Here is a 57,671-nt window from a genome sequence, read left to right on the forward strand (position 1 = left end):
TGTTGTTGATCATGAAGATAATGAAGTTTCGAAGTCTTCTTCTGAAAATATTGAAAATGATGATTTCATTGTTGTTGATCATGATAATGATGAAGTTTCGAAGTCTTCTTCTGAAAATATTGAAAATGATGATTTCATTGTTGTTGATTATGAAGATAATGAAATTGATGAAAATCAAAAATATTCTTCTGTTGGATCTGATTTAGATGATGAAGTTATAATGGATTATAATGAAGTTCCTAAAAATAAATCTTATAGTGATAAAACTGAAGATATTTCCAATGAAACTACTGATGATAAAGTTGATTTAGATCCTGAAGAGGATTATATTTATGTTGACCATAGTCATGACGATGAACGTGTATTGGATGAAGATGATGTGGAAAAATTCAGTTTCAAATCTGATGAAATTTCCGAAGAACCGGAATTTGAAGTTGATAAAAAACCACAAGGTCAAAAACAATATCATAGAAAAGGGAGTACTTTTGTAAAATCAATTATTTCTGATGTTGTCATGGGAGAATCACATCTTGAACAAGAAGAAGTTGAAACAGTTAAAGGGGAAATAATTGAAGAAGATGAGGATTATGACTATAAAGATGCTCCAAGTGATGATTCTGTTGTTGAAGCGGAAATTGTCTATGATGATGAAGAGTTGAATATTCTCAATGACAATCTTCCTGATGATGCCCTTGAAAAACCAACTCCTAAACATGTTTATGACGATGAAGAGTTGAATATTTTCAATGACAATCTTCCTGATGATACTCTTGAAAAACCAGCTCCTAAAAGAAATCATGATATTGAAAATGATGATCTTGATAAGCCAACTCCAAAAATGGATTATACTGAAGGCGATGAATTAAATATATTTACCGATGATTTACCAGATTTAAATAAAGAAGAAATTAACAGAAATGCAACTGATATTGTAACTAAGGCAATGGAAGAATTCCTTGAGGACGTATTTGAAAATGATGATGACATTGAGAAAATTGAATTAGAAAATGAAATTAAAGAAGACATTCCTCAAGATAATGAAATGGTTATTGAAGATAAGGGAATAACAGAACACAATATAGAGGAAACTTCAAACGATATTGGTGATGGCGTTACTTATTATCAAGGTTCTAATGATGTAAGAAGTAAACTTAGAAAAAACAATTTCTACTATGAAGAAGAAAAACCAAAATCTGTTAGAGAATCCATTAAAGGAATTAAAAAAGACATGGAATATATAAATAAATCGTTAAAGGAAATTGAAAATCCTACTAAAATTGATTATGTTTCTGTTGTTGATAGAACTGAAGAATATGATCCAATGGATTATTTAAATATTCCAAGTGATGATGATTCTGATAAAATCATTGAAAAAGAAGAAGAATTAACATTTGCTGAAAAAGAAGAGTTAAGAATTGAAAAAGAAATGATGATGGATGATCTTAAAAAAGAAATAAAAGAAGAAAAAGATGTCATTGTTCCAGTTCATGAACAGGATAGGCGAGAAGAGCTTAAAGATCAAGCATTGGAAAATATTATCTTAAGCGCCAATGAAGATTATAAGGAAATAGAACGTGAAAGACGTAGAAAAGATAATCAGTTTAAATCATTTGATGATAATAAACTTCCGGGAAAAAGAAAAATGGAAGATGAAATTGTTGATTATGTCCATATTGAGGATATTGGATTACATTCCTCAGATGAGTTATACAGACAATCAATAGATAAAATTGCTAAATCTATCAATGATATCGTAGACATTGAAGGTCCAATTCATGTTAGTGAAGTTACAAAAAGAGTTAAAGAGTCATGTAATATTAAAAGAGCGGGAGCTAACTTGAAAAAACGTGTTAATGAAGGAATCAGTGAAGCTGAAAAATTAGGATATATTATTAGAATTGGAAATTTTTTATATGATTCTTCAAACAATAATATTGTCATTAGGAAAAGAAATAAACCAAATATTGAGCTGATTTCAGATGAAGAAATAGCTAAAAGTATTGAGACAGTATTGCTTCACAAGCAAAATGTTACAACAAAACAAATTGCAAAGGAAGCATCACGTAATTTTGGTTTCAAATCAACTTCTAAAAAGACAGCTACAAGAATTAATAGCATTTTGGATTTAATGATTGCTAATAATAAAGTTAAACTGGATAAAGATATTGTTGAACTTAAATAGGATATATCATGTCAACCAAAGTTAAATCTCCTGATAATTTGCCAAATAAACCTGGTGTCTATATTATGAGAGACAATACAGACACTATAATTTATATAGGCAAAGCAAAAAATCTTATAAAAAGAGTCAAATCTTATTTTAGAGAAAAACTTGATAGGCCAAAAACTCAAGTTTTAATGAGTCATTTTGATAGTTTAGAGTATATTGTAACTAATTCTGAAAAAGAAGCTTTGATATTGGAAGCTAATTTAATTAAAAAGCATCGCCCAAGATATAATGTCCAACTAAAAGACGATAAAAGATATCCTTATGTTAAAATTACTGATGAGGAATTCCCACGTTTGGTCATTACAAGAAATGTAACAAAAAATGGGGTGTATTTTGGTCCGTTTACTGATGTGGGTTCAGTTAAACAGACTGTTAAATTTTTAAAATCATTATTCAAAATAAGAACCTGCCGTAATATGAATGGGCCTTGCTTAAACTCACAGATTGATTTATGTTATGCCCCCTGTGATGGAAGAATTTCTAAAAAAGAATATTCTGAAATTATAAATAAAATTGATTTGTTTTTCCAAGGAAAATACTCAACTATTGTTAAAAATCTTAAAAAAGAGATGGCGGATGCCGCTGGTAAGGAAGAGTTTGAAAAGGCAGCTGTGATAAGGGATCAAATTTCATCTATTGAGGAGATAATGGAAAAGCAATTTGTTGATTTGGTTGATGATGATTTGGATCAGGATGTAATAGCTATGGCTATGGGTAAAAATGAGGTTGTAGTTATTATAATGCCGATTAGAAATGGAAAAATTGTTGGCCGTGATGACTTTTTAATGAGTGGCTCTAAGTATGATTCACCTTCAGAAGTTATGTTTTCATTTATACAGCAGTATTATGGTTATAACAGACATATTCCAAAGCAAATTCTTTTAGATGAGGATATTAATGATAAAAAATTGCTTGAAGATTGGTTAAGTGATTTGAGGGGTAATAAAGTTAGAATTAAAATTCCTCAAAAGGGTGTTAAATTAAGGCTTGTAAAAATGGCTAAGAAAAATGCTGAGATTATTAAACATCAAAAGAAAAAAATGGAAAATTCATTAATAGAACTTAAAAAATACCTTAAGCTTGAAAGAATACCTCATGTAATTGAAGGATATGATATTAGTAATATTTCAGGTAAGTTTGCAGTTGGTTCAAAAGTATCATTTAAAGATGCAAAACCTAATAAAAAAATGTATAAACATTTTAAGATGGAAACTCCTGGTCCGAACGATTTTGCAATGATGGAAGAATTATTGACCCGTAGATTAAAACTGATTGATTCAGACCCTGAACCTGACTTAATTGTGATTGATGGGGGTAAAGGACAGCTTGGTATGGCTTGTGGTGTATTGGAGAAATTAAATCTTACTCATATACCTATCATTGGGCTTGCAAAGGAATTTGAAGAGATATATATTCCAAATTCAAAACGTCCTATTATTATTCCTAAAAATAACAGGGCACTACATTTGCTTCAGCAAGTTCGTGATGAATCTCACCGTTTTGCGATAACATATCATAGAAAACTCCGCAGCAATGATATTCAAGCCTCTTCTCTTGATGATATCGTTGGAATTGGCAAAAAGAGAAAAATTAATCTTTTAAGAGAATTCGGTAGTGTTGATAACATTAAAGAGGCGTCAATTGAGGAATTAGCTAAAATAGACGGCATGAATTTAAAAACGGCTAAAAATGTTTATAATTATTATCACTAATGTAATATTAATTTTTATTAAAATCGGCTAATTTTCCATTAAGTTTAAATATGAGTTTCATAATAAACTCTTCATAAGAAATGTAAAAAAGGTTTTTTAATTATGGTGAAATGTCCACGTTGTGGTTATGAGAATTCATCCACAGCAGTATATTGTGATAATTGTGCATATCTTCTGACTGATTCTGAAGGAAACAGAATTGATAATTCTCCTAGAGTTAGTAGTTGGAATATAAGTTTTGCAAAAAAAATTGTTATCGTATTGGGAATAATTGTTATTGCAATGTTACTATTCTCATTTATTTATAATAATACTCAACCTTCTCATGAAGATTCTTTAAATTTAATAACGGATAATGGTACTGTTCATAAAACTGCTTCTTACCCATATAAAGCTGTAATTGAATATGAAGGTAGTTGGGGTGCTAAAATGGGTGATCCAAATTATCTAGTAAGTGAAGATGGTTATGGCACTAAATCATTTGTACTCGATTGCGCTGCTTGGGATAGAGTATCTATTTCTGCACAAAAATATGATTATGGTGAAGGGGAGTTGCATGTTAAATTATTAAGAAATGGCGAAGTTGTAGCTGAAAATTCAACTACAAATGTTACTGGTGCTGTTGTAGTTAATTATAATTAGTCCATTTGATTAATTTTTGATTCTAATAAATTAATTAATTCATCAGTTTTATATAGTCTAATTTCCTGATCACTGCCTTTGAATATTTTGATGAATTCAATAAGATCACTACATAATTGCTCATATTGAATATTTAGTGTATTGTAGCTGTTCATTAGTGCAAATATTTTGTCTTTTTCAATTTTTTCAGGTTCCTTTAAAATCCTTTCTATATTCACAAAATGAGTTTCAATCATAAGTTTTTCTTCTTCTAAAATGTTTTGATATTCTTGAATCTTGTCTTCACTAGCCACTTTAATCACTTTTCTAGTTAATTAATATAAAATATAAATACTTTCATTAATATAAATTTGTATTGATATATAATGGGGCAATAAATAATGATAAAAGTTGAAAATGTAAGTAAGGATTATGAATTAGCCGATGGAACTAAAATCACCGCACTTAAAAATGTTAGTTTTGAAGTTAAAGAAGGTGAAATTTTAGGTATCATGGGTAAAAGTGGTTCAGGCAAGACTACTTTATTAAGAGCACTTAGGGGTGTTGAACATATAGACAATGGAATTATTGAAGTAGGTAAAGCAAAAGTTACTTCTGAATCATCTCAATTTTATTATAATAATCTTAAAAAAGAAACTGCAATACATCTTCAGAGATCTTTTGGTATATGGCCGGACACTGTTCGTGAAAATGTTTTAAGAAAATTATATGCAAGAAGATATTTTGACGAAGGGGATACTAATTTTGAAATTGCAGAAAGCGAATTCGGAAAAGAAGCTGATGAACTTTTAGAACTTGTTTCCTTAACCGATAAGCAAGACCATTATGCATCTGTATTAAGTGGCGGTGAAAAACAAAGACTTATTATGGCAAGACAACTTGCCAAACAACCTAAAGCTTTACTTCTTGATGAACCTGCAACTATGGCATGCCCTAAAACAAAACAGGAAATATTGGATGCGGTTAAAAAAATCAACAAAGAATTAAATATAACTGTTGTTGTCGTATCTCATTTACCGGATGTTCAAAAATATTTAGCCGATAGGGTTATTTTACTTGAAAATGGCGAAATTGCAGAGGAAGGTTCTGCAAATGAAATTTGTGATAAATTCATGGATGAAATGGATGATATTGTTGATATAGACAATATTGCAACTGATGAGGATGTTATTCAAGTAAATGATATATATAAAAGATTTTTCTTGTTAACCGGTGGGGAAGTTTTACAAATTGAAGATGTGAATTTTACTGTTCAAAAAGAAAACATTCTAAGTATTATTGGTCCAAGCGGTGCTGGTAAAACCGTTCTTTTAAGAATGCTTGGGGGATTGGAGGATCCTGATGAGGGAGAAGTCTTATATAATGTTGATGATGAATGGAGTGACATTGATATTCCCGGCATGGGCCGTATGAAAATTAGATCTAAATTAGGTTTTATGCACCAAGAATTTGCATTAAATCATTATTCAACAGTTTTAAATCAGTTAGCTACTAGATTAGGTTATAAAAATCAGAATATTGTTAAGGAAGCTCAACAGAGAGCTAGGAAAATTGGCCTTAGTGAAGAATTATTAGATTCGTTTTATTTACTCACTGATCTGCCTGAAATAGAAGCAAGAGACAGATTGAAAAAAGTTGGTCTTGATTCAGATATTTTAGATGATTTATTCCCAAGATTTCCTGAAACTGCAACAAAAGAAGCTGTTGCAGACATATTTGAAAGTCTTGATTTGGATATGAGTATTTTACACAGAAAATCTTATGAATTATCCGGCGGTCAGAAAGTTCGTGTAATGCTTGCATTAATTTTAGTTTCCAGACCTAAATTCCTACTTTTAGATGAACCGTTTGGAGATTTGGATCCGGTTACCTTAAGAGATGTTACAAATGCTCTTAAAAAAATATCAAAAGATTATGGAATTACAATTGTAATGATTTCTCACAATACTGACTTTATTAAAGAATTAAGTAATAGAGCTGTATTTATGGATGACGGAAAAATTATTGATGATAGTGAGGATATTGATAAAATTGTTGATAATTTCATTGATTTCTGTCATGCAGACTATTTAAAAGGTGAATAAAAATGTTCGATATTATTGCAGTCCCGGTAGATGGTTCTGATTATGGATATAAAGCAGCTGATGTCGCTATTGAAATAGCTCAAAAATTCAACTCTAAAATTGCCGCTGTGCATGTTCTTGAGGAATTTTCTTTTAGCAGCTATGATTCTGAAGAAGATGAAGGTAATTCAATTTTATCAAAAATTACTAAAAAAGCTAATGATGTCGGAGTTGAAGTTACGGAACATTTACTTACAGCTGATCCTTTAAGAGACATGAAATTCATAGTTGATCAAACACGCGCCGATTTAGTTGTTATTCATGCCCATGGTTCAAACAATAATAGATTCGTATCTTTTGAAGAAAATAATGTTTCCGATACTCAAATAGGTTCAGTTTCAGAAAGACTCCTAAGAACTTCTGAAGTTCCGGTATTATTAATCAGATAATACTTTAAATTTTATTTTTTCTTTTTTTACAGGGTTAAATAGGTATTTTTTACCAAAGATTTTATATAATAAAAAACATATTTATTCATAATATAAATTCAGATTTAAGGAGATATTTTTATGATAGTTAAAGATTGGTGCTCATTTTGCGGTGAGTGCGCTGGGGTTTGCCCAAGAAATTTAATTCAAGTAAGAGAATATTCATTAGTATTTAATGATGATGATTGTAAAGATTGTAATACATGCATTAAAGCATGTCCAATAGATGCATTAGAAAAAGAGGACTGATTATATGATTGAAACTGACGTAATTGTAGTAGGTTCTGGACCTGCAGGATCAAGTGCGGCAAAACATGCTGCATTAGGGGGAGCAAAAGTTATTTTAATGGATAAAAAATCTGAAATTGGTTCACCAAAAAGATGTGCTGAAGGTGTTTCAATTCAGGGACTTGAAAAATTAGGTATTGAACCTTCTCCTCGTTGGGTTACTCAGGAAATCCAAGGTGTAAGAATCCAAACTCCTGATGGAACTGACACATGGTTAACAAAAGATGAAGTGAAATTACCGGAAGCCGGTTATATTCTGGAGAGGAAAGTATTTGATAAGCACATGGCTATGGATGCTGCAAGAGCAGGTGCTGAAATCAGAATCAAAACTTTGGTAACCGGAATTGAAAAAATTGAAAATGGTTATTTGGTATTTACTGAGTCCATGGGCAAAGAAGAAGTTTTCAAATGTAAAGTATTGATTGCAGCTGATGGTCCTGAAGGGCACATTGCAAGATGGGCAGGTTTAAGACCGGCTGCAAAAGCTAAAGAAATGGAATCCGGTGTACAATATGAAATGTGTAATGTTGAATTTGAAAAACCAGGAGTAATTGAATTCTACTTAGGTTCATGTGCACCCGGCGGTTATGTATGGATTTTCCCTAAAGGGGATGACATTGCAAATGTGGGCTTAGCAATTTTACCTCATAAAGCTGAAAAAACCGCTATTGAGTATTTAGATGACTTTGTTGCAAAGTCCCCTTACTTAAAAAATGCTCAAGCCGTTGAAATAAATGTTGGTGGAGATCCTGTTGGTGGAATGACTAAAAAACTCTATGATGATAATATTCTCGTCTGTGGAGATGCAGCCGGACAAGTAAATCCATTAACCGGTGGAGGAATCATTAGTGGTATGACCGGTGGAATGTGTGCTGGTCAAGTTGCTGCTCAGGCTATTAAAGAGGATTGTTCTAAAAAATTCTTAAAACAATATGATGAAATGGCGCATGCTGAATTGGACCATGAAATCAAAAGATATAAAAAAGTGCAAGAGTACTTGCTCACTTTATCTGATGAAGAGTTAAATGAAATTGCCCATGCATTTGAAGGAGAAACTTTTGAAAAAATTTCTACAACTGAAATAGTTAAAAAACTAATCAAATTATCTCCAAAAGCATTACTTAAATTAGGTAAATTTATTTAGGTGTTTTTTTCATGATTCTTATTACTGGTGGAGCAGGATATATTGGTTCCCATACAAATAAAGCATTACACAATGCAGGTTACGATACTGTTGTTGTTGATAATTTATGCAAAGGCTATGAAAACTTTGTTAAATGGGGAAATTTTGAAAATTATGACTTTGGAAGTAAAACTCTCAGGGAGGTTTTCGAAAAATACGATATAGATGGTGTTATTCACTTCGCTGCATTTTCATCAGTAGCGGAATCAGTTGAGATGCCTCAAAAATATTTTAAAAACAATTATAAAAATACTTTAAATCTTTTACAAATAATGAGGGAATTTGGAGTGAATAAGTTTATTTTATCATCCACTGCTGCAGTATATGGAAATCCTGATAAAGTTCCAATCACTGAAGATCAGGATTTAAAACCAATTAATCCTTATGGACACTCCAAATTTATCACAGAGAAAGCTCTTGAAAGAGAAGCTGAAAAAAATGATTTTAATTTTGTATCTTTAAGATACTTTAATGCAGCAGGAGCAGATTTTGATTGTGAAGTTGGAGAATTTCATGATCCTGAAACTCACTTAATTCCATTAGTACTGGATGCGGCTATCGGAAAACGTGAAAGTATTTCTATTTTTGGTGATGATTATAATACGGCTGATGGAACCTGTGTTCGTGATTATATCCATGTAAATGATTTAGCCGATGCACATATTAGGGCATATGAATATTTATGTGATAAAAATGAATCCAATATTTTCAATCTTGGAAATGGTCAAGGATATTCTGTTCGTGAAGTAATTGACATGTGTAAGAAGGTCACTGGCCGTGATTTTGAAGTTAAAATTGATGAACGCCGTGAAGGTGATCCTGATATATTAATAGCTGATTCAGCAAAAATTAAGGAAAAATTAGGCTGGACTCCAAAATACAATTTAGAGCAAATTGTAGAGTCTGCTTGGAAATGGCATAAAAAAATTAATGTAATTTAGGTAATATTCATGGAAAATGAAAGTCATGAATCAAAAATAGATGTTCGTATAATAGTATCCGGTTTGGATATTGCACAGCTTGTTTCAAAGGCGGTTAACAATATTCACTTGGAAAATGATTATAATATCGTTGTTTCATCAATAATTCCTACTGTAGAATTAAGCATAGTAAAAAAAGTGGCTAGTGGTGCCGATATTCTTTTAATTGGTGGATATGGTAGTGATGAAACTTATAATATTCTTTTCAATGAACTGAAAACTGATTTTAATCACATTGGATTATTTGATTATAATAATATTATTGTTGAAGATGAATCTATTGACTTTAAACTAGCTGAAAAGGAGATTCTTAATTCAATAATAAAATCAACATTGTCTTATTCTTTAAATTTAATTAATGTTCATACATTAGAAAACAAGCTAATGAAAGTGACTCATAACTATAATAATTTACTTGATGATTATAATCAGGTTCTCAAAGAAAACGAAGTTTTATCTCAGGAGAATAATGAACTAATGGAAGATATTAAAGAGTTAAAATCGGACTTTAATGCATTTAAATTGAGATATGAAGATATTTATTCAAAAGAAATTCTTGAAATATTCAGTTTAGATGATCTGTGGCAAGAAACATTTAGACAAGATTTATTGGATGGTGATAGAATTGTTATTGCCACTGATAAATTTAAACCCGATGATATCCTTGTTGGTCAGGGTTTCATTGCTTCACAATCAAAAGAAAAAGCAATCGAATGGTTGAAAATCATTAGAACTGCATTGATATTTGTCGATGATAATGCAGGGGATTTGAAAAAGGAATCAGGTATTGGAGAAGAAGAAAATATCCCAGAAGACAAAGATGATTATGATATGTCCAATACTTTTGAAAACTTTTGGGATTGAACAATTATTTTTTATACTAGTTAAACTATAATTAAATATACTGTTTATAGGGAGTTAGTAAATGCAAGGAGAGATAGAAGATAAGTGTGGTATTGTTGGAATTCATTGTCCTGATGAATCTAAAAATGTTGCATCTTTTGTTTATTATTGTTTGTATGCTTTACAGCACAGAGGTCAGGAATCAGCAGGAATTGCTACTTTTAATCCGGAAAAAGGGTTGAATTATTATTGCGGTATGGGGTTAATAACTGATGTTTTTAAAGATTATGAAATCCAGAATCTCAAGGGAAACATGGCTATTGGGCATGTAAGATACTCCACAACCGGTCAATCCAGACTTGAAAATTCACAGCCTTTTGTAACTGATTTTGATGATGGATTTATTGCTATGGCTCATAATGGAGATATAGTAAACTCCGCAGAGTTGAGAAATGAATTGGTCAAAGAAGGTTATGAGTTTAAATCTGATACTGATTCCGAAGTTATTTGTTATATGCTTAAAAGGGAACATTATGACAATAATAAAAATATAATTGATTCAATAGAATCTGTTTCTAAAAAACTTGTGGGATCTTATGCATTAACTATTTTAGTAAATGGTGACTTATATGGTGTACGTGATCCTATGGGAATCAAACCACTTGCAGTTGCAAAAAGAGGAGATGAATTTATCCTCGCATCTGAAACTGTTGCATTTGATGTAATCAATGCAGAATATATTAGGGATATTGAACCTGGTGAAGTGGTATTTTTTGAAAATGATGAAATCAACTCTCATATGTTGGAAATTGCAGGGGATTGTAAAATTTCTCATTGCATGTTCGAATATGTATACTTTGCAAGGCCGGACAGTACAATTGATGGTATTAATGTTTATGAGACTAGAATGAATATCGGTCGCCAATTGCATGAGCTGTATCCTATTGATGCTGATGTTGTAATTCCGGTGCCTGATTCATCTATTCCTGCGGCTATCGGATATTCAAGAGCTTCCGGAATACCATATGGTGAAGGTTTAATCAAAAACAGGTATGTCGGAAGGACATTTATCATGCCCACTCAGGAGGAGCGTGAGCTGGCGGTTAGACTTAAATTAAATCCTATCAAAGATGCTATTAAAGGCAAAAGAATTATTCTAATTGATGACAGTATTGTAAGGGGAACTACTTCCAAAAAATTATTGGATCTTGTAAAAGAAGCAGAACCGGCTGAAATTCACTTTTTAGTAGGTTGTCCGCCTGTTATTTCTCCCTGTTTTTATGGTGTAGCTATGGCAACCAAAAAGGAATTAATTGCAGCTAATTATTCTATAGAAGAAATCCAAGACCAACTTGAAATTGATACATTGGGTTATATCACCATTGAATCTTTAATTGAAGCTATTGGAATGTCTAAAGATGATTTATGTTTAGGTTGCATTAATGAAGAGTATCCTACTGAAATACCCGAAGGTCTTGAAGCCGAAACTTACTATAAGCCTTAGATATCATGGTTGAATTATTAGCTCCAGCGGGAAATTTTATTTCACTTCGTGCTGTTTTAGAAAATGGTGCTGATGCAGTTTACTTTGGCCTTGATGATTATAATATGAGAGCCAATGCTAAAAATTTCTCATTAAATGATTTAAAAGAAGTGTCAAAAATAGCTAATGAGTATGGAGCTAAAACTTATTTATGTACAAATACTATTTTAAATGAAAGATTGGCTTGTTCGTTAGATAATAAATTAGGGGATATTGCATCTAGTGAAATTGACGGGCTTATTCTATCAGACATTGGGTTAATTGAAAATACTGTATCCAATGGTCTTGAAGCTCACATTAGCGTACAGCAGAATGTTACTAATTCATATATGTTAAAAACACTTAAAAAGTTAGGTGCTAAAAGAGCAATTCTTTCTCGGGAACTTTCTTTAAGGGAAATCATGGATTTGGCTAAAAAATCACCAATTGAAACGGAAATTTTTGTTCATGGTGCTATCTGCATGGCAATTTCCGGACGATGTTTTTTAAGTTACGGTCTTTATGGTAGGAGTGCCAATTGCGGGGATTGCCTGCAGCCTTGCCGTAAAAACTGGACACTGACTTATGAAGAGGGGGATGATAATGTTATAAACTTCTCGGATGCGGAAGAGGAATCATTTATTATTACCTCAAGTGATGATGGAAGTTACAGAACTAACTTTTTTTCACCTAAAGATTTATGTATGATTGAATACATTCCGGAACTTATGAAAAGCGGTGTTGCTTCATTTAAACTTGAAGGAAGGGCACGTAGTCCAGATTATGGTGCAATGGTTACTGGAGTTTACAGGCAAGCTATTGATAGTTATATTGCTGATCCATTAAACTATAAGGTTAAGGAGGAATGGATGGAAGAGCTTGAAAATGTGTTTAATCGTGGATTTGACACTAATTTTTACTTTAATACTCCATTTGAAATCAGTGAAGATAATCAGTCAAAATATATTAAGAAAGACATTGGTCAAGTTGTAAACTATTATAATAAAGTTAAAGCAGCAGAGCTTAGAATTTGGGATGATTTGAAAACAGGTGATAAAATTATCATCCAGGGCAAAACTACTGGTTCGATTACTCATACAATCGATTCTATGCAGATTGATGGCAAGTCTGTTTCGAGTGTTAAAAAAGGTTCTAATGTAGCAATTGCTATTCCGACAAAAGTCAGGGAAAATGACTTTGTTTATAAATTAGTTGAGAGGAATGTTGATGATTAAAAAAATAGCTATTTATGGAAAAGGTGGAATTGGAAAAAGTACTACTGTAGCCAATTTATCTGCCGTATGGGGTAGTGATAATCTGAAGTGTATTGTTATTGGTTGTGACCCGAAAGCAGACACAACACGTACATTACATGGCTCAAGAATTCCAACTGTTGTTCAAACTCTGAAAGATAATAGAAAACCTGAAAGGGAGGATCTTGTTTTCAGAGGTTTTAAGGATATTTTATGTGTTGAAAGCGGAGGTCCGGAACCTGGTGTGGGATGTGCCGGTCGTGGTGTTATTGTTGCTATGAAACGCCTTGAAAACTTAGGTGTTTTTGATGAAGAATTGGATGTTGTCGTATATGACGTATTGGGTGATGTTGTCTGCGGTGGTTTTTCAGTGCCTCTTCGTGAAAAATATGCTGATGAGGTTTTAATCGTGACTTCTGGTGAGTATATGGCATTATATGCTGCAAACAATATTGTGAAAGGGGTTAAAAAACTTAAAGGTAATTTAAGTGGTATAGTCTGCAACTGCAGAAATGTTGAAAATGAAGAGCAGATTGTCAATGACTTTGCTCAAAGGATAGGCACACATGTTATTGGCACTATTCATAGAAGTAATTTAATTCAGGATGCTGAATTAGATGCAAAAACAGTTGTGGAAAAATATCCTGAAAGTTCTGAAGCACAAGAATACAGAGACCTTGCTTCAAGTATAATGTCTAATGAGAAAATATCAACTCCGGAACCGATGGATGATGAAGAATTCGAATCATTCTTCAAATCATACTTATAGAAAATTATGTACTACTCTACTAATTATAATTCCCCGATTGGCGAAATGTTATTTGTAAGCGACGGTGAAGCTGTTTGCGGAATCTGGTTTTGCAATCAGAAATACTTTAAAAATAACATTGACAAGACTGTAAGAAAAGATGATTTAGTTATTTTTATAAAACTTAAAAAATGGTTTGACGATTATTTCAACGGTTTAAATCCCAAAATTGATTTTAAACTGAAACCTCAAGGCAGTGAGTTCAGACAAAAGGTCTGGAAAATATTATGTGAAATACCATATGGTGAAACATTAACTTATGGGGATATTGCATCAATGATATCTCCAAACATGTCAGCTCAGGCGGTTGGTGGTGCTGTTGGACATAATCCAATTACTATTCTGATACCCTGCCATCGGGTATTAGGTGCAAACGGTAAATTAACAGGTTACGCTGGTGGTTTGGATAGAAAAATAAAATTACTGAAGTTAGAAAAAATCTTATAAACTAGATAACATGAATTTACCATTAAATATTGTTATAGGTAATGCAATATCCTTAATTGCAGGTATTTTTATTCTGTTCAGTATGTGGGTTAATGATGAAAAGGAAGTCTATAAACATCAGTTTTCAAATGCCTTTATTTTAACTATCTCATCAGCATTCTTTTTTTCCTGGACTGGTGTTGTAACTATGGCAATAGCCGCATCAAGAAATGCAATGGTTTATAAGGATAGATTAACTTTTAATTGGACAATATTTTTCATTATAGTTTCATTAACAGTCGGCTGTTTAGTAAATACAATGGGTATTGTTGGATTATTGCCAATTATTGCATTAGTTCAAATTACATTATCCAATTACTATTTAAAATCAATCAAAGCAATTAAAATAAGTTTCATTGTAAATAGTATAATTTATATAATTTATTTCTTTGCAATATGGGATTTTTCATCTGTAGCTATTGAAAGTGTTACTGTAGCTGTGGGGATGATTTCATTATTGAGATTAATTAATCTAAATAAACCAATTTTTTGCAACAATGAAGTATCATAAAGATTCTAGTTTTTTCATTTTCATCCAAATTGGATTATAATGTGTTTTATTGTATGGTTTGCAATGGAATTAATCAATAAACTTTTTCCACATTCCAGTTTGGAGAACACTTTTTTCACTTACTTCTTCTAATTTTAAAAATAATTTCCAAGGCATTGAAACAATTAAATAGTTATTTGGGATGAAATGTTTCATTTTACTACGTCCGGCAAAATCAATTGGACTTAAAACAGGTTTTGGGTCATCACTTTCATCTTCTCTAAAAGTAAAACATCCAATGGCTTGGCATCCTGATGCTTGAGGTGTTAAAATATAAGTGTCTTTAAGTCTGAATGAGGTATTTATTTGAATTAATGCAGTTAATTCAATTGGATTAACAGTAAATATTACAGAATCTGGAATTTCACCATAATTCAAATTCTCCAATCCTTTAAAAATCACGTAATCTTCACTATCATAAACAGGTCGGGATTTTATATTTTCTTTTGCAGTTTTAAAATCTGAATAAATTCTCTCGCCATGTTCAAACATTTCACGGGTTGGTTTAGACATATGACTTAACTTTTCCAAATATTTCTCCTTATTTGGTGCTGAATCAACACCGCAGGATAAAAATGATGCTTGAAAATCCATTGCATTTTCATCCCTAAATCCGTCTCCCCAACCAAAACCTACAGAAATTCCACCACAGCTAATGTGTTCACGACCAAAACAGGTAGTTATACGTTTAGCTATTGTTTGTGCAACAAAACTCATTACACATCCCCCTTTGCCCGGTTTAGGTTCTTTTACATCTTTTGGTTTGGTGTTGCTTTTGATTAAAACAATTGGTGGAAATTTCATTTCCAGTTCTTCTGATATGTTACTTTGCATATTATTCACCATTTGATAATTTGAATAAAAAATGTTTTAAATTTAATAGTGAATGGTTTTCAGTATATTCTGTTAAGATTCATGTTGGAAATATTCTAATTTTATCAATTTTATCAATTGATTTAATATTATTAAAACTTACTTTAAATGTATGCATTCCTAAAAAATCCTTAACTGCAAATTCATGTTGTGCGGTTTCAATAATTCTTCCATTTTCATCATATAAATTAACATTAGTCTCTATTTTTCGATATGGGCCTAATTTATTTAATGTTTCTTTATTATTTTCAACAATATCACCATAGACATAAATTGAATAGTTCTTAAGAAATTCCAAATAAAGAACTCTTATTGAAAGTGCTTCGTAGGTTATGCCAATTTTTTCTTCAATTTTTGGCATTAGCTCTATTTTATTATATAATTCTTCTGATAAATCATATTCAGAGCATTCCTTTACATAATCAACAACAACTTTGATTGTATTGTTTTCATCTGAATTAAACATTCAATCACCTATTTTTTAACAATATATTTATAAAACATGTTTATTAAACATTAGTGTAATGTTTGTTAAATATGGGTGATATTATGATAACTTTTGAGGTTGATTCACAACTTAATGAGAACTGCGGTATTGTTCTTAGAAATTTAAGTTTTAACAGTGAAATAAGTAATAGTGAAGAATATAAATGCAATGTATATGGAGAATTTAGTCTAAAAAATCATGAAGATTATGATAATTTGGAATTGAAATCTATTTTTTATGATGATGAAAGCAATATTATTAATATTGAACGAGACTATATTAATTTAGATGGGTTTTTGGGAAGTGGAACTTTTGATTTTTGGGTATATTTAAATAAGGACAAATTAATAAAAACACATAAAATTAAAATTATTCCATCAAAATTACGTAGGAAAATATTGAAGAGAAGTGTATGCAATAATAAAATATCAATTGAATCTGAAAACTTATCCATTAATATAAATCTTAAAAAGGATTATTCTGAAGTTGAAAAAAGAGATAGGAAAAAAGAATTAATCAAAGATATTGATGAAACTATTGATGCATTGTCAAAAAGTGATGAGATTATTAATTTGATAAATTACTATGATTAATATTAATCTATTTGAAATTGAATGTTTATAATAAATCATATATTTAAATTTTGCAAGGTGCATTATTTAGATTTGCAAGTAAAGACATATTAAAATTCACTATTAATATTGCTTATTTTTTCATGTTTTTTTCTCCAAATTAAATTTTAAAGAATTTTGATATTATATTAACCAGTAGGAATCAAATAAGCTGTTTGGCAGATAATAGATGATTAAAAGAAAATAAAGCAACTTTTAGTAAATTATTCAAGGTAATATTCAAATCCAATGAAAAACAAAATGATTTAAACTAACGTTAAAAACAATTCTTAAGATTGATGGGTGTTTCAGAAATTACAATCAAAGAGTAGTGTTATGGAAAAATATTATGAATCCATAATGAAAAATCTTGAAATTTATAGAAATATTGCAAATTTTGTTTCAAACTTTAATATTTATGGAACTTCAGAAGGAAAATATTTGATTATATTATGGCAAAAAACGGTTGGATTGAAAACCGAAAAAAGTCATAACAAATTGGCAGTTCCAAAACTATAACATTTAAATACTTCTTATGATAATCTTTAATAAGAATTTAAGAGGTGATAAAATATGCGTAAGATTTCAATACTCGTATTACTGTTAATCCTCGTTGGTATGCTAATTCCAACCGGATTTGCAACAGATTCAAATGTCGTAATAACCTATGGGGAGACTACCTATTCAAATTCAAATTACAAATCTTTTGTTGACAATTTTTTTGTTAACCAGGCAAATGTTGATATAAACAATGTAGGTGTTAAAACAATCACTGCTGATCAGGTGAATCAAGTATCAAGCGGAATCACTGGTAAATCATATAATTCAAATCAAATACTGTCTTCAGCACTTGTTGATTTAAATGATAATGGAAATTTAAAGGTAAGTGTTGATAAATCCAAAATTACTACAATTACCGGTGATATGTACATTTCAGCTTTAAAATCTGCTGGAATTACAAGTGGGCATGTGTATGTGACAAGTCCTGTTCAGGCAACTGGTGAATCTGCTCTTGCAGGAATTATGAATTCTTATGAGGAAGTAACTGATGTTCAAATTCCAGACTCTGTAAAAGAAGCAGCAAATGATGAAATTTACACCCAAGCTGAAATTGTAAATAATTCAGGTGTAAATGCTGATGATTTATCCAATCTGGTAAATCAGGTAAAAGATGAAGTATCAGGCGGCAATGTTACTAACCATGATGAAATTGTAAATATTATTAACAGTCATGTTGAAAACAATAACATTAACATTACAAATAATGATATTGAAAACTTAGCAGATTCAATTGAACAAGTACAGAACGTACAAGGTGATGTAAACTACTACAAAACTCAGGTAAACGAATTTCTAGACGATAACTCCACAGGAGGTTTTTCATTAGATGGTTTATTTGACTGGATTAAATCCTTTACTGATGGGATTTAATTCCTAAATTTTTTTTAACAAAATCTATTTATTATGTTAATACTAAATTAATAACAAGGTGTTATTAATGGTTGTTAAACATTGCCCAAAATGTGGAAATGATATTGATGATGAGGATATTGAATTTTGCACTGAATGCGGTCATAAATTATCAAATAAAATTATAAAAAATAGTTCTAAAGGTTTTTTCGACAATTTAAATGAAAAAACAAGTTTTTCAGTTATCATATTCTCGTTTATTATTTTTGGCGTATTTTTATTCATTGGTTCAGTAGTATGGTCATCTTTCATGGCTAACGGTTCAATTGATCTTGTTACATATCTTTTATTAGTTATTGTATTTTCAGTATTCTTCGGTGGCATATTTGTTGGATACTTCGGATGTATGGATGAATCTTATATTATTCCGAATTTCTCAATATATTTGGGAAGTATTTTTTCAGTTGTTCTATGTGGAATTGGATTAATATTTACATTTCTAATGGGAGTAATTTCAATTTTAAGTTCTATTGCTCCATTTGGCTCATCAAACTCAATATCTCAAACTTCAACTTCAAGTTACGCTCAGTCTGTTGATTTGAGTTTTATTTTTAAATTAGTATTATTTATTCTTTTAATTCCTGTGGCATCTTATATTGGTGTATATTTAGGATACTTTTTAAAGAAGAATATTTAATATTCTTTTCTCTTTTTTCTTTAACTTTAGGCTAATCAGATTAAAAAAACACATTATTATCATATGTCTTAAAGATAAAATGATTAATTATTCTCATTTCATTTTTTTCATTATAATTTTTATCGAATAATTATTTATATATCATTATTCGTTGCAACGAATGAATATTTAAAAAACTTGTGTAATAACTAATTTTGATTATTCATTTAATTTTTTCAAAATAATGGATTAATAGCTTTAAATTATAAAAATAATACAAATTATTAAAATAAAAAAGATTACTAATATTTATTTCACTTAAATTTTGAAAGTACATTGAAAATGTAAATTATATATGAATTTAAGTATATTGCTTATGTAAATGAAATACATATGGTATAAGTGAATTATATATTTAAAAACAATACAATTGTTTATTTGTATTCTAGAAATAACAGATATTGTTGATAATATTGCAGTTGTAGAGGAGTAATTTTTTACTCCAATATATTTTTTAAAATAGTAATGGTGATTTAATTTCCAATATTTTGAATACTTTCAGTTGAATTATTTAAAATTTAATTCATTACAAATAATTTGCACATTGATTAAAAATTAAAATAAATCCATTGTTGTCAATGGATTTAAAACACTTTTCTTTATTTTCTAGCAATAAATAATTGGCCACTAGTTGTATTGAAAGATACTGCAGATATCTTTAAATTATCTAGTTGTATACCATTAATTAAGCGAAACATATTGTTATTTTTAATATATAATGTATTGCCTATAATTTCAGCTTTTTTAGGTAAACTATGCATAGTTATTGCAATTTTCGTTGGTGTTGAAGATGTTAAATTAAGAATAAATGAGGTATTGTTATTATTTAATGCTTTTTCAAATAATTTTTTATCCTCACTAGATAAATCAGAAATGTCTACTTCAACGGAATATTCAAAATTCAGTTTATTCTGACCGACTTCTGTAATTACCAAGTCATCATTTTTGATGTCTCCTAATTTGATAGGATCTGGACTGCTTGCTACTACTGCATTTAATGTAAAACCTAAAGTTACTAAAATTAGTAACATGACTAAAATTTTTCTAACTTTCATAATATCACCATTTTAACTGCAAATTAAATAGATGTAATTTTAATTATATTTTTAGTATTATATATAGTTTGATACTTTAAATGAAAATTTTACTATTAACTTCATATATTGATAATTATTGTATAGATGATTTTATAATTAAATAAACAGTTAAGTGTATTATGTTTTATTGATGCATTTTTTATTCATTCATTATTTCAGATGAAAAGAATAGCTCTGTTGAAAACCATGTCAAAATATCGAAATTTATCACTAAATACGTTTTTTAATTTCTTTATTTTTCATTTTGACATGTATGTGTTTATTTTAGTTCACATCCGAATTTTTGCTTTCGCAAAAAATTTTTATAGGCAATAAAAGAGGATTCAATCGAGAAAACTGTAGCAGAAGCACCATACTCCAAAAAACTCAAAGACTAATTCAAGTATTTTAAAGATGCTTAGCAGATGTTTGTCCATGTATTGTTTCAAATTCTTCTTTTTGCTATTGAAATAATAATATCCTTTTTTGATTTTGGATTTCATAATAGCCAAATTTTTTAAAAAACTATTTTAAATCAAGATACATAATTATTAATATTGTATTATTTTATTGGATTGACTATTATGAATCTTGGAAAGTTGGTTGGAAATACTCCAATGATAAAAATTAACTATGAATATGGCGGAAAATCAGGGAGCATATATTCTAAACTCGAATTCTACAATTACTCCGGAAGTATAAAAGATAGAATTGCATTATATATTATTGAAACAGAAAGAAAAAATGGCAACTTGAAAGAAGGACAAGCTGTTGTGGAAGTTACAAGTGGAAACACTGGTATTGCATTTAGCGCTATCGGTGCTCTTTTCGGTCATGAAGTTCATATTTTCATGCCGGATTGGGTGTCTCTTGAGAGAAGAAAACTTATCCGGATGTATGGCGCTCATGTTCATTTAGTATCCAAAGAGGAAGGTGGATTTAAAAGAGCTCTTGAGCTTGCAGAGGAATTTGCTATAAAACATGACGCATATATGCCACTCCAATTTGATAATAAATTAAATATAGAAGCTCAATACATCACCGGTCAGGAAATTATTGATGAGATTCCGGATATAGATGCTTTTGTTAGTGGTATTGGAACTGGAGGAACCCTTATGGGAATAGGCAAAAAGTTAAAAGAAAACAATCCTGATTTTAAATTATATGCACTGGAACCAAGCACACTTTCTATTCTTAAAATGGGAATGGAAGAAGGAACTCATATGATTGAAGGAATTGGTGATGATTTTATTCCGGGAATTGTTGATAAGAATCTGATTGATGATATTGTACTAATTGATGATTTGGATGCAATTAACATGTCTAAAAGAATTGCTAAAGAATTTGGTTTAGGCATCGGCATCTCTAGTGGTGCAAATTTCTTGGCTGGTGTTTTAATTAATACTAGTGATATTAAAATAGCTACTGTCTTTGCAGATGACAATAAAAAGTACATTACCACTAAACTGTCCGAGGAAATTGATGATGATCCCAATCTGATTTCCAATAAAATTAAACTGATTAATTTTGAAGTAATTTAAAAAAATTAAGTTAAGTGAAGTATCTAAACTCCACTTGATGTTGAAATTGTTATATTCTCTGTATATAATGGTGTTGTTGAATCTGCAGAATCAACAACACTTATTTCTGCTTTTTCTGGTGCTTGTTGTTCGAAATACCAAGCAGAAATTTTATATGTTTTTCCACTCTGAGGATTCAAATCATTCCAACCTATAGTTGAATCAATTACTTTTCCGTTGTTGTCAAGGAAGTTAACATTAACACATAAATAATCAAAACTAGAATCTACTTTAATGTCTCCAGTTACATAACCATTATAGTATCCATAACCATCATTTGTTATATTTTGGCTTAAATTACCTACAATTACTGAATTTTCAGCATTTATCTGATATAATGCTCCACTAGCTATTAATAATACAAATAATAAAACTATAGTTAAAATTGGGATTGTCCATAGTTTTTTATTATTAGCACTATGACCTTTAAAGTATAATGTTAAAATTGCGGTTATAATAAATATTATAAGGGATATGTCACCAAAACGACCAATAAATGAGTAAACTAGAGCTCCAGTTGCAATAAATTCAACAGAAGCTATTAGAGGTTCATCTATTTTTTCCATTAAAATTATTCCAATTATTCCCCCAATAATTCCTATAGCAATTGCAAGCATAATATTGTCCCAACCCATAATCATAGGGGTTCCTAATCCTTCAGCAATAACTACAATTATGCTGATTATTGCTAAAGATAGGGGTAATTTGGTTATAAAATCATTTTTATCTTTTTGAGATGTTTGTTTAATTTTTTTATTCAATTCTTGCTTATCTTCTGTAGGATGATTATTAAGATTAAAACCACATCCATCACAGAATTCAGCATCATCTTCTAATTCTTTTCCGCATTTTCTACAATACTGAACCATGAAATTCCTCCTTGTATAATATTTAATTAATTTTTTAATAATAAAATATTTTATGATGATGGCTATGATTTTAATGGATTGTAATTAAAAGTTTAATATATTACTTGGTATAAAATTATTATTAAATCAATCCAATATTGATGTTGTAGTTTTGAATTAATATTAATATTAAGGTAATTTTATGTCAACTCAAAGTGAAGCAGTTTTAGAAAATAATTTAATAAAAAGATTATCTGAAAATGGATATGAATTTGTTAAAATTAGAAATGAAAATGATTTATTAGCTAATTTTAGAGTTCAGTTAGATAAACTAAATAAATGTAAATTAACTGATGAAGAATTTAATAAAGTTTTATTATTTTTAGATGAAGGTTCGATTTTCGATAAAGCAAAAAAATTAAGAGATCATTATTATATTGATAGAAAAGACAATCCATTTTATATTAAATTTTTAAATCAAAAAGATTGGTGTAAAAATATTTTTCAAGTATCAAATCAAATAACTATGGAAAGTAAACATAAAAATAGATATGATGTAACTTTATTAATTAATGGTTTTCCATTAGTTCAAATAGAACTTAAGAGAAGAGGTATGCCTTTAAAAGAAGCGTTTGACCAAATCACTAGGTATACATTACATTCATATAAAGGTCTTTTCAATTATATTCAAATATTTGTTGTAAGTAATGGAATTAATACAAAATATTTTGCTAATGGATTAAAAAACGACCTTCAATTTGAGTTTACATTTTATTGGAAAGATGAAAAAAATAATAACATCCTTTCATTAGATGATTTTGCTAATACATTTTTAGAAAAATGTAATCTTGCAAAAATGATTTCAAAATATATGGTTCTAAATGAATCTTCAAAAAGATTAATGATTTTAAGAGCTTATCAAAAATATGCTGTTGAAGCTGTAATTCATCAAGCTTTAGATATTAAACAAAATGGTTATGTTTGGCATACAACTGGTAGTGGAAAAACACTTACTTCATATAAAGTAAGTCAATTGCTTGCAGAAGATGAATCAATATATAAAGTCATTTTCGTTGTTGATAGACGTGATTTAGATATTCAAACGAATAAAGAATTCAATAGTTTCTGTGATGGTTGTGTTAATACAACAAAACATACTGGTGCTTTAATCAAAAACTTAACAACGGAAGGTAAAGGTAAATTAGTAACTACCACTATTCAAAAATTATCAAAAGCAGTTAAAACAGCGGGTGATAAAGTTAAACTTCAGAAAATTAAAGATAAAAAAATTATCTTAATTTTTGATGAATGTCATAGAAGTCAATTTGGTGAAATGCATAATGTAATTACAGAATTTTTCTCAAATTCATTATCATTTGGTTTTACAGGAACTCCAATTTTTGCTAAAAATTCTGATGGAACAAGAACAACAAAAGATATTTTTGGTAAAAAACTTCACGAATATGTGATTAAAGATGCTATTGCAGATAATAATGTTTTAGGTTTTTCTGTTGATTATGTAGGTGGTGCTAAATCACATACTGATATTGATAAAGAAGTTAAAAAAATTAACACTAAGGAGTATTTGGAATCAGATAACCGTTTAAATCAAATTGTAGATTATATTATTGAAAGTTATGATAGTAAAACTAGAAATAGAGAATTTAATGCAATGTTTACAGTTTCTCGCGGTGGAGTGATACATAATTATTATGAGTTATTTAAAAAGAAAAAGCATGATTTAAAAATAGTTACAATATTCACATTTAAAGCTAATGAAGATTTAAGTGAAAATGAGCACTCACAAGATTTATTGGACAAATATATCTTAGATTATAATAAAATGTTTGAAACTAATTTTACAAGTGATGATTTTAAACAGTATCATGCAGATGTTTCTAAAAGAATGAAAAATAGGGAAATAGATTTGTTATTAGTTGTTGACATGTTTTTAACAGGATTTGATAGTAAATTATTAAATACTCTGTATGTAGATAAAAATTTACAATATCATGGTTTACTTCAAGCATTTTCTAGAACCAATCGTATTGTTAATAAAAGAAAATCACAGGGAAATATTGTTTGTTTTACTAATTTGAAAGATAATGTTGATGAAGCTATTGCATTATTCTCTGATCCTAACGCAATTGAAGATATTATTCTACCTCCTTATGAAACATTTGTTAAATGGTTTAATGAAGATCTTAAAAGATTATTTAAACTTGTTAAAACTGCTACAGAAGCATTGGATCTTCAAAGTGAAAATGATAAGAAAAAATTTGTATTAATTTTTAGAGATTTAATTAGAAATAAAAACAAATTAGATATTTTCACAGAATTTAATTGGGATGATGTTAAAATTGATGAACAGGAGTTCAATGATTTTAAAAGTGCTTATTTAGATATTTATGATGAATTTAAAAAGGATAATGAGGATGGTGAATCTGTTTTAGGAGATATTGATTTTGAACTTGAACTTCTTAGGAATGATCAAATTAATGTGGATTATATATTGAATTTATTAGCTGATTTAGATAAGAATAGTACTAGTTTCAAGCATGATAAACAACGTATTATTAGCCTCATGAAAGAACACGAGAATTTACGTAGCAAAATTGATTTAATTGAGAAATTCATAAATGAAAAATTAGGCAATATTGATAGTAAAGTTACAAATATTAATGAAGAATTTGATAAGTTTATGAAACATGAAAGAAAACAAGCAATGTGCGAAATTGTTGATGAAGAAAATTTAAATGAAGATGTGGCTCGTCAAATTTTTGAATATTTTGAATTTTCTGGTAAAATTGATGAAGAGTTAATTAAACAATCATTGGTTGAAAAATTGAAATTTAAAGAGCGTAAAGCTAAGGTTAATACAATTAAATTTAAAATATTTGAATTATTTGAAAAATTTGATTATTAATTTTTTTGTCATTAATGATTAATTACTTAAAAAAACGAAATGTTTATATACAATTATTCTAAAATATTTATTTGTCATTAGTGATTAATTACATGCATGTTGGTATCGAGTACACATGAATAAATAATTTTGATTGATTTCAAATGAAAAAGTTTTGAGAATATAAAATTACATTTATCAAGAACTATTAGATTAGGTTTCATTTACAATAAAAAATTTTTCAGTTCTAGATATGTGGTGATTTTCATTATTTTTTTATTATTGGTGATTATTTATTGTATTGTGATAGTTAGTTTAGTATCGTTGGAAATTCAAAACAGATACATGGAATTATTGTAGATGACTGTAAACTTTTATGTGGAGGTTTTGTATAAATGATAGTAAAAAAATTAGAAGATATTGCAGAAGTATTTTCAGGAGTACAAATATCTAGATTCATTGATTTAAATGAGAATAAATTTCCAGTTATTAAAAATAAATTTGTTGAAGATGAAATTTTAGATTATCATTATGAAAATATTTCTAAAAATATAAATAAAAAATATTATTCAAAAAAAGGAGATATTATAATTTCTCTTTCACAACCTAATACAGTTAGTTTATTACAAAAAGAAGGATTTATTATTCCAATGTATTTTGCAATTATTCGATTAAATGAGGGATATGATTCTTCATTTATATATCATTTAATGAATAGTGATTTGTTCCATAATAAATTACATGTTCTTCTTGAAGGTGGTACTTTAAGAGTTATTAAAGTTGCTGATTTAAAAAAAATGAAAATTAATATTCCAAATTTTGAAAAACAAAATGATTATGGTAAATTTTTAGATTTAATTGATAAAAAATGTAAATTGTTAAATTATAAAAAAAGTTGCAATGAAAAAATTAAAGAATATTTAATTCAAACACAATTAAAAGGTGAATAAAGATGTCAGATTATCAAAATAATTTAGAAAGTAAACTTTGGGCAATTGCCGATGAATTAAGAGGAAATATGGATGCAAATGAATTCAAAAATTATATTCTTGGATTTATTTTCTATAGATATTTGTCTGAAAAATTAGAATTACACATGAATGAAGAATTAAAAGAAGATGAATTATCTTTCACTGAAGCTTGGGATGATGAAGAATATAAAGATGATTTAATGGATGAAGGAATTTCTTCTTTAGGCTACTTCTTAGAACCACAATATCTTTTTAGTACAGTTATTGAAAAAGCAAAAGTTAATGATTTTATTTTAGAAGATTTAATTAAATCATTAAATTATATTAGTAATTCTTCTATTGGTACTGATAGTCAAGATGATTTTAGTAATCTTTTTGAAGATGTAGATTTGAATTCTTCAAAACTTGGAAAATCTGATGATGATAAAAATAAATTAATTTCAAAAATTTTATTAAATCTTAATGATATTGATTTTAAATTAGGAGATGATGAATCAGATATATTAGGTGATGCATATGAATATTTAATAAGTCAATTTGCATCAAGTGCAGGTAAAAAAGCAGGAGAGTTTTATACTCCTCAAGAAGTTTCAAAAATACTTGCTAAAATAGTCACACTTGGTAAAAAGAAACTTAGAAATGTTTATGATCCTACTTGTGGTTCAGGTTCGTTACTTTTGAGAGTTGCTAAAGAAGTTGAAGTTGGTGATTTCTGTGGTCAGGAATTAAATCAAACCACTTATAACTTAGCTAGAATGAATATGATTCTTCATGGTGTTAAATATGTTGATTTTGATATTAAGCAAGGAGATTCATTAAAATATCCTCAACATATTGATATGAATTTTGATGCAATAGTAGCGAATCCACCATTTTCTGCAAAATGGTCAGGTGACAAATCATTTTTAGATGATGAAAGATTTTCTGCATATGGTAAACTTGCACCTAAATCAAAGGCCGATTATGCATTTGTACAACACATGATTTATCATTTAGAAGAAAATGGAACAATGGCGATTGTTTTACCTCATGGAGTATTATTTAGAGGTGCTGCAGAAGGAACAATACGTAAATATTTAATTGATGAGAAAAATTATTTAGATGCTGTAATAGGTCTTCCAGCTAATATATTTTATGGAACAAGTATACCCACTGTAATTTTAGTATTTAAAAAATGTCGTGAAGAAGATCAAGAGGTATTATTCATTGATGCAAGTAATGACTTTGAAAAAGTCAAAAATCAAAATAAACTCAGATCAGAAGATATTGAAAAAATTGTAAATACTTATGCAAATCGTGAAGAAATTGATAAATATTCTCATAAAGCAACAATTGATGAAATCCGTGAAAATGATTTCAATTTAAATATTCCTCGTTATGTTGATACTTTTGAAGAAGAAGAACCAATAGACTTAAATGAAGTAGTATCTGAACTTAAAATGATTAATGAAGAAATGAAAAAAGTAGATGCTGAAATTAAGAAATATTGTGATGAATTGGGCATCGAAGCACCAATTTTTGATTGAGTTGGTTTTATGAGTGAAGAAAGATTGGTTCCCAAACTACGATTTAGTGGATTTTCTGATGTATGGGAATCTTATAAAATTGGTGATATAAGTAAAACTTATTCTGGAGGAACTCCTTCTACATCAAAAAGAGAATATTATGAAGGAGATATTCCATTTATTAAATCTGGCGAGATTTGTAAGGATAAAACGGAACATTATATTAATGAAATTGCAATAAATAATTCATCTGCTAAAAAAATTAAAAAAGGGGATTTATTGTTAGCTTTATATGGTGCTACAAGTGGTGAAGTTGCAATTTCAAAAATTGATGGTGCTATTAATCAAGCTGTCTTAAAAATAGATAATAATATGGATAATTATTTCCAATACAATTATTTTTTAAAATATAAAGATAAAATTGTTCATAAATACATTCAGGGAGGTCAAGGAAACCTTTCAGCAAACATTATTAAAAAATTGGAATTTAAATTTCCAAAATTAGATGAACAAAAGAGAATAAGTCAATTTTTATTATTAATGGACAAAAAAATTGATTTATTAGAAAACAAACTTCAATATTATCAAGATTTCAAGAAATATTTAATGCAACGGATATTCACACAAAACTTAAGATTTGATTTTGATAATGTTAAATTAAAAAATATTTCTAAAATTAATAAAGGTAAACAATTAAATAAAGATGACATGGTTGAAACTGGCATATTTCATGTTTTAAATGGTGGAAAAGAACCATCAGGTTACACAAATGCATGGAATACTCCTGAAAACACAATTACAATAAGTGAGGGTGGAAATTCGTGTGGTTATGTGAATTTCAATACAGAAAAATTTTGGAGTGGGGGGCACTGTTATTATTTAGATAATTTAGCTGAAAAAGTTGATGGATATTATCTTTATAGTTATTTAAAATTTATCGAACCAAAAATAATGAGATTAAGAGTTGGATCAGGATTACCAAACATTCAAAAAGGAGATATTGAGAATATTAAAGTAAAAATAGCTCTTCCAACTGAACAACAAAGAATAAGTAATTTATTGTATTCAACAGATGAAAAGATAATTAATATTGCAAATCAAAAAGATAATTTTGAACTTTTCAAAAAAGGTTTACTCCAACAAATGTTTGTTTAGAAATTTTTTTGTATTGTTTTTTGTTTAATTAATGGTTATTTTCATTATATTGTTCAATAAACCTCTTTTAATTTTTATACGGGCTTGATAACATCTTTTGTATTTTTAATACTACGATTTATGGAGTTTACAGATAATTGGCAAACTTATAAATTAGGAGATATATTGACATTTTATTCCACAAATTCATTTTCAAGAGAAAAATTGAACTATGAATTTGGAAATGTTAAAAACATACATTATGGGGATATTCACACAAAATATCCAACTATTGTTTCATTACAGAATAATAAAGATGTTCCTTTCATTAATGAAGATATAGATTTGTCTAAGTTTAATGAAGACCAATATTTACAAGATGGTGATTTAATCATTGTTGACGCATCAGAAGATTATGATGATATTGGAAAAGCTATTGAAGTTATGAATGTCAATGATGAAAAATTTTTAGCAGGATTGCATACCATTTTAGCTCGTGATGAAAAGAATATAACTGTTAATGGATTTAAAGCAGATCTTTTTTCAACTAATACTCTCAAAACAAAAATTAAAGTAATTGCAAATGGAATATCTGTATTAGGAATCAGTAAGAAAAATATTTCAAAATTAGAAGTTAAAATCCCTTCTAAAAGAGAACAACAAGAAATTGTTAGTTTTATTAATACTATAGATAGAAAAATAGAACTATTAGAAGAAAAACATCAGTATTATCAAGATTTTAAGAAGTATTTGATGCAACAGATATTCACACAAAACTTAAGATTTGATTTTGATAAAGAATGGGAAAATATTAGATTGAAAGATTTTTTAAAATCTTCTTCATCAAGTTTATCTTTGAATGATTTAGAAGAAAATCATGGAGAATATGGTTTATATGGTGCTACAGGAATTGTTAAATTAATCAATTTCTATGAAAAAACAGAACCTTATTTATCCATTGTTAAAGATGGTGCAGGAGTTGGAAGAATTTTTTTATGCGAACCAAATACTTCCATTGTTGGAACAATGCAATATCTTACTCCTAAAGAAGGAGTGGATTTAGAATTTTCATATTATCTTTTAAATACCATTGAATTTAGAAAATATGTTGTTGGAAGTACAATCCCTCACATATATTTTAAAGATTATTCTAAAGAGAAACTATTGGTTCCTCAAATTGAAGAACAACAAGAAATTGCAAGTATTTTATCAAATATTGATAATAAACTCAATTTGATACAAGACAGAATTAATCATATGGGACAATTCAAGAAAGGGCTGCTCCAACAAATGTTTGTTTAAACTATTTTAGGATTGTTTTTTGTTTAATTAATGCCTATTTTCATTATATTGTTCAATAAACCCCTTTTAATTTTTATGATGACTTGATAACCTCTTTTGTATTTTTAATACCTACGATTTAACGAATTTAATGAAAATTGGAATCAATATTTTTTGAAAGATGTAATCCAATCATTCATTAATGGTCAAACTCCATCAAGGAATAATGATTCATATTGGAATGGAGATATTCCATGGGTTTCAAGTGGGGAATTGAATTATAATTTCATTAATTCAACTATTGAACAAATAACAAAAGAAGGTAAAGATAATGCCAATTTAAAATTATTATCTCCAGGAACATTTTTAATGGCAATAACTGGATTAGAAGCTTCAGGAACAAGAGGTAGCTGTGCAATTTTAGGTATTGAATCTACAACAAACCAATCTTGTATGGCATTAATTCCAAAAAAAGATAAATTATGTACTCAATTTTTATATTGTTGGTATTTAAAAGTTGGAGAACATTATGGTATCAAATATACTCAAGGAACAAAACAACAAAGTTATAATAAAGAATTATTGGAAAAATTACCAATTACAATTCCTAATCTAAATGAACAGGATAAAATAACCAAATTTTTATCTTCAGTAAATCATAAAATTGACTTGTTAGAAGAAAAACATGAAATGTATCAAGATTTCAAGAAATATTTAATGCAACAGATATTCACACAAAACTTAAGATAAATATGTTTTTGTATATAAAGAAAGTGATTGGGCACTGTTCAATTCTCTATTTTTATATATTTAATTTTATAATTTTTATTTTTAAATTTTCATTATTTAACATTTTTTTAAATCTTTTTAATTCTTTTTATATGATTTTTTAAGAATATATTGAATATTCTTTAGTTTTTTAATTTCTAACAAATTATTATTTATCTACGGTAATGTTATAATTTTATCATGAAAACTAGAATAATTAACAAAATTAAATCAAAAATGAAATTATATTTGGATGAAAATCAATTAGTCATATTGGATGAAACTTTAAGAAATATTCTTAAAGATTATGATTTGGTTGAAACTGAAAGTGAATTTACTATAAAAGAATCTAAGGAAAATTCTATTTTATTAATGAATTTTTTAGCATCTAAACATGTTGAAGGTTGTTCTGAAAGGACCATTACTTATTATCACACAACTATTGCAAAAATGCTAGAGTCTATTAGTAAAAAAATTGAATTCATTTCAACTGATGATTTAAGGAAATACTTGGCTGATTATAGAAAAGTAAATGGAGCATCTAAAACAACAGTGGATAATATTAGAAGAGTCCTTTCAAGTTTTTTTAGTTGGCTTGAAGATGAAGATTATATTTTAAAAAATCCTGTTCGTCGAATTCACAAAATCAAAACTAAAAAAGTTGTTAAAGAGGTTTTGAGTGATGAGCATTTTGAAGTTTTAAGGGATAATTGTGATAATATTAGGGATCTTGCAATGATTGAACTTTTAGCTTCAACTGGTATACGTGTAGGTGAACTGGTTAATCTTAATATTGATGATGTTTTATTTAATGAACGAGAATGTGTTGTATTAGGTAAGGGTGATTCTGAAAGGATTGTTTACTTTGATGCAAAAACAAAAATTCACTTACTAAAATATTTGGAGTCAAGAAAAGATAATAATCCTGCTCTTTTTGTGTCATTTAAAAAACCATTTAAACGGCTGGGAATTAACGGTGTTGAGCGGAGAATAAGGGAACTTGGTAATGGGGCTAATATTAAAAAAGTACATCCCCATAAATTTAGAAGAACTATGGCAACAAATGCAATAGATAAAGGAATGCCGATTGAACAAGTTCAAAAACTTCTAGGTCATGTGCAAATTGATACAACAATGCAGTATGCAATGGTTAATCAGAACAATGTTAAAATAGCCCATAGGAAATTTATTGGATAAATTTATATCACAATTAAAATATAATTTATAAGTAGTTTATCTTTTTGGAGACATTTGTATGGATGCTGGAAAATTACAATTATTATATTTTTTAAGTCAAAATCAACAGTTATCAATTCCAATTTATCAAAGAAAATATAGTTGGAGTGAAAAAGAATGTAGTCAACTTTTAGAGGATATTTTGCGAGTTGGTGAAAGTGATGAACAAAACCATTTTATCGGATCTATTGTTTATATGAATCAAAAAGGCCACATTGCAAGTCCTATTAATAGTTTGATGATTATTGATGGTCAGCAAAGAGCAACTACAATTACATTATTAATTTCAGCTATTGTTGAATTTTTATTTAAAAATCCAAATGATAATGTAATGTCTCCTGAAAATTTTATTAGTTATTACCTTTTAAATGATAGAGAAAAAGGAGAAACTAGATATAAACTTATTTTGACTCAAGATGATAAAAGAACTTTAATTAAAATAATTGATTATCTTGAAACTAGTGATGAAATTCCATTTGATAGCAATGATTCTATTAGAATTAAAGAGAACTTTGAATTTTTCAAAAAGAAGATTAATACGGACAACATAGAAATTCTTTTCAATGGGTTAAATAAATTATTAATTATTTTTGTTGCATTGGAACATAATATTGATAATCCTCAATTGATTTTTGAAAGTTTAAACTCTACTGGTTTAGAATTATCTCAGGTGGATTTAATTAGAAATTATATTCTAATGGGTTTGGTTCCGGAAGAACAAGAAAAATTATATAATGATTTTTGGCATGAAATAGAAACTTTATTTGAGAAAAATGAGGGGAATTTTGATAAATTCATTAGAGATTATCTGACAGTTAAAACGGATAAAGTTCCTGTATTTAGAAATATTTATTCTGATTTTAAAAAATATTCAGCACAAATTGATGTTAAAGAATTAGTTAAAGATATCCACAAATATGCTTTCTATTTCAATTCAATTGCTTTTGGTGCTGAGGAGAATCCGAAACTGAAAGAATCCCTTGACAGTTTAAATAGTTTGGGTTATGATGTAACTGATCCATTTATGCTTCATTTATATAGGGATTACAAAGAAAATAAATTGTCCACTGATGATTTCTGTGAAATTATTAAATATACTGAAAGTTATTTGCTTAGAAGATTGATTTGTTCTATTCCAACACCATCTTTAAATAAAACATTTGCTGGAATGTATGTTCAAATTGACAATACAAGTCATTTAAGTTCATATAAAGCGATTTTACGTTCAAAAGAAAATTATCAAAGAATGCCGAGCAATAGGGAATTCGTAGCCAATTTTAGACAAAGGGATATTTACAATTTAAGATCAAAAAATAGGGATTATATATTCGATAAATTTGAAAATTGGGGCTCAAAAGAAAAAACTAATATTCAAAATTACACTATTGAACATATCATGCCTCAAAATCCAAATCTTTCACAAGATTGGAAGCTAGAACTTGGAGAACAATGGGCAGATATTCAAAAGACTTATTTGCATACAATTGGGAACTTAACATTAACAGGGTATAATTCGGAGTTAAGTGATAGGTCATTCAATGAAAAAAGAGATATGGCTGGAGGTTTTAAAGATAGTGCTATTAGATTAAATATTTATTTGCAGGATTTAAATAATTGGAATGAAAATGAAATTAAATTAAGGACAAACAGATTTGTAGAAAAAGCTAAAACAATTTGGCCATATCCGTAAGATGTTAAAATACTTTTTGGACATTATTGTAAATTAACCATCTACTATATATATTAATTAAAAACATAATTTAAATCATTGGTAAGTTAATTTTAATTAACTGAAGGTTTGATAATATGGTTCGATTTTCACAAACTCTTGATGATAAACAATCAAAGAATAGAGAAAAATCTTATAGGCAAGTTATGGAGAATCCTTATCATGCATCTGAGAATAGGCAATCCTATAGTGCTCAAAATGAGGATAGATTTTATAGCCAACCGTCTGTTCAGAGATCCAATTATCATGAGGATAATTTTCACTCACAAAAAGATGAGGTCATATATGAAATGTCTGTTATTGAAAAGGAATCTGTCAAACCAGATTATTCAAAACCAGAATTAAAGTTCCCTGCCGATCAAAACATTCAGTTTGGTGTTGAATATGCACCAAATTCAAAACCTCCTGTTATTGGTAGAAATTACACAATAAGATCAAATTCCATTATTTACAATGATGTTGTAATTGGTGATAATTTCAGAACAGGTCATAATGTTGTTATTCGTGAAAACACCAATATTGGGGATGATGTTTTAATTGGAACCAATACTGTTATTGAAGGGGATGTTATTATTGGAAATGATGTTAGTATTCAATCTAATGTATATATTCCAACTAATTCTGTAATTGAAGATAATGTATTTATCGGACCTTGTGCTTGTTTTACAAACGATAAATATCCTGTTAGAATTAACTATGAACTTCAAGGACCTAAAGTTAGGCGTGGTGCGTCTATTGGAGGCAATACTACCTTTTTATCAAATGTTGAAGTAGGTGAAGGTTCTATTGTTGCTGCTGGAGCTATCGTAATACATTCTGTTCCACCATTCTATTTGGCTATTGGAACACCTGCCCGTATTAAACCACTTCCGGATCACTTGAAAGTTCCAAATAAATTTTAGATAATGGAGACTGTTTTATGGCTAAATATAAATGTAAGATTTGCGGTTATATTTTTGATGAAGATAATATTGAAGAGGGATTAAATATTCCTGAAGGAACTAAATTTGAAGATTTACCTTCTTCATTTAAATGTCCAAAATGTGGGATGCCAAAATCAATGTTTATGAAAATGGATTAATTTTATATATTATCATGACTAAGATAATAATGTTTAAACTTTAATTTAAAAATAAAGGAGATTGTTAAATATGGCAAAATTTAAATGTAAAATTTGCGGATACGTAACTGAAGAATTCGAAGAACTCCCAGAAGACTTTAAATGTCCTATGTGCGGCGCAACTGCAGACATGTTTGAAAAAATAGAATAGGTGTTACAATGGCTTTTATATGTAAAGTATGTAATTTCGTTTTAGAAGAAGATGAATTACCTGAAGATTACATATGTCCTGTTTGTGGCGTAGGTGCAGAACATTTTGAAGAACAATAAGTTCTTCTTTTTATTTATTTTCTAGAAACTGTTTATTTTTAAATCCAGTATTTATTTTTCCTGAGTATTTTTCAAATATTTTTAAAATATCTCTACCGTCCTTTGATACAATATCATAACTGACTTTATCACTGTATTCTTTATTGATTACTTCTAAATTATTATTTCTAACTTCACTGTCTACTATCCTGATATTTGAATATTCAAAAATAAGTTTATAAACATCATATTCTTCAATTTCAAGTATTTCAGCTTCACCAACAGCTTCCATAACGGATTTGGAGTATGCTCTTACAAGGCCTCCGGCACCAAGTTTAATTCCACCAAAGTATCTTGTAACAATTGCAGTTACGTTGTGAAGTTCATTTTTTCTTAAAACGTTGATCATAGGTTTTCCTGCAGTTCCTCCAGGTTCTCCATCATCATCAAAGCCTTCTCCATCACTTACAATATATGCAGTGCAATTATGTGTTGCATCACTGTACTGTTCCCTAAATTTCTGAATTACGGCTTTTGATTCTGCCTTTGTTTCAGTTGGAACTAGTGAACAGATAAATTGGGATTTTTTAACATTGATTTCGCTTTGAATTGCATTTTTAATAGTTTTCATTGTATCAATATCTTTTTATATTATTGTAGACATATTATTGTTAATTAATTTTATGGGGTGATATTCTTGCCGGGCAGTAAATCTGCTACATTTCTAGTAATTTTTATAGTGGCTATTGTAGCTTTCTGTATTGCATGTGTTTGTGCATCTATGACAGGACAAATATCAATCTTGCCAAATGATAATGAATCAGAGAGTATATTGGATAATCTTTCTGCTATTACAAATGATACTGGTAACAGCGGACAAAGTTACGGTTCTAAAGATTATAGTTCATCAAGTTCAAGTAGTTCTTCTAATGATGATTCCCAAGTGGAGACTACAACTGACCATTCAGGTGATAATCAAGGGGACTCCCAGAAGGATTCAGATGATCATGACCATGAGAATTCTAATCAAAATAATAAAGATAAAGATACTAAAACTGATTCTGGGCATGCAGGTCAAGGCTCAGGAGATGCTAATGATTTTGATTAATCTAGAAATCCAGTAACTTTTCAACATCAAAGAGTACGGAGCTAATAGCTAAAGTGAATAGTCTTTCTCCGTATTCTTCATCTATATAAACACCATTTTCTTCAACATCGCGTGCACCTTCTTCAATGTTCGGGTCATCACGACGTGCTTGTTTAAAACCGTATAAACCAACTTCCTCATATTCATTAACATTTGTTTGATTGTCTAATTCGTTTTCATTAACAATACCTAAAACCTTTGCCATTGACAACTCACCACTTCCTCCATGGGGGCCTTCGGAGGAGATTACTTTATTGTTGAATACGACAATCATATCTGTTTTATCTTCAATATCCCATAACTCACTCATTAAAGGAATATTTCCACCATGGGAATTAACAATTACTACTTTTTCAATATCTAAGAATTTTTTAGCATCATTAAGTGTTCTAATAACATTTTCTTTCAATGTTTCAAGAGAAACGTGCACACCATGGTCAATTGTATCTAATTCATAAGCTGGAAATATTATTCCTAAAAATTTAGCTCCTGTTTGAAGAGAAGACTGGAATGCAATGTGCGCTCCAATTTTTGCATCAGTATCAATTGGAAGTGCCGGACCGTGGTTTTCTAAGTGTGAACCAAGTGCTATGATTCCAATTTTGTGAACTTCGGGATTTCTTATGTTTCCTGCTCTGTATCTTAATTCAGCCATATTATCACATTATAATTCAAAATTCCAAATATCGTCACCAACATAGTGTTTGGTTTCAACTGCTTTTCCTGAATCATTTCTGACCATTTCTTCACCAGAAAGTAAACTTACTCCAATAGCTAATGGTTTTCCATGTGTTTCATCAATAATTAAAACTACATCTCCTTCTTTCACACCTTCTGAAGCAGCTACAATTCCAGGACTCATAATGTCTGCACCATTGGCTACAAATCTAATTGCACCCATGTCTACAGTTACAGTTTTAGCATCAATTTCATTATCAAGAGCTGCTTTAAGTGTTGGAAATGGTCTTTCATCAATCAATATAATATATGGTTCACCATCTACTAAGATAAATGAATTAGGTTCTGCTTCAAGTATTTCTACATTTTTCTTTCCCTGAAGTAAGTTTCCATATTCACCTAATTCTGCTTTTATTTCTTTAATTTTCTTTTTTTTCAAGAAATTTCTTTTTTTAACTTTTACAACCATATTAATCCCAATCAATACTTTATTAAATAGTATTTATTATTTAAAATAAATAAAACTATTGTTGGTTTTAAGTTGTATATTTCAAACAAACGATTTTACATTTATTTTAATAGGTTCTTTTCATATTATTTATTCCTGGTTCGGTGAAAAGTTATATATTCAGTTAATATGCTGTTAACTGCTTGATTTATTGAATTCAAGGTATAAATTTATAAAAAGTTTTTAATTGCAGAATAGGCACTGTTTCTTGAAAAAACATATTTGTAATCTATATCCTCTCCGAAATTAGCAATATGCAATGGAGGATCTTTTATTGCATATCTGGTTATTGAACTTGCATTATTATCCTTTAATCTTTTTATCGATGCATCAATTATCTCAAGTTCCTTTTTGCTAAATTTAAACTGGGGGATTATCGTTAAGTAGTATCTGTGTATAATTCTGTTGTAATATGCTTCCCTTCTTAAAAACAGTTTATCTGTAGCTATTAATTCTTCTGTAACTTCCTTGAAATGTTTTGGTTCTATTCCTTTTTTGGATTTGATATACGTTTCACATGTGAGAAATTTTCCATATACTTCATAATAATTGAGATCAATAAAATATAAAATGCCGCAGAGTACGGTTTTTCCTAAATTGGGTTTTGAATAACATTTTAAGAGAATGTACATTATTAAATCAATATATTTTTCACGGTTGAAATTCATGGTTTCGTCTTGGATGATGAGTTAAAGTTATTTTTGTCGTATTTTATTTTTAAGTAATGTCTAAGAGCATTTGAAAAATAATTTAAATACTAGTTTAGTTAATAATAGGTATAGCTATTATTTTTTAATCTTTTTACTTGAAATAAAGTAACACTTATATACTAGATTAACTATAATTAATAGTATTAGTTTTAATTAGGTTTTGTCTTATCTTAACTTGATTATATTATGTCTAATAATGAGTGATTACTCAATTCATATTAAAAAACTAAAATTTGTAATAATATAAGGTGATATAATGAGCGGACAAAATGTTCAAAGACCACTTGACGCATTAGGAAAATCTGTGGATGCTCCTGTTTTAATAAAACTCAAAGGAGATCGTGAATTTAGAGGTATACTTAAGAGCTTTGATTTACACATGAATTTAGTTCTTAATGATGCAGAAGAGTTACAAGACGGGGAAGTTACTAGGAGACTCGGTGTTGTGCTTATTAGAGGAGACAATATTGTTTATATTTCACCATAAGTATTATTCAATACTTTTCTAAATTATAGTTTTACGATAAATAGGAGGAGGTGTATCAATGTCAAAGGGAACTCCATCAATGGGTAAGAAGAATAAGAAAACCCATATTAGATGTAGAAGATGTGGTAGAAACACTTACCATATACGTAAAAAAGTTTGTGCTTCTTGTGGATTCGGTAAATCTAAAAAACTTAGAAGATACAGTTGGCAAAACAAAAAACCTACTACTAGACAAAGATTGGTATAAGGTTTTTATCTGTGTACTAATTCATAGTACTTTTTAATTTATTTGGGATAATAAACGCATATTATCTCATAAACTAACTATTTTTAGGATTTTGGCCATATAGGTCATGGTTTTATTTTTTTAATCTATTGAATTTTTATAAATTGTACATTTGTTGATAATGTATAATTAATAGTGAACGAATAATTACAATTTAATTCAATATCTAAAAATATTATAAAAAAAGATTTATATAATTATCAAGATAGTTATATTAAGAATTTATAATATTGGAGAATTTTCAGATGAAATATGATAAAAGTCTAATAGTACTTTTTATAATACAAATTTGCGAAGGATTTAGTTTTTATGGGCTTGGAGCTATATTAACTTTATTCATGACTCAATTTTTAAATTTAAGCCTTTCATTTGCATTTTTAGTTTATGGTACCTATTTTGGATTAGTTTATATTGCAACATTATTTGGAGGATATTTGTCTGATAAATATATAAGAAGCAGATGTCTTATAAATGCGGGAATAATCCTGATGGGTTTAGGTTTTATTGTCCTGAGTTATTTTGCATCATGGGCTAATCCCCTTGTGCAGACACATTCTTATTTCTATTTTAATACTCCCGAAATCATGCTGATAATTAGTTTAATGTCTATAATTTTGGGTGAAGGACTATTGAGAGTAAATATCTCCTCAACTGTAAAACAGGTATATGAAGATAATGAAAAGAAAGTTGAATCTGCATTTACATTATTGATAATGGCATTAAATATTGGAGCTGTTAGTTCTGCAATAATACTTGGATTAACAATTGGTGAAGGAAATTTAAGTTTATATAAGTATGGATTCTTAATACTTGCAGTTAGCTTATTCATTGGAATAATAATTTATAATCTATTTAGAAATAAATATTTGGTAAATTCAAAAGGAGAGATAGTTGGAATTAAGCCTTCAATAAAATTGGAATCTGTAATGGACAATGCGGAGGAAAAATTGACCAAACAAGAAAGAAATCATGTGAAAGCTATTATAATTATACTTTCCATATCTTTAATATTCTTCATCGGTTTTGAAGTAATCGATTCATCATTAATGTTTTTTGCAAAAGATTATGTTGCAAATACAATTCCATTTGTCCCATTTAGGATAAGTCCTGAAATAATCAAATTTATAGAACCCTTTGGTGTAATTATATTCTCACCATTTATACTAACATACTTTAATCTAAAAGACGGTGATGAAAATGAATCTTTAATATTTAGAATAATGCTTGGAATTATTGTATTGCTTGTAACTTATGCAGTATTTTTCATACCTTGCATGATGGTCGATAATAATATGACTGATGTCTCAATAATTTTCATTATAATCATGGAGCTAATCAGATCAACTTCTGAAATATTAATACTTCCTATAGGTTTGAGTATTGTATCAAAATTATCTCCAGCAAAATACTTATCTCGATTACTCGGATTATTCTATTGTTCTTTGGCAGGAGCATATGTGGTGTCCGGATATATGGCAGGATTCTATCCTAATGCTGAAAGTATGGCACATAAGTTATTTGGTTTAATACAAATCAATGATTTTAAAATCTTTGCTTCAGTATTTATAGTGATGTATTTGACATTGTTTACAGCTACTTATATTTCTCGAAATAAAATTAGGGATTTAATGGAATAAATTAATGTGTAGCAATTAAATGAATATTTTAATTAACCACATTTCTTTTTTCATTATTGATGAATGCCTTATAATTTTTTATAATTTCATCAACAAGTCTTTTTCGTGCATCAATGCTTGCCCATCCGATGTGCGGTGTTATTATTATGTTTTCGGCATCAAGTAAAGGATTATCTTCACTCATTGGTTCGGTTACAACAACATCAACACCAGCAGACAATACTTTTCCACTATTTAATGCATCAGCTAAATCATTTTCTCTTACAAGCCCTCCTCTTGAAACATTAACAATTCTAACGCCATTTTTCATTTTGTCAATATTTTCTTTTCGAATAATGTCTTTTGTATCTTCTGTTAATGGGCAATGAAGTGTAATAATGTCTGATTTAGCAAAAATTTCATCTTTATCTACAAAATTAATGTTTTCCTCACTATATTTTTCAGGATGATCTGTGTTTACAATTATATTCATTCCAAAGCTTTTAGCTATTGTTGCAACTTTCTTACCAATGTTTCCATAACCGATAATTCCTAATGTTTTACCTGAAAGCTCGCTTATTGGTTTGAGCCAGTAGCAGAATATTTCTGAATTTATCCAGTCACCATTTTTCACACTTTGATTATGGAGTTCAAGATTACAGGTCTGCTCTAAAATAAGCGCCCATGTAAGTTGAACAACACTGTCTGTACTGTAAGCAGGTACATTCGTAACGGTTATGTTTCTTTTTCTTGCAGCAGTCATGTCAACAACATTATATCCTGTAGCACAAACTCCAACATATTTGATATTTGGACATTTTCTGAATACTTCTTCATCTATTATAACTTTATTATCAAATATGACTTCTGCATCACCGATATGTTCGAACTTATTTCTTTCAGTTGTATTTTCATAAATTGTTAAATCGACATGTTCGGAAAGTTCTTCCCATGATATGTCTCCTTTGTCAATTGCACTTGCTTCAAGCAGTACTCCTTTCATTTTTTTCATAAAAATCATCTTTAGTATTATGTTAGGGTTATTCATGGTGGTGATGGTCATATTCAAGAATTAGATAAATAAGTCTGTCACTTGACCGAGAAGTGATTCGAAGTTCACTCCACGATCTTGGAAGTTAGGTTGTTTTGATGAAACAATCATTGCATCGTGAGTAATATTTCCTGCAAATTCAACAGACTCAAAAAGGTCTTTACCAACCATAACTGCTGCTAAAAGGGAACTTGCATATAAATCACCAGTTCCATGTAACATGTAAGGTAAAAATTCATTGGATGCTTCAGAGATATCCATGTCCTTACCACCAACGAAGTTGCGAATGATTCCATCTTCACGTTGTATACCTTTTAATACAACATATTTGGCTCCATGGTCTAGAAGTGCGTTTAGAATACGGTGCGCTTCCTCATCATCAATATTTGCCCCTCTCCATTTTTCACCAATTGGTTCACCTAAAATAATAGCAGCTTCGGTAAGATTTGGAGTAAGAATATCAGCTTCACATGCAAGACTTGCCATTGCTTGACATAAATCATCATCATAAGTAGGATATACTTGTCCATGGTCAGCCATAACAGGATCTACAACTTTTAGAGCATGAGGGTATGTTTCATAAACACTTTTGATCACTTCAACTTGTTCATCAGATCCTAAAAACCCGGAATAAACAGCATCTATGTCTATGTCGATTTCTTTCCAGGTATTCAAATAATCGTTAAGGATTTCTGTGGTGTCATGCATATACCATGTAGGATATCCGGTATGATTTGAAAATAATCCTGTCGGAACTGGGCAAACATCACAACCGGCTGCTGAAAGTACTGGAATAGCTACGCCAAGTGAACATTTCCCATATCCGCAGAGATCGTGTATTGCAGCTACACGAGGGATGTAATCTTCGTGTCTTTTATAAAGAATTGGAGCATTCGAATTATTAATTTCATTTTTTTCAATATTTTCTTTACTCATTTTCTACCTCTTGAATAATAATAGTTGTTGTTATATTTTTCATAATGGTTTATAAATTTATTATTCTTCAAATATCCATTTTTACAAATATTTATATATAATTAGGATTTAAGATAGGAAATAATGTCATGTGTTATAAAATATGAAGGTGACAATAATGATGAGAAAAGTAACTCATAAAACCAAAGGACAAAAAGCAATTGACGGAGCAGGAGTGCATCTGGTACGTGTATTAGGCAACACTACAACCGATGTTCATGATCCATTTTTAATGTTGGATGCTTTTGATAGTACAAATCCTGATGATTATACTGCAGGTTTTCCAATGCACCCTCACAGAGGCATTGAAACAATAACTTTTGTCAGCAAAGGACAAATGCTTCATCAAGATCATTTGGGAACTGAAGCACTTGTTGGAGATGGTGAAGCTCAATGGTTAACTGCGGGTTCTGGTGCTGAACATGCAGAATTTCCCGGTGGAGAACGCATGCTTGGAACACAGTTATGGTTAAATCTTCCAGCAAAAGATAAAATCACTGCTCCTCCAGCATATCACAGTATAACTACAGATGAAATTAAGGAATTCTCTTTAGATGGTGGATTTTTAAGATTGATGGCTGGTGAATATAATGGTGAGGAAGGTTGGCAAGGCAAATACTTACCAGTTGATTTCTATGATATTCATCTAGAACCAAACACTAAAGTGGAAATTCCAGTTAAAGAAGGACGGTCCGCTTTTGTATTTACATTACTCGGTGATGTAGTTATAAGTGGTGATGTTGTTTTAGAAAAAACAGCTGCAAAGTTAAGTGATGGTGACCATGTAATATTCGAAACTAAAGATAACAGTGCTGAAATATTATTATACAGTTCTAAAAGATTGGATGAACCAGTAGCTTGGGCAGGACCAATTGTCATGAATACAAGAGAAGAATTGAATCAGGCTTTTGAAGATTTGGCAAACGGTACTTTTATAAAAAAACAAGCTGAATATTAGAATATTTTAGATAAGTTTATATAATAATTGATGTTATATTAAAATAATTGAATTTTTTAGGAGGTCTTTTATGGTAGAATTAAAAGATATAGCTCAAGAAAATGAAGTGGATTTAGAAAACTGTGTTGTTTTTGTAAGAGGTGAAGATGATATTTTAGCTGTTGATGTTTCTAATGCAAAGATTAGGCAAAGAAGTGACGATACTATGGGTTTTACTTTTTCAATTACACCGGAACAAACTTTAAAATTTGAAGAATATTTTAATAAATTTGCAAATGGTGAAAAATTTTACTTTGATATTTCACAAACTGGATATAGGCCTGCTTATTATAGGGGTCTGTCTCAGATTAATAAAGAAGTCAGTGAAGAGTATGACACAAAGTTCAATGTAACTTTATTTGCACAAAAAGCTATTGTAGAGCCTGATGATTCATATTTTGCACCAACTTGTGCTTGTTGCCAATTCTGTCATTTATAAGGGTGATATAATGTTTGATTCCCCATTTTCCAACTACATTGTATTAACTCGTAATAAAACAAATGAATCTATAAAACTAGATCAAAGAAGAGTTAAACTCAGAGAAAATAAGAATGGTTTAATGGCTTTAAGTTATATTGGACCTTTATTTGAAATCATGGATTTGGAAGACTTTTTTGATGATATGATTTCTTCTGAAAAATTAAGTATGGATATCAGTGAAACAGGGGAATTTCGTGTAAGTTTTAGAGGAATAATAGATGGGAAGGGAAAAAATTTCCCTCAAAACTTAGACCATAAGATTATTCTTCTACAAGAACCTACTTGCTTGGATGAAAGAGTCAATATTCAAGAAACTGGTTTTTCAAAATTTAAATTGAAAAATGAAGTTTCTGAATAATCTTTTTTTATAGTTCATCTTCCACAGCATCCCATAAGTCAACTGCCCACCCATTTTCACCATCAATTACCATATCAAGTAATCTTACTTTACCATCTCTGAAACGGAATAATCTATAATCCTGTTGGGTTTTTCTTCCTGTTTTTTCTTTATTGCAATCAAGATATATTCCTTCATCATAATTTTCTTCAAAGTCTCCTGCTTTAACAAAGTCACCTACAAGAGAATATCCGTTTTTAACACTTTTATCTAGTTTTTCAATAGTTTTTAACCATCCGCCCTCTGCTCTAAATTTCATTTCGGGATCAATTCTTGTTATTTCTTCTTGCCAGTTTATAATCATATTTACCAAAATCCTAGTTTTTATTTTTAATTTGGTTTTTATGAACATATAAATAAATTGAGAGAGCATTTGAAAACAAATGTTTTAATGGTTATGTATATATAATTAGAAAATCATAGTAATTATGTTATTAATTTATTTGGGCTTTATTTATGAATTTATATGAAAAGTTTGGTATTAAAACGGATAATAAAGTTTTATATGATACTGCATTTACACATGGTTCATATTCTACTAAACATGATTTAAAATATAATTATGAACGTTTGGAATTTTTAGGGGATTCTGTTTTAAGTGTAATTGTTTCTGAGTATTTGTATGAAAAATATCCTCATTATGAAGAAGGTAAATTAACAAAATTACGAGCAAATTATGTTTGTCAATTCGCATTAATTTATTATTCTCATGAATTGGGTCTTGATAAATATCTAAAAGTCGCTGCTAAAGAATCAAACTTAACTAAAAATGAAATATTGTCTATAACTGCAGATATCTTCGAATCATTTTTAGGAGCAATGTTTTTAGATCAAGGTTGGTATTTTGTAAAAAGATTTGTATCTAATTCAATATTCAAATTCATTGATGCAAATGTTATATTCTTTGCAGATTATAAATCTGCTATGAAAGAATATGGGGATGCTAAAGACTTGGAGGTTTCATATAAAATTTTAAAAGAATGTGGTGTACCTCATAACAAAACATTCATCACAGCAATATTAATTGATGGTGAAGAGATGGGTGTTGGAAAAGGTAAGAATAAAAAAGAAGCAGAACAAGCAGCTGCAAAAGTAGCTATTGAAAAATTAAATATTAAAGTGTTTTAAAATGAATAAAGAGTCTGTTGGAATTGTTGAAACGGAATATCATGATATATCCAATCCTATTATATTAGATAGTGGAGAAACTCTTGACGAAGTCACTGTTGCTTATGAAACTTATGGTGAACTTAATAAAGAGAAGTCTAATGCTATTTTAATTTGTCATGCATTAACAGGTGATGCTCATGCTGCAGGCTGGCATGAAGGGGATAAAAAACCTGGCTGGTGGGAAATGGTGATTGGTCCGGGTAAAGCATTGGATAGTGAAAAATATTTCATAATTTGTTCTAATGTATTGGGAGGATGTAAAGGAACAACTGGTCCAAGTTCTATTAGTCCTAAAACTGGTAAAGAATATGGCGTTGATTTTCCAGTAATTACAATTAATGATATGGTTAAAGTTCAAAAAGAATTAATAGACTCTTTTGGTATTAGTCAATTAGCTGCAGTTATTGGCGGATCTATGGGGGGGATGCAAGTTCTTGAATGGATGGTATCTTATCCTAGAATGATGAAAAAAGCAATTGCAATAGCAACTGCCGGCAGATCTTCGCCTCAACAGATTGCATTCAATACTGTAGGCCGTCAGGCTATATTTTCAGATTCTAAGTGGAATAATGGAAATTATTATGATACTTGTGAGATTCCAAGTAATGGTTTGTCACTCGCACGTATGATTGCTCACATTACTTATTTAAGTGATGAATCAATGGATATTAAATTTGGGCGTGGTCTTCAAGATAAGGATGAAATTAGCTATGACTTTTCTGTAGATTTCCAAGTTGAAAGTTACCTGAAACATCAAGGGGAAACATTTGTAAAACGTTTTGATGCTAATAGTTATCTATTTATTACAAAAGCTGTTGATCTGTTCGATCTTTCAGCTAATGATTCATTAATTGACGGATTTAAAAATGTTGAAGCAAAAATTAAAATTATTTCAGTTGATACGGATTGGTTATATCCAACAGAGCAGAGTATGGAACTTGTAACTGCTCTTAATGCTAATGATGTTGATGTTTCATTTTCAGAAATAAAATCTAACTATGGTCATGACGCATTTTTACTTGAGAGAGGTCAGCTTAATTATATTTTCTCTAATTTCTTGTCAGAAAATGTGGTTGATGATTTAATGATAGAGGATATAGCTACAATTAGGGAAAATGCCGATATTGTTGAAGCGGCTAAATTAATGCTAGATAAACATTTAACTCATATTCCTGTTGTTACTGATGATTGTAAACTTATTGGAATTGTTACAAGTTGGGATTTGTCCAAATCTATTGCTACAAATTCCAATCATTTAAAAGATATCATGACAAAAAAAGTTAAATATTGTCATGCAAATGATTCAATAGAGGAAATCGCACGTAAAATGCGTAAATTTGATATTTCATGTCTTCCGGTAGTTGATGAAGAGATGAAGGTTTTAGGTCTTATTACTACAGATCAGATTAGTAATTTACTTAGTTAAGTTACTTCTTTTTTTATTTATTTTAATTTTTGGAGTCGTTACTATTTCAAGAAAATCTAAATTTATTGATGGTGCTAAAAAGGGTATTCCAATCACATTCGGCTATGTTCCGATGGGTATTGGGTATGCTGCTATTGCAATTAAAGCAGGCATGACTCCATTACAGACAATTTCTATGTCTGTTCTTGTTTATGCAGGTGCTGGCCAGTTCATTGCTGCATCAATGATATTGAGCAGTGCAAGTGTATTGGCAATCGTATTAACTAATTTTGTAGTTAATTTAAGATATTTTGTAATGTCGACCTGTGTTTTAAATCAAATTGAAGACTCCAACTTACCTTTAAATGTCTTGGCAGCTCATACTACTGTTGATGAATCATTTGCAGTGTTTTCATTGAGTGAAGATTCAAGTATTTGGGTCTATTTGGGAATTGCAGTAACTGCATGGTTAAGTTGGATTTTAGGAGCTGCAATTGGTGTTGTAGTATTGGATCTTCTTCCGGTAATAGTTACAAACAGTTTTAACATTTCACTTTATGCATTGTTTGTAGCAATTTTAACTCCTGCTATTAAAGAAAACAAACAGATTGCAATTTTGGTTGCAATAACAGCTGTTTTAAATATTATTTTAAGTCAATTCTTAGGAAACTGGTCGTTAATTGTATCAACCCTTGTTGGTGCAGCAATTGGAATGTATATTGTTGATGATGAATATTTGCTTTCAGGTGATGCTTAATGGATTATATGATGTTGGTTATTGTAGGTTGTACTCTTGTAACATTTATTCCAAGATTAATTCCAGCTTTATTTATTGATAAGCTTAATTTCTCACCAAAATTTGAGAAATTTTTAGATTTAATTCCATATACTGCTCTTGCAGCATTAATATGTCCTGGAGTATTGACAGTAGATAACCAATTGTGGTATATTGGATTGATTGGAGCTGTTGTAGCAGCATGTCTGGCTTGGAAAAAAGCACCGATGGGAGCAATTGTTATTATAACAGTAGTTGTTTTAATAGCAGTTTATTCAATTGTTCCATTTTTTTAATTTTGTAAAACTTTTATGTTAATAATCATTTGCAAATGTTATAATTACATTGCATATGTTAATAATTATTTACGTAATATATAAATATTTTGACTACTATTTTCTCAATTAATATTCGTTTATTTTTATTAAATTTTAAATAAGTATTTTTTAAGTTGTTTTATTGTTAAAAAATATATTATAACTGAAAATTATCGTTAAAATAATTTTCAATATCTTTTTTTCTAATTTAAACTAATTAAATTAATTTTATTATTAATAGTTAACTTTATATATGATGTAATTTAATATTAACATAAGTAATTAGATTTTAACATAATTACTCAAGTACTTAAATACTTTTTGCAAAAATAACTTTATTTGTGGATTATTATGAGAACCATGATTAAATATTTAAGACAAGAGCTCAAGATGAGTCAAAAAGAACTTGGGAATAAAGTTGGAGTTACAAGACAGACAATAAATGCTCTAGAGAACGGCAGATATAATCCATCTTTATTTTTAGCTTATGATATAACTCAAGTTTTTAATAAAATGTTATTTAAAGGGGACAAAGAACAATACTTTGTCATGGAGGATATTTTCATTTTTGATGAGGATTATTATTAGGTGATTTGAGATGATTTTAGATATATATAAAGATGCATTTGAATATTCTGCTAAAGATTGGAAGACATTATTGATATTGGGTGTTATCTGTTTATTCAGTTTTTTATTAATCCCAGTATTTTTACTTGCAGGATATAATTATAGGGTGGTTGGTACGGCAGTGCGTGGAATTATCAATGGAAAAGATCCATTGCCTGAGTTTGATGATCTTATTGGAATGTTTATTGATGGAATAAAAGTTGTAATTGTTCAAATTGTTTATTTAATTGTACCTGCAGTTACATTTATCGTATTTGTTCTCATTGCTAATCATTTATCCGGTGTTTTAGCATCTGCTGTAGTACTTCTGGGATGTTTAGTTACATTAATTCTTGGAATTATTGCATGTTTAATGATTCAGATGGGAATATGTCACATGGCATATAATGATGGGGCGTTTACAAAAGCATTTGCTGCTGAGGAAATAAAAGCAGTAATTAATGAAATCGGATTATTTAAATGTCTTTTGACTTATGTTGGAATAATAATTATATGTGTAGTTTTCGGAGTTGTTGTTACAGGGATAGTTGGAATAATATTTACAATATTCGGTCTTTCAGGAGCTATGTTAGGTGTTGATGCAGGTGGAATCCTTGTTTTAGGTACATTAGTTAATTCACTGATTACAACATTTGTTGTAGGACCATATTTAAGTATCTTCACTGGAAGATCCATTGGATTATTATATACTATGCAAATATAGGTGGGAATATGACAAGTATAACAGATTGTGTTGTTGAAGGGTTAAAATATCCTTTCAATGATTTAAAAAAAGTATTAAGCTTTGGTGTATTGTTTGCATTGATTAATTTAATATCATTGGATATTACTACTAAATTTATTGATGCAGTAATAAAATATTCTAAATTATATCCTTCTGCAAGTAATGTGTTCCATTTATCACAATTGCCTGCCAATGATATTTATATGATAATTGCTTTGCTGATTATTAGTTTTATAATTGTATTGTTTATAAATGGATATGAATGGAATATTGTTAGATTTTCAATTGATAAAAAGGAGGATCTTCCGGAATTTAGTAATGTATTAAAAATGTTTGTCAACGGAGTAAAATATTTCCTTGTCAATGTTGCATACAATATTATTCCGATTGTACTTTTAATAATTGGATTAGCATTATTTAATGAATCATACAGTCCAATTATTATATTGATTTCAGTATTATTGTTCTTAATTGCTTATTTTATCTTAATTATGGCATTAAATAATATGGTTGCACATGATAGTATTAAAAAAGCATTTGATTTAAGGGAAATAACTAAGAACATTTCAAATCTCGGATGGGGAAAATATATAGGAATTATAGTATTTACTTTAATTGTATATCTTGTTATAATGGTTGCTGTAGGAGTTATCTTATTTTTTATAACAGTATTCATCATATCAGCAATTACTGATCAGTCCATGATTATATCAATTTTTTTAGCAATAATTGAGGGATTATTCATACTTCCTTATGTTGAAATATTCTTCAGCAGAGTATTTGGATCCATTTATAGAGAATCAATTAAATGATTAATGGATGTTTTTCAACATCCTATTTTTTTATTAGGTGAACTTATGAATATTAATGTTGAATTATTTTATCTTTTCAATCATGCATTTCAAAATCCATTTTTTGATTATATAATGCCGGTTTTCACTCACTTCGGAGGATTTAAATTTTTAATATTGGTATTGATAGCTATTGTGTTATATGCTCATTTAAGAAATAAGAGAACACTTAGAAAAATCATTTTTTTAACATTAATCGCTTTGTTATTTTCAGATGGTATTGCTTTTGTCTTAAAACATTTAATTCATGAACCAAGACCTTTTTTAAGTTTAGATAATGTACATTTATTAATTGCTGAAGATGATCCTCTTTCATTTCCTTCAGGCCATACTACTTCCACAATTGCAATAGTCACATTTCTTGTATTTAATATGAAAGAATTAGCTAAAAAACATTATAAAATCATAAATGTTTGTTTAATAATTTTTGCAATATTAATTCCATTTTCAAGAATGTATATTGGAGTTCATTATCCCGGTGATGTGTTAGCTGGTGCAGCAATTGGAATTGTTGGTGCAGTAATTGTTAATCACTTTAAATGTGAAATTTTAAATAGAATTGATATATTAAATAAAATTAAGGAGTCTATATCATGAATAATTTTGAAAATCAGAAATTTTGCCAATCCTGTGCAATGCCTCTTGAAAGTAGTGATTTTTTTGGAACTAATGCAGATGGAAGTAAAAATGAAGACTATTGTATTTACTGTTTTAAAGACGGTGAATTCACATCAGACATGTCAATGGATGAAATGATGAACTTCTGTATTGATAAAATGACTGAAGTCCATCCAGACATTGATAAACAACAAGCGACTGCAATGATGGGTGAAATATTTCCTAAATTAAAAAGATGGGCGGATGATTAAATTTACTTAACCACTTTTTTTAAACCTTAAATTTTAATTAACAAAAAATCTAATAGTATATATAACAATATAAAAGGATTTTTTTGATAATATGTGTTCAATAGTTGGATTGCAAGGTAATGTTAAAGCAGAAGATATTCTTAAAATGTTAAAGGTCTCTAAAAGTAGGGGTCCTGATTCATCAGGCATTTATCTGGATAAGCTTTATAAAAATATTAATCTAGATGAATTTGAAGATGATAATACATATCCAATTGCTTTTGGCCATAATTTACTTTCTATTTATGATTTGAATAATAGAATATCAAAATTACAACCAGTAACTGATGATAATCTTGTTTTATTGTTCAATGGTGAGATTTATAATTTTAAAACAATTACAAACTTACTTTCTAAAGTTGGCGTTGAAAAAGAAATTTTGTCTGATGCAGAAGCTTTACTTTATTTAATTGATTTTTACAATAAAGGAGATTTAGTTAAAGCTATTCAAAATACTACCAGATTATTCGATGGGGACTATGCATTTGCCGTATTTGATGGTGAAAACTTGGCTCTTGTACGTGATCCTCTAGGAGTTAAACCATTATTTTATGGTGAAAATGACAAATTAAAAGGATTCGCATCATCAAAACAATCATTAAAAGAAGTAGGAATCACTGATATTAATACATTAAAACCAGAACATATACTTTTTAATGGTCAGGATATATCTCCAGCTCAAGCAGTTCACGAAAAAGTATTTGAGGGGGATGTAGCTAAAATAGAGAAAATGTTAAGATTAAGTGTTCTTAAAAGAGTTGAAGATATAAATGAGATTGGTGTAATCTTTTCAGGTGGTCTTGACAGTTCTTATTTGGCATTATTATTAAAAGAAATATCTGAAAATGTTCCTTTAAAAATCAAACTTTATGCTGTTGGGGTAAAAGGTTCGAAGGATGTTGAAGCAGCAGTATATGCTTCTAAATTCTTAAATTTGGATTTGGAAATCTGTGAAGTAACAGAAAAACTAATTCTTGAAGCACTGCCAAGTGTAGTTAAAGCTATCGGTGACGATAATCTAATGAAAGTTGGTGTTGGACTTACAACTTACTTTGCAACAAAAATGGTTGCCTGTGATGGTGTAAAAGTTGCTGTTTCAGGTCAAGGAGCTGATGAGCTATTTGGAGGGTATAAAAGATACTTGCAGAGTTTTGTTGATGGAACCTTAAACTACGATTTAAGGGAAGATATGTCAAATATGTATCATGTAAATCTTGAAAGGGATGATGCGTGTTCCATGCTTAACGGTGTTGAATTAAGATTACCGTTTTTAGATAAAACTCTTGTTGAATTAGTATTGAATATTCCTGACAATAAAAAGATTGTTTCAATGCATGACGATATGAGAAAAAGTATCTTAAGAAAATTAGCTTTTGAAGGAGGCCTTGATTATGAAATTGCATACAGACCTAAAAAAGCTGCCCAATATGGAACTGGCATTGACAAAATATTAAGAAAAAAGATAATAAAAGATATGGATATTTCTCAATTTTTATAATTTTTTGACATTGTAAAAATCCTTTTTTCATCAAATTTTGTATTTAATATTTTGAATCATTTTTGTAATTTTAGTAAAAATCAATAATATCACAATGATTTCACTTAAAAATAGTTATTATATGGAGTCTAAAAAATCAAACATCTAAAGTTTTTAGGCTATTTAATCTTTAACTTTATTAATATTAAAAAATATATTTATTCATATTATTAATATTAGGAGTTTTTATCAATGACAATCGAAAAAGATGCAGAAGATATTATAGAAAAATTCTCAAAAATTTTAGAAGATATTCCAGATTCAGATGAAACCTGGTATATTACAGATAATTTAAATTTAACACGTGATGATAAATCTCAAGAAAAAAATCCTGAGAAAATTTTAAGAAATGCTAGAATTGATAAAGAAGGAAATTTAATTGTTAAAAAAGCAGATTGGACTAATTAAGAGGGATTTAAATGAGGATAAATTTAGTTCTCGAACTTTTAGATGCTCCGGGGCAATTAGTTAAAGCATTAGAACCTATTAGTACTTATGGTGCTAATCTTGTAACTATTATCCATAAAAGGGACTATAAAAATGATAATGGTATGGTTCCAGTTCAACTTACGATTGAAGGAGAACGTAATGATCTTAAAAATGTTGTAGATAAGTATGAAGAGTTAGGATTCACTATTATTGAAATGGATGGTGTTGTTAAAAAAGAAAAAATTACTACAATTCTTTTTGGTCATATTGTTGATCAAGATTTAAGGGATACTATGGATAAAATTAATCAAATTGATGGTGTTATTATTGTTGCATTTGATATTAAACTAAATGGTGAAGAAAAATCCACAGCCTTAATTAATATCGAAGCCGATGTTGGTTTAAAACAAAATGTTTTTGATAGAATTGCAGAAATAGCAGAAGAGAAAGAGTTACTTGTGATTAATGAGGTTTAAGTGATAATATGGATGAATGTAAAGTCATTATCATGGGATTTGGTTCAGTAGGTCAAGGTGTGGCTAAGGCAATTTCCATGAAAAAAGATTTAATTAAAGATAAAACTGGAGTGGACATAAAAGTTGTTGCTGCAGCTGATTCATCTTCATCTGCAATCTCACAAGAAGGATTAGATGAAGAATTACTTGTAAAAACAAAAAAGGAAGAAGGTAAATTATCAGCATATCCTGAATTTGGGTCTGATAAGAATGGTGCAGATATTTTAGACGCTGTTGAATACGATTGTCTTATCGAAGCAACTCCTACTAATATCGTGGATGCAGAACCTGCACTTTCACTAACATTCAAAGCATTTGAACAGGGAAAAGATGTAGTAACATCAAATAAAGGACATTTGGCTCTTAAATTTAGGGAAGTTGTTGAAGCAGCTGAAAAAGCGGGTGTAGAGTTTAAATATGAAGCTACTGTTGGCGGGTCAATGCCGATTATTAATTTTACAAAAGAAACATTGGCATCATGTGAAATTAAATCAATTAAAGGTATTTTGAATGGTACTACCAATTATATATTATCAAGAATGACCTCCGAAGGTTCAGAATATGAAGTTATTCTTAAAGAGTCTCAAGAATTAGGAATAGCTGAAACAGACCCAACACAAGATGTTGAAGGTATTGATGCTGCATGCAAAACTGTAATTCTTGCTAATTCTCTTTTAGGAATTGATGCAACTTACAGTGATGTTAAAGTCGAAGGTATTTCAAAAATTAACTCACAAGCTATTGAACTTGCAAAAAAAGACGATTATTTAATTAAGTTAATAGCTGAAGTATCTCCTGATAATTTACAGGTATCCCCACGTTTAGTTAAAAGAGGAAGTTCCTATGATGTAAGTGGAACTTTGAACATGGCTACAATTAAAACTGATTTAGCTAATGAAGTATCTGTAATTGGACTTGGAGCAGGATCACTTGAAACTGCTTCTGCAATGTTGACTGATTTAATTAGTATTTTAAAAAATAAAATCTAATTGGCTATTTTATTTTTTTACTTTTTTTGATAACATGAAATACGTAATTTTTATTCCAGACGGTTCTAGTGATCTTCCACTAGATGAAATTAATGGTCAAACTCCCTTAAAAGTAGCTAACACTCCAAACATTGATAAATTAGCTAAAGCGGGTTATGGCGGATTAACCAATAATGTTCCTGAAGGTTATACTCCAGGTTCAGATGTAGCTAACATGAGCATCTTCGGATACAATCCTGCAGATTATTATACTGGTAGGGGGCCTCTTGAAGCAGGCAGTGTTGGAATTGAAACCACTCCATGTGATGTGATATTTAGATGCAACACTATTTTTGAAAAAAATGGTAAAATGGAAGATTTTAATGCAGGCCATATCACAACAGAAGAAGCAGATGTATTGATGAAAGGATTAAACAGATATTTCAATGATAAATATCCTGGATTTAAAGGTAAATTTTACACTGGAATTAGTTACAGACATTTGTTTGTATATTCCTGTGATAATGTTGAAGATGCCGAAATTTTAGCAAACTTAAAAACAATGCCTCCTCATGATATTTCAGGTGAAAATCTAGTTGATAATTTATTTGGAGACTGTGAACTTGCTCGTGAAATCCAAAACATCATGTTTGAATCCAAAGAATTCTTAAAAACACAGGAAATTAATCAAAAAAGAGAGATTCCAGCAAATATGGTATGGTTGTGGGGTCAGGGTGTAACTCCAAAACTACTTAACTTTAAAGAAAAATATGGTCTTGATGCGGCTGTAATTACTGGTGTGGACTTACTTAAAGGCATTGGAGTATTTGCAGGAATGGAAATTATTGATGTTCCTGGAGCTACTGGATTTTTCGATACTGATTATGAGGCAAAGGGAAAATATGGAATTGAAGCTTTAAAAAGAAATGATGTGTTATTTATTCATATAGAAGCACCTGATGAAGCAGGTCATGCTCAGTTACTTGATGAAAAAGTAAAGGCGATTGAACAAATTGATAAATTTATTGTCGGACCTATCTTGGATAGTTTAGAGGGTCAAGATTACAGAGCAGCAATTTTACCGGATCATCCAACTCCTATTGATATTGGAACACATACTCGTGATGATGTTCCGATTATTATGTACGCATCAGATATGGAGGGGGATGATTGTGTTGCATTTGATGAGGTATCTGTTTTAAATGGAAGTATAACTAAAAAAGAAGGTTACAAATTAATGCAAAGATTGATTGATGGAGATTTTTAAAATGAAAGTATTACTAGTAAACGGGAGCCCAAACAGAAAAGGCTGCACATACACAGCATTATCAGAAGTTGCAAATGTCTTAAATGAACATGATATTGAAACTGAGATTTTTTGGATTAAAACAAAACCAATAACAGGTTGTACTGCATGTGGAACTTGTGCAACTATTGGAAAATGTACTTATGATGCGGATAGTGTTAATGAATTTGTTGAAAAAGCATATGAAGCTGATGCGTTTGTCTTCGGTTCACCAGTTTATTATGCAAGTGCAAATGGATCAATGGTTTCATTTTTGGACAGAGCATTCTACTCTAATTCTCATGGAAAAGGGGCGGAAGCATTTAAACACAAACCCGGTGCAGTTATATGTTCTGCAAGAAGGGGTGGAACAACTGCAACTTATGATCAACTGATTAAATATTTAGGAATTTCCCAAATGCCTATTATCTCCTCATTCTATTGGAATATGGTTCATGGGAACACTCCTGAAGAAGTACTTCAGGATGAAGAAGGATTGGGGACTATGAGACAATTGGCACATAATATGGCATTTTTCTTGCAGTGTCTTGAAGCAGGTGCTGAAAAAGGTCTAAAAGTAACTGAAGAACCAAAACCTCGAACAAATTTTATAAGATAAAACTATGAACATATTTAAAACTCCTGAAGGTTACATATATTCAAATAAAGCATTGCTTGCTTTATTCATTCCTCTTTTAATAGAATATGCATTGGAATTTTTTGTAGGATTTGCAGATTCTATAATGGTTGCATCATTAGGTGAAGCTGCAATTTCAGGAGTTTCTTTAGTTGATTTTTTAATTCAACTTCTTATTTTTTCTTTTTCAGCTCTTGCAACTGGTGGAGCTGTTGTTGCCGGACAATACTTGGGTAATAAGCAAATAGATAAAGCTCAGGATTCTGCTACTCAATTAGTTTGGTTTTCAACAATCTTATCAGTCATATTAATGATTATTGTTATTATTTTAAGGCAGTATTTAATCGGGATTTTATTTGGTCAAATTGAAGTTGATGTTTGGCAAAATGCCGATAAATATTTATATATTGTTGCATTATCTATTCCTTTTTTAGCTATTTACAATGCAGGTGCATCAATTTTTAGAACAACTAACAATGCATCCCTGCCAATGAAAATACTATTCATTTGTGATATATTAAATATTGTAGGTAATGCGATTTGTATTTATTATTTAGGATGGGATGTTCATGGTGTTGCAATACCTACGGTAATATCAAGACTGTTATCCGCAATTCTAATAT

Annotated in this window: 65 protein-coding genes and 1 pseudogene (2 of these 66 running past the window's edge); 54 read left to right on the forward strand and 12 right to left on the reverse strand. The window is 29.3% G+C overall.

Going from position 1 to position 57,671, the window contains the following annotated elements:
* The 3 genes from EDC42_RS05785 to EDC42_RS05795 form a co-directional block, all read left to right on the forward strand.
* Positions 1-2,182, forward strand: the end of a protein-coding gene (locus EDC42_RS05785) for a DUF3320 domain-containing protein (protein ID WP_123833412.1). Its footprint begins 4,994 nt before the window's first position; 2,182 of the gene's 7,176 nt are visible here — the last part of the coding sequence; the start codon falls outside the window, past its left edge; the stop codon is at positions 2,180-2,182.
* Between the two features lie 8 nt (positions 2,183-2,190).
* Complete coding sequence (uvrC, locus tag EDC42_RS05790) at positions 2,191-3,942, forward strand: excinuclease ABC subunit UvrC (protein ID WP_069575412.1); 1,752 nt, start codon at positions 2,191-2,193, stop codon at positions 3,940-3,942.
* 102 nt (positions 3,943-4,044) lie between these two features.
* Positions 4,045-4,584 (forward strand): zinc ribbon domain-containing protein, encoded by a 540-nt coding sequence (locus tag EDC42_RS05795; protein ID WP_069575413.1) that lies wholly within the window; start codon positions 4,045-4,047, stop codon positions 4,582-4,584.
* Here EDC42_RS05795 and EDC42_RS05800 read toward each other — a convergent pair.
* Positions 4,581-4,877 carry a hypothetical protein gene (locus EDC42_RS05800; RefSeq protein WP_069575414.1) on the reverse strand — a complete coding sequence of 99 codons (297 nt, stop codon included), beginning with the start codon at positions 4,875-4,877 and terminating at the stop codon, positions 4,581-4,583. The genes EDC42_RS05795 and EDC42_RS05800 overlap by 4 nt on opposite strands.
* A gap of 87 nt (positions 4,878-4,964) precedes the next feature.
* Here EDC42_RS05800 and EDC42_RS05805 point away from each other — a divergent pair, with 87 nt between their 5' ends.
* From EDC42_RS05805 to EDC42_RS05855, 11 genes are all read left to right on the forward strand, one after another.
* The gene (locus EDC42_RS05805; protein WP_069575415.1) at positions 4,965-6,668 is read left to right on the forward strand and encodes an ATP-binding cassette domain-containing protein; all 1,704 of its coding nucleotides are present in this window, start codon (positions 4,965-4,967) and stop codon (positions 6,666-6,668) included.
* Between the two features lie 2 nt (positions 6,669-6,670).
* Positions 6,671-7,096: a universal stress protein gene (locus EDC42_RS05810; protein ID WP_069575416.1), complete on the forward strand. Its 426-nt coding sequence runs from the start codon at positions 6,671-6,673 to the stop codon at positions 7,094-7,096.
* Positions 7,097-7,216: 120 nt separating this feature from the next.
* Complete coding sequence (locus tag EDC42_RS05815) at positions 7,217-7,384, forward strand: 4Fe-4S binding protein (protein ID WP_069575417.1); 168 nt, start codon at positions 7,217-7,219, stop codon at positions 7,382-7,384.
* A gap of 4 nt (positions 7,385-7,388) precedes the next feature.
* Positions 7,389-8,567, forward strand: a complete 1,179-nt coding sequence (locus EDC42_RS05820; protein ID WP_069575418.1) for an NAD(P)/FAD-dependent oxidoreductase — start codon at positions 7,389-7,391, stop codon at positions 8,565-8,567.
* An 11-nt stretch (positions 8,568-8,578) separates the two neighbouring features.
* Complete coding sequence (gene galE, locus EDC42_RS05825; RefSeq protein WP_069575419.1) at positions 8,579-9,547, forward strand: UDP-glucose 4-epimerase GalE; 969 nt, start codon at positions 8,579-8,581, stop codon at positions 9,545-9,547.
* Positions 9,548-9,556: 9 nt separating this feature from the next.
* Positions 9,557-10,450 (forward strand): hypothetical protein, encoded by an 894-nt coding sequence (locus EDC42_RS05830; protein ID WP_069575420.1) that lies wholly within the window; start codon positions 9,557-9,559, stop codon positions 10,448-10,450.
* 61 nt (positions 10,451-10,511) lie between these two features.
* Positions 10,512-11,933 (forward strand): amidophosphoribosyltransferase, encoded by a 1,422-nt coding sequence (purF, locus tag EDC42_RS05835; protein ID WP_083234892.1) that lies wholly within the window; start codon positions 10,512-10,514, stop codon positions 11,931-11,933.
* A gap of 5 nt (positions 11,934-11,938) precedes the next feature.
* Positions 11,939-13,186, forward strand: coding sequence for a U32 family peptidase (locus EDC42_RS05840; protein ID WP_069575421.1), 1,248 nt, complete (start codon positions 11,939-11,941; stop codon positions 13,184-13,186).
* A complete protein-coding gene (gene cfbC, locus EDC42_RS05845) occupies positions 13,179-13,973 on the forward strand; it encodes a Ni-sirohydrochlorin a,c-diamide reductive cyclase ATP-dependent reductase subunit (RefSeq protein WP_069575422.1) in 795 nt (264 codons plus the stop codon). The genes EDC42_RS05840 and cfbC overlap by 8 nt, the downstream gene beginning before the upstream one ends.
* 6 nt (positions 13,974-13,979) lie before the next feature.
* Positions 13,980-14,459, forward strand: a complete 480-nt coding sequence (locus EDC42_RS05850) for a methylated-DNA--[protein]-cysteine S-methyltransferase (protein ID WP_069575423.1) — start codon at positions 13,980-13,982, stop codon at positions 14,457-14,459.
* Between the two features lie 10 nt (positions 14,460-14,469).
* Positions 14,470-15,009 carry a YgjV family protein gene (locus EDC42_RS05855; RefSeq protein WP_069575424.1) on the forward strand — a complete coding sequence of 180 codons (540 nt, stop codon included), beginning with the start codon at positions 14,470-14,472 and terminating at the stop codon, positions 15,007-15,009.
* 69 nt (positions 15,010-15,078) lie between these two features.
* Here the strand turns inward: EDC42_RS05855 and EDC42_RS05860 are convergent, their stop codons facing one another.
* Together EDC42_RS05860 and EDC42_RS05865 are read right to left on the reverse strand one after the other, a co-directional pair.
* Positions 15,079-15,882, reverse strand: a complete 804-nt coding sequence (locus EDC42_RS05860; RefSeq protein WP_069575425.1) for a DUF169 domain-containing protein — start codon at positions 15,880-15,882, stop codon at positions 15,079-15,081.
* Positions 15,883-15,961: 79 nt separating this feature from the next.
* A complete protein-coding gene (locus EDC42_RS05865; RefSeq protein ID WP_069575426.1) occupies positions 15,962-16,387 on the reverse strand; it encodes a hypothetical protein in 426 nt (141 codons plus the stop codon).
* Positions 16,388-16,470: 83 nt separating this feature from the next.
* Between EDC42_RS05865 and EDC42_RS05870 the strand changes: the two genes are divergently transcribed.
* The 4 genes from EDC42_RS05870 to EDC42_RS05885 all read left to right on the forward strand — a co-directional run bounded on the left by EDC42_RS05870 (position 16,471) and on the right by EDC42_RS05885 (position 19,126).
* Positions 16,471-17,001, forward strand: a complete 531-nt coding sequence (locus EDC42_RS05870) for a hypothetical protein (protein ID WP_069575427.1) — start codon at positions 16,471-16,473, stop codon at positions 16,999-17,001.
* Positions 17,002-17,355: 354 nt separating this feature from the next.
* Positions 17,356-17,538 (forward strand): hypothetical protein, encoded by a 183-nt coding sequence (locus EDC42_RS05875; RefSeq protein ID WP_069575428.1) that lies wholly within the window; start codon positions 17,356-17,358, stop codon positions 17,536-17,538.
* Positions 17,539-17,592: 54 nt separating this feature from the next.
* The gene (locus tag EDC42_RS05880) at positions 17,593-18,450 is read left to right on the forward strand and encodes a DUF1002 domain-containing protein (protein WP_069575429.1); all 858 of its coding nucleotides are present in this window, start codon (positions 17,593-17,595) and stop codon (positions 18,448-18,450) included.
* Positions 18,451-18,517: 67 nt separating this feature from the next.
* Positions 18,518-19,126, forward strand: coding sequence for a zinc-ribbon domain-containing protein (locus EDC42_RS05885; protein ID WP_069575430.1), 609 nt, complete (start codon positions 18,518-18,520; stop codon positions 19,124-19,126).
* Between the two features lie 638 nt (positions 19,127-19,764).
* On the opposite strand, the gene EDC42_RS05890 is transcribed toward EDC42_RS05885, so the two are convergent.
* A complete protein-coding gene (locus EDC42_RS05890; protein WP_069575431.1) occupies positions 19,765-20,220 on the reverse strand; it encodes a hypothetical protein in 456 nt (151 codons plus the stop codon).
* 605 nt (positions 20,221-20,825) lie between these two features.
* On the opposite strand from EDC42_RS05890, the gene EDC42_RS05895 reads away from it, so the two are divergent.
* Positions 20,826-21,782, forward strand: coding sequence for a PLP-dependent cysteine synthase family protein (locus EDC42_RS05895; protein WP_069575432.1), 957 nt, complete (start codon positions 20,826-20,828; stop codon positions 21,780-21,782).
* Positions 21,783-21,805: 23 nt separating this feature from the next.
* Here EDC42_RS05895 and EDC42_RS05900 read toward each other — a convergent pair whose 3' ends face one another.
* Positions 21,806-22,690: a zinc ribbon domain-containing protein gene (locus EDC42_RS05900; protein ID WP_069575433.1), complete on the reverse strand. Its 885-nt coding sequence runs from the start codon at positions 22,688-22,690 to the stop codon at positions 21,806-21,808.
* Between the two features lie 181 nt (positions 22,691-22,871).
* On the opposite strand from EDC42_RS05900, the gene EDC42_RS05905 reads away from it, so the two are divergent.
* From EDC42_RS05905 to EDC42_RS05960, 12 genes and pseudogenes are all read left to right on the forward strand, one after another.
* On the forward strand, positions 22,872-25,595 hold the full coding sequence (locus tag EDC42_RS05905) for a type I restriction endonuclease subunit R (RefSeq protein ID WP_123833413.1): 2,724 nt from the start codon (positions 22,872-22,874) through the stop codon (positions 25,593-25,595).
* Between the two features lie 374 nt (positions 25,596-25,969).
* Positions 25,970-26,524 carry a restriction endonuclease subunit S gene (locus tag EDC42_RS05910; protein ID WP_069575518.1) on the forward strand — a complete coding sequence of 185 codons (555 nt, stop codon included), beginning with the start codon at positions 25,970-25,972 and terminating at the stop codon, positions 26,522-26,524.
* A gap of 2 nt (positions 26,525-26,526) precedes the next feature.
* The gene (locus tag EDC42_RS05915) at positions 26,527-28,071 is read left to right on the forward strand and encodes a type I restriction-modification system subunit M (protein WP_069575519.1); all 1,545 of its coding nucleotides are present in this window, start codon (positions 26,527-26,529) and stop codon (positions 28,069-28,071) included.
* Between the two features lie 9 nt (positions 28,072-28,080).
* The gene (locus EDC42_RS05920) at positions 28,081-29,205 is read left to right on the forward strand and encodes a restriction endonuclease subunit S (RefSeq protein WP_069575520.1); all 1,125 of its coding nucleotides are present in this window, start codon (positions 28,081-28,083) and stop codon (positions 29,203-29,205) included.
* A 120-nt stretch (positions 29,206-29,325) separates the two neighbouring features.
* Positions 29,326-30,486 (forward strand): restriction endonuclease subunit S, encoded by a 1,161-nt coding sequence (locus tag EDC42_RS05925; RefSeq protein WP_069575521.1) that lies wholly within the window; start codon positions 29,326-29,328, stop codon positions 30,484-30,486.
* Between the two features lie 141 nt (positions 30,487-30,627).
* Positions 30,628-31,215, forward strand: a pseudogene (locus EDC42_RS05930) (restriction endonuclease subunit S); the annotation flags it as partial.
* A 219-nt stretch (positions 31,216-31,434) separates the two neighbouring features.
* Positions 31,435-32,430, forward strand: a complete 996-nt coding sequence (gene xerA, locus EDC42_RS05935; protein ID WP_069575523.1) for a site-specific tyrosine recombinase/integron integrase — start codon at positions 31,435-31,437, stop codon at positions 32,428-32,430.
* A 58-nt stretch (positions 32,431-32,488) separates the two neighbouring features.
* Positions 32,489-34,159, forward strand: coding sequence for a DUF262 domain-containing protein (locus EDC42_RS05940; RefSeq protein WP_069575524.1), 1,671 nt, complete (start codon positions 32,489-32,491; stop codon positions 34,157-34,159).
* 404 nt (positions 34,160-34,563) lie between these two features.
* A complete protein-coding gene (locus EDC42_RS05945; RefSeq protein WP_233144911.1) occupies positions 34,564-35,100 on the forward strand; it encodes an acyltransferase in 537 nt (178 codons plus the stop codon).
* A gap of 17 nt (positions 35,101-35,117) precedes the next feature.
* Positions 35,118-35,279, forward strand: a complete 162-nt coding sequence (locus EDC42_RS05950; protein WP_069575525.1) for a rubredoxin — start codon at positions 35,118-35,120, stop codon at positions 35,277-35,279.
* Positions 35,280-35,349: 70 nt separating this feature from the next.
* Complete coding sequence (locus EDC42_RS05955; protein ID WP_083234904.1) at positions 35,350-35,469, forward strand: rubredoxin; 120 nt, start codon at positions 35,350-35,352, stop codon at positions 35,467-35,469.
* Positions 35,470-35,477: 8 nt separating this feature from the next.
* Complete coding sequence (locus EDC42_RS05960; protein ID WP_069575526.1) at positions 35,478-35,588, forward strand: rubredoxin-like domain-containing protein; 111 nt, start codon at positions 35,478-35,480, stop codon at positions 35,586-35,588.
* Between the two features lie 10 nt (positions 35,589-35,598).
* Here the strand turns inward: EDC42_RS05960 and EDC42_RS05965 are convergent, their stop codons facing one another.
* Entirely contained in the window at positions 35,599-36,198 is a 600-nt protein-coding gene (locus tag EDC42_RS05965; RefSeq protein ID WP_069575528.1) for a YigZ family protein, read from the reverse strand.
* A 66-nt stretch (positions 36,199-36,264) separates the two neighbouring features.
* Between EDC42_RS05965 and EDC42_RS05970 the strand changes: the two genes are divergently transcribed.
* Positions 36,265-36,675, forward strand: coding sequence for a hypothetical protein (locus EDC42_RS05970; RefSeq protein WP_069575531.1), 411 nt, complete (start codon positions 36,265-36,267; stop codon positions 36,673-36,675).
* 1 nt (position 36,676) lies between these two features.
* On the opposite strand, the gene arfB is transcribed toward EDC42_RS05970, so the two are convergent.
* The 3 genes from arfB to EDC42_RS05985 form a co-directional block, all read right to left on the reverse strand.
* The gene (arfB, locus tag EDC42_RS05975) at positions 36,677-37,369 is read right to left on the reverse strand and encodes a 2-amino-5-formylamino-6-ribosylaminopyrimidin-4(3H)-one 5'-monophosphate deformylase (RefSeq protein WP_069575535.1); all 693 of its coding nucleotides are present in this window, start codon (positions 37,367-37,369) and stop codon (positions 36,677-36,679) included.
* 9 nt (positions 37,370-37,378) lie between these two features.
* The gene (locus EDC42_RS05980; RefSeq protein ID WP_069575538.1) at positions 37,379-37,861 is read right to left on the reverse strand and encodes an RNA-binding protein; all 483 of its coding nucleotides are present in this window, start codon (positions 37,859-37,861) and stop codon (positions 37,379-37,381) included.
* 209 nt (positions 37,862-38,070) lie between these two features.
* Positions 38,071-38,568 carry a type II toxin-antitoxin system antitoxin SocA domain-containing protein gene (locus EDC42_RS05985; protein WP_069575541.1) on the reverse strand — a complete coding sequence of 166 codons (498 nt, stop codon included), beginning with the start codon at positions 38,566-38,568 and terminating at the stop codon, positions 38,071-38,073.
* Between the two features lie 298 nt (positions 38,569-38,866).
* On the opposite strand from EDC42_RS05985, the gene EDC42_RS05990 reads away from it, so the two are divergent.
* The 3 genes from EDC42_RS05990 to EDC42_RS06000 all read left to right on the forward strand — a co-directional run bounded on the left by EDC42_RS05990 (position 38,867) and on the right by EDC42_RS06000 (position 41,020).
* Positions 38,867-39,097: an LSm family protein gene (locus EDC42_RS05990; protein ID WP_067042787.1), complete on the forward strand. Its 231-nt coding sequence runs from the start codon at positions 38,867-38,869 to the stop codon at positions 39,095-39,097.
* Between the two features lie 58 nt (positions 39,098-39,155).
* Positions 39,156-39,344, forward strand: coding sequence for a 50S ribosomal protein L37e (locus tag EDC42_RS05995; protein ID WP_067042784.1), 189 nt, complete (start codon positions 39,156-39,158; stop codon positions 39,342-39,344).
* 284 nt (positions 39,345-39,628) lie between these two features.
* Positions 39,629-41,020 carry a POT-type proton-dependent oligopeptide transporter gene (locus EDC42_RS06000; protein WP_069575069.1) on the forward strand — a complete coding sequence of 464 codons (1,392 nt, stop codon included), beginning with the start codon at positions 39,629-39,631 and terminating at the stop codon, positions 41,018-41,020.
* A 28-nt stretch (positions 41,021-41,048) separates the two neighbouring features.
* Here the strand turns inward: EDC42_RS06000 and EDC42_RS06005 are convergent, their stop codons facing one another.
* On the reverse strand, positions 41,049-42,011 hold the full coding sequence (locus tag EDC42_RS06005) for a D-2-hydroxyacid dehydrogenase (RefSeq protein ID WP_198923036.1): 963 nt from the start codon (positions 42,009-42,011) through the stop codon (positions 41,049-41,051).
* A 60-nt stretch (positions 42,012-42,071) separates the two neighbouring features.
* Positions 42,072-42,986 carry a bifunctional hydroxymethylpyrimidine kinase/phosphomethylpyrimidine kinase gene (locus EDC42_RS06010; RefSeq protein WP_069575068.1) on the reverse strand — a complete coding sequence of 305 codons (915 nt, stop codon included), beginning with the start codon at positions 42,984-42,986 and terminating at the stop codon, positions 42,072-42,074.
* Positions 42,987-43,143: 157 nt separating this feature from the next.
* On the opposite strand from EDC42_RS06010, the gene EDC42_RS06015 reads away from it, so the two are divergent.
* The 3 genes from EDC42_RS06015 (at position 43,144) to EDC42_RS06025 (ending at position 44,861) form a co-directional block, all read left to right on the forward strand.
* Complete coding sequence (locus EDC42_RS06015) at positions 43,144-43,983, forward strand: pirin family protein (RefSeq protein WP_069575067.1); 840 nt, start codon at positions 43,144-43,146, stop codon at positions 43,981-43,983.
* Positions 43,984-44,053: 70 nt separating this feature from the next.
* Entirely contained in the window at positions 44,054-44,461 is a 408-nt protein-coding gene (locus EDC42_RS06020) for a hypothetical protein (protein ID WP_069575066.1), read from the forward strand.
* Between the two features lie 10 nt (positions 44,462-44,471).
* On the forward strand, positions 44,472-44,861 hold the full coding sequence (locus EDC42_RS06025) for a hypothetical protein (RefSeq protein WP_069575065.1): 390 nt from the start codon (positions 44,472-44,474) through the stop codon (positions 44,859-44,861).
* Between the two features lie 7 nt (positions 44,862-44,868).
* Here EDC42_RS06025 and EDC42_RS06030 read toward each other — a convergent pair whose 3' ends face one another.
* Positions 44,869-45,204: a hypothetical protein gene (locus EDC42_RS06030; protein WP_069575064.1), complete on the reverse strand. Its 336-nt coding sequence runs from the start codon at positions 45,202-45,204 to the stop codon at positions 44,869-44,871.
* Between the two features lie 152 nt (positions 45,205-45,356).
* On the opposite strand from EDC42_RS06030, the gene rnc reads away from it, so the two are divergent.
* From rnc to EDC42_RS06110, 16 genes are all read left to right on the forward strand, one after another.
* On the forward strand, positions 45,357-46,028 hold the full coding sequence (rnc, locus tag EDC42_RS06035) for a ribonuclease III (protein ID WP_069575063.1): 672 nt from the start codon (positions 45,357-45,359) through the stop codon (positions 46,026-46,028).
* A gap of 1 nt (position 46,029) precedes the next feature.
* Complete coding sequence (gene metX, locus EDC42_RS06040; protein ID WP_069575062.1) at positions 46,030-47,496, forward strand: homoserine O-acetyltransferase MetX; 1,467 nt, start codon at positions 46,030-46,032, stop codon at positions 47,494-47,496.
* A 91-nt stretch (positions 47,497-47,587) separates the two neighbouring features.
* The gene (locus EDC42_RS06045) at positions 47,588-48,232 is read left to right on the forward strand and encodes an AzlC family ABC transporter permease (protein WP_255360577.1); all 645 of its coding nucleotides are present in this window, start codon (positions 47,588-47,590) and stop codon (positions 48,230-48,232) included.
* Positions 48,232-48,546 (forward strand): AzlD domain-containing protein, encoded by a 315-nt coding sequence (locus tag EDC42_RS06050; protein ID WP_069575060.1) that lies wholly within the window; start codon positions 48,232-48,234, stop codon positions 48,544-48,546. The genes EDC42_RS06045 and EDC42_RS06050 overlap by 1 nt, the downstream gene beginning before the upstream one ends.
* A gap of 372 nt (positions 48,547-48,918) precedes the next feature.
* Positions 48,919-49,155 (forward strand): helix-turn-helix transcriptional regulator, encoded by a 237-nt coding sequence (locus EDC42_RS06055; RefSeq protein WP_069575059.1) that lies wholly within the window; start codon positions 48,919-48,921, stop codon positions 49,153-49,155.
* 10 nt (positions 49,156-49,165) lie between these two features.
* Positions 49,166-49,897 carry a DUF4013 domain-containing protein gene (locus EDC42_RS06060; protein WP_069575058.1) on the forward strand — a complete coding sequence of 244 codons (732 nt, stop codon included), beginning with the start codon at positions 49,166-49,168 and terminating at the stop codon, positions 49,895-49,897.
* Positions 49,898-49,905: 8 nt separating this feature from the next.
* The gene (locus EDC42_RS06065) at positions 49,906-50,730 is read left to right on the forward strand and encodes a DUF4013 domain-containing protein (protein WP_069575057.1); all 825 of its coding nucleotides are present in this window, start codon (positions 49,906-49,908) and stop codon (positions 50,728-50,730) included.
* 45 nt (positions 50,731-50,775) lie between these two features.
* Positions 50,776-51,366 (forward strand): phosphatase PAP2 family protein, encoded by a 591-nt coding sequence (locus EDC42_RS06070; RefSeq protein ID WP_158005589.1) that lies wholly within the window; start codon positions 50,776-50,778, stop codon positions 51,364-51,366.
* Positions 51,363-51,638, forward strand: a complete 276-nt coding sequence (locus tag EDC42_RS06075) for a zinc ribbon domain-containing protein (protein ID WP_069575055.1) — start codon at positions 51,363-51,365, stop codon at positions 51,636-51,638. The genes EDC42_RS06070 and EDC42_RS06075 overlap by 4 nt, the downstream gene beginning before the upstream one ends.
* A gap of 91 nt (positions 51,639-51,729) precedes the next feature.
* The gene (locus tag EDC42_RS06080) at positions 51,730-53,175 is read left to right on the forward strand and encodes an asparagine synthase-related protein (protein WP_069575054.1); all 1,446 of its coding nucleotides are present in this window, start codon (positions 51,730-51,732) and stop codon (positions 53,173-53,175) included.
* 231 nt (positions 53,176-53,406) lie between these two features.
* Complete coding sequence (gene gatC / locus EDC42_RS06085; protein ID WP_069575053.1) at positions 53,407-53,622, forward strand: Asp-tRNA(Asn) amidotransferase subunit GatC; 216 nt, start codon at positions 53,407-53,409, stop codon at positions 53,620-53,622.
* Positions 53,623-53,633: 11 nt separating this feature from the next.
* Positions 53,634-54,119, forward strand: a complete 486-nt coding sequence (locus EDC42_RS06090) for an amino acid-binding protein (protein WP_069575052.1) — start codon at positions 53,634-53,636, stop codon at positions 54,117-54,119.
* A gap of 8 nt (positions 54,120-54,127) precedes the next feature.
* Positions 54,128-55,147, forward strand: a complete 1,020-nt coding sequence (locus EDC42_RS06095) for a homoserine dehydrogenase (RefSeq protein ID WP_069575051.1) — start codon at positions 54,128-54,130, stop codon at positions 55,145-55,147.
* Between the two features lie 34 nt (positions 55,148-55,181).
* Positions 55,182-56,393: a cofactor-independent phosphoglycerate mutase gene (locus tag EDC42_RS06100; RefSeq protein WP_069575050.1), complete on the forward strand. Its 1,212-nt coding sequence runs from the start codon at positions 55,182-55,184 to the stop codon at positions 56,391-56,393.
* Between the two features lies 1 nt (position 56,394).
* The gene (locus tag EDC42_RS06105) at positions 56,395-57,030 is read left to right on the forward strand and encodes a flavodoxin family protein (RefSeq protein WP_069575049.1); all 636 of its coding nucleotides are present in this window, start codon (positions 56,395-56,397) and stop codon (positions 57,028-57,030) included.
* 4 nt (positions 57,031-57,034) lie between these two features.
* A protein-coding gene (locus EDC42_RS06110) for an MATE family efflux transporter (RefSeq protein ID WP_069575048.1) crosses the window boundary here: on the forward strand, positions 57,035-57,671 show its beginning. Its footprint extends 719 nt past the window's final position; only the first 637 of its 1,356 coding nucleotides appear in the window; the start codon lies at positions 57,035-57,037; its stop codon lies beyond the right edge, outside the window.

Origin of the sequence: Methanobrevibacter gottschalkii DSM 11977, assembly GCF_003814835.1 — an archaeon.
In the GTDB taxonomy this organism is placed as follows: domain Archaea; phylum Methanobacteriota; class Methanobacteria; order Methanobacteriales; family Methanobacteriaceae; genus Methanocatella; species Methanocatella gottschalkii.

Excerpts from the sequence above, each read along its gene's own strand:
- uvrC (WP_069575412.1), top strand. The coding sequence starts at position 2,191 with ATGTCAACCAAAGTTAAATCTCCTGATAATTTGCCAAATAAACCTGGT.
- EDC42_RS05795 (WP_069575413.1), top strand. The coding sequence starts at position 4,045 with ATGGTGAAATGTCCACGTTGTGGTTATGAGAATTCATCCACAGCAGTA.
- EDC42_RS05805 (WP_069575415.1), top strand. The coding sequence starts at position 4,965 with ATGATAAAAGTTGAAAATGTAAGTAAGGATTATGAATTAGCCGATGGA.
- EDC42_RS05810 (WP_069575416.1), top strand. The coding sequence starts at position 6,671 with ATGTTCGATATTATTGCAGTCCCGGTAGATGGTTCTGATTATGGATAT.
- EDC42_RS05815 (WP_069575417.1), top strand. The coding sequence starts at position 7,217 with ATGATAGTTAAAGATTGGTGCTCATTTTGCGGTGAGTGCGCTGGGGTT.
- EDC42_RS05820 (WP_069575418.1), top strand. The coding sequence starts at position 7,389 with ATGATTGAAACTGACGTAATTGTAGTAGGTTCTGGACCTGCAGGATCA.
- galE (WP_069575419.1), top strand. The coding sequence starts at position 8,579 with ATGATTCTTATTACTGGTGGAGCAGGATATATTGGTTCCCATACAAAT.
- EDC42_RS05830 (WP_069575420.1), top strand. The coding sequence starts at position 9,557 with ATGGAAAATGAAAGTCATGAATCAAAAATAGATGTTCGTATAATAGTA.
- purF (WP_083234892.1), top strand. The coding sequence starts at position 10,512 with ATGCAAGGAGAGATAGAAGATAAGTGTGGTATTGTTGGAATTCATTGT.
- EDC42_RS05840 (WP_069575421.1), top strand. The coding sequence starts at position 11,939 with ATGGTTGAATTATTAGCTCCAGCGGGAAATTTTATTTCACTTCGTGCT.
- cfbC (WP_069575422.1), top strand. The coding sequence starts at position 13,179 with ATGATTAAAAAAATAGCTATTTATGGAAAAGGTGGAATTGGAAAAAGT.
- EDC42_RS05850 (WP_069575423.1), top strand. The coding sequence starts at position 13,980 with ATGTACTACTCTACTAATTATAATTCCCCGATTGGCGAAATGTTATTT.
- EDC42_RS05855 (WP_069575424.1), top strand. The coding sequence starts at position 14,470 with ATGAATTTACCATTAAATATTGTTATAGGTAATGCAATATCCTTAATT.
- EDC42_RS05860 (WP_069575425.1), bottom strand. The coding sequence starts at position 15,882 with ATGCAAAGTAACATATCAGAAGAACTGGAAATGAAATTTCCACCAATT.
- EDC42_RS05865 (WP_069575426.1), bottom strand. The coding sequence starts at position 16,387 with ATGTTTAATTCAGATGAAAACAATACAATCAAAGTTGTTGTTGATTAT.
- EDC42_RS05870 (WP_069575427.1), top strand. The coding sequence starts at position 16,471 with ATGATAACTTTTGAGGTTGATTCACAACTTAATGAGAACTGCGGTATT.
- EDC42_RS05875 (WP_069575428.1), top strand. The coding sequence starts at position 17,356 with ATGGAAAAATATTATGAATCCATAATGAAAAATCTTGAAATTTATAGA.
- EDC42_RS05880 (WP_069575429.1), top strand. The coding sequence starts at position 17,593 with ATGCGTAAGATTTCAATACTCGTATTACTGTTAATCCTCGTTGGTATG.
- EDC42_RS05885 (WP_069575430.1), top strand. The coding sequence starts at position 18,518 with ATGGTTGTTAAACATTGCCCAAAATGTGGAAATGATATTGATGATGAG.
- EDC42_RS05890 (WP_069575431.1), bottom strand. The coding sequence starts at position 20,220 with ATGAAAGTTAGAAAAATTTTAGTCATGTTACTAATTTTAGTAACTTTA.
- EDC42_RS05895 (WP_069575432.1), top strand. The coding sequence starts at position 20,826 with ATGAATCTTGGAAAGTTGGTTGGAAATACTCCAATGATAAAAATTAAC.
- EDC42_RS05900 (WP_069575433.1), bottom strand. The coding sequence starts at position 22,690 with ATGGTTCAGTATTGTAGAAAATGCGGAAAAGAATTAGAAGATGATGCT.
- EDC42_RS05905 (WP_123833413.1), top strand. The coding sequence starts at position 22,872 with ATGTCAACTCAAAGTGAAGCAGTTTTAGAAAATAATTTAATAAAAAGA.
- EDC42_RS05910 (WP_069575518.1), top strand. The coding sequence starts at position 25,970 with ATGATAGTAAAAAAATTAGAAGATATTGCAGAAGTATTTTCAGGAGTA.
- EDC42_RS05915 (WP_069575519.1), top strand. The coding sequence starts at position 26,527 with ATGTCAGATTATCAAAATAATTTAGAAAGTAAACTTTGGGCAATTGCC.
- EDC42_RS05920 (WP_069575520.1), top strand. The coding sequence starts at position 28,081 with ATGAGTGAAGAAAGATTGGTTCCCAAACTACGATTTAGTGGATTTTCT.
- EDC42_RS05925 (WP_069575521.1), top strand. The coding sequence starts at position 29,326 with ATGGAGTTTACAGATAATTGGCAAACTTATAAATTAGGAGATATATTG.
- xerA (WP_069575523.1), top strand. The coding sequence starts at position 31,435 with ATGAAAACTAGAATAATTAACAAAATTAAATCAAAAATGAAATTATAT.
- EDC42_RS05940 (WP_069575524.1), top strand. The coding sequence starts at position 32,489 with ATGGATGCTGGAAAATTACAATTATTATATTTTTTAAGTCAAAATCAA.
- EDC42_RS05950 (WP_069575525.1), top strand. The coding sequence starts at position 35,118 with ATGGCTAAATATAAATGTAAGATTTGCGGTTATATTTTTGATGAAGAT.
- EDC42_RS05955 (WP_083234904.1), top strand. The coding sequence starts at position 35,350 with ATGGCAAAATTTAAATGTAAAATTTGCGGATACGTAACTGAAGAATTC.
- EDC42_RS05960 (WP_069575526.1), top strand. The coding sequence starts at position 35,478 with ATGGCTTTTATATGTAAAGTATGTAATTTCGTTTTAGAAGAAGATGAA.
- EDC42_RS05965 (WP_069575528.1), bottom strand. The coding sequence starts at position 36,198 with ATGAAAACTATTAAAAATGCAATTCAAAGCGAAATCAATGTTAAAAAA.
- arfB (WP_069575535.1), bottom strand. The coding sequence starts at position 37,369 with ATGGCTGAATTAAGATACAGAGCAGGAAACATAAGAAATCCCGAAGTT.
- EDC42_RS05980 (WP_069575538.1), bottom strand. The coding sequence starts at position 37,861 with ATGGTTGTAAAAGTTAAAAAAAGAAATTTCTTGAAAAAAAAGAAAATT.
- EDC42_RS05985 (WP_069575541.1), bottom strand. The coding sequence starts at position 38,568 with ATGAATTTCAACCGTGAAAAATATATTGATTTAATAATGTACATTCTC.
- EDC42_RS05990 (WP_067042787.1), top strand. The coding sequence starts at position 38,867 with ATGAGCGGACAAAATGTTCAAAGACCACTTGACGCATTAGGAAAATCT.
- EDC42_RS05995 (WP_067042784.1), top strand. The coding sequence starts at position 39,156 with ATGTCAAAGGGAACTCCATCAATGGGTAAGAAGAATAAGAAAACCCAT.
- EDC42_RS06000 (WP_069575069.1), top strand. The coding sequence starts at position 39,629 with ATGAAATATGATAAAAGTCTAATAGTACTTTTTATAATACAAATTTGC.
- EDC42_RS06005 (WP_198923036.1), bottom strand. The coding sequence starts at position 42,011 with ATGAAAAAAATGAAAGGAGTACTGCTTGAAGCAAGTGCAATTGACAAA.
- EDC42_RS06010 (WP_069575068.1), bottom strand. The coding sequence starts at position 42,986 with ATGAGTAAAGAAAATATTGAAAAAAATGAAATTAATAATTCGAATGCT.
- EDC42_RS06015 (WP_069575067.1), top strand. The coding sequence starts at position 43,144 with ATGATGAGAAAAGTAACTCATAAAACCAAAGGACAAAAAGCAATTGAC.
- EDC42_RS06020 (WP_069575066.1), top strand. The coding sequence starts at position 44,054 with ATGGTAGAATTAAAAGATATAGCTCAAGAAAATGAAGTGGATTTAGAA.
- EDC42_RS06025 (WP_069575065.1), top strand. The coding sequence starts at position 44,472 with ATGTTTGATTCCCCATTTTCCAACTACATTGTATTAACTCGTAATAAA.
- EDC42_RS06030 (WP_069575064.1), bottom strand. The coding sequence starts at position 45,204 with ATGATTATAAACTGGCAAGAAGAAATAACAAGAATTGATCCCGAAATG.
- rnc (WP_069575063.1), top strand. The coding sequence starts at position 45,357 with ATGAATTTATATGAAAAGTTTGGTATTAAAACGGATAATAAAGTTTTA.
- metX (WP_069575062.1), top strand. The coding sequence starts at position 46,030 with ATGAATAAAGAGTCTGTTGGAATTGTTGAAACGGAATATCATGATATA.
- EDC42_RS06050 (WP_069575060.1), top strand. The coding sequence starts at position 48,232 with ATGGATTATATGATGTTGGTTATTGTAGGTTGTACTCTTGTAACATTT.
- EDC42_RS06055 (WP_069575059.1), top strand. The coding sequence starts at position 48,919 with ATGAGAACCATGATTAAATATTTAAGACAAGAGCTCAAGATGAGTCAA.
- EDC42_RS06060 (WP_069575058.1), top strand. The coding sequence starts at position 49,166 with ATGATTTTAGATATATATAAAGATGCATTTGAATATTCTGCTAAAGAT.
- EDC42_RS06065 (WP_069575057.1), top strand. The coding sequence starts at position 49,906 with ATGACAAGTATAACAGATTGTGTTGTTGAAGGGTTAAAATATCCTTTC.
- EDC42_RS06070 (WP_158005589.1), top strand. The coding sequence starts at position 50,776 with ATGAATATTAATGTTGAATTATTTTATCTTTTCAATCATGCATTTCAA.
- EDC42_RS06075 (WP_069575055.1), top strand. The coding sequence starts at position 51,363 with ATGAATAATTTTGAAAATCAGAAATTTTGCCAATCCTGTGCAATGCCT.
- EDC42_RS06080 (WP_069575054.1), top strand. The coding sequence starts at position 51,730 with ATGTGTTCAATAGTTGGATTGCAAGGTAATGTTAAAGCAGAAGATATT.
- gatC (WP_069575053.1), top strand. The coding sequence starts at position 53,407 with ATGACAATCGAAAAAGATGCAGAAGATATTATAGAAAAATTCTCAAAA.
- EDC42_RS06090 (WP_069575052.1), top strand. The coding sequence starts at position 53,634 with ATGAGGATAAATTTAGTTCTCGAACTTTTAGATGCTCCGGGGCAATTA.
- EDC42_RS06095 (WP_069575051.1), top strand. The coding sequence starts at position 54,128 with ATGGATGAATGTAAAGTCATTATCATGGGATTTGGTTCAGTAGGTCAA.
- EDC42_RS06100 (WP_069575050.1), top strand. The coding sequence starts at position 55,182 with ATGAAATACGTAATTTTTATTCCAGACGGTTCTAGTGATCTTCCACTA.
- EDC42_RS06105 (WP_069575049.1), top strand. The coding sequence starts at position 56,395 with ATGAAAGTATTACTAGTAAACGGGAGCCCAAACAGAAAAGGCTGCACA.